General features: G+C 69.2%; 50 protein-coding genes (2 of these 50 cut by a window edge). 24 read left to right on the forward strand and 26 right to left on the reverse strand.

Annotated features, from left to right (window positions below):
* Window positions 1-271: the beginning of a flavin monoamine oxidase family protein gene (locus J5Y10_RS19490; RefSeq protein ID WP_245214880.1), read on the reverse strand. The gene continues 1247 nt to the left of window position 1, outside the view; only the first 271 of its 1518 coding nucleotides appear in the window; its start codon is at window positions 269-271; its stop codon lies off the left edge, out of view.
* A 907-nt stretch (window positions 272-1178) separates the two neighbouring features.
* Here J5Y10_RS19490 and bla point away from each other — a divergent pair.
* The 3 genes from bla to J5Y10_RS19505 all read left to right on the forward strand — a co-directional run bounded on the left by bla (window position 1179) and on the right by J5Y10_RS19505 (window position 3015).
* The gene (gene bla / locus J5Y10_RS19495; RefSeq protein ID WP_209375773.1) at window positions 1179-2078 is read left to right on the forward strand and encodes a class A beta-lactamase; all 900 of its coding nucleotides are present in this window, start codon (window positions 1179-1181) and stop codon (window positions 2076-2078) included.
* Between the two features lie 444 nt (window positions 2079-2522).
* Complete coding sequence (locus tag J5Y10_RS19500) at window positions 2523-2786, forward strand: hypothetical protein (protein WP_209375774.1); 264 nt, start codon at window positions 2523-2525, stop codon at window positions 2784-2786.
* Between the two features lie 37 nt (window positions 2787-2823).
* Window positions 2824-3015: a hypothetical protein gene (locus J5Y10_RS19505; protein WP_209375775.1), complete on the forward strand. Its 192-nt coding sequence runs from the start codon at window positions 2824-2826 to the stop codon at window positions 3013-3015.
* 44 nt (window positions 3016-3059) lie between these two features.
* On the opposite strand, the gene J5Y10_RS19510 is transcribed toward J5Y10_RS19505, so the two are convergent.
* Both J5Y10_RS19510 and J5Y10_RS19515 read right to left on the reverse strand, forming a co-directional pair.
* Window positions 3060-3341 (reverse strand): DUF6894 family protein, encoded by a 282-nt coding sequence (locus J5Y10_RS19510; RefSeq protein ID WP_209375776.1) that lies wholly within the window; start codon window positions 3339-3341, stop codon window positions 3060-3062.
* 284 nt (window positions 3342-3625) lie between these two features.
* Entirely contained in the window at window positions 3626-3895 is a 270-nt protein-coding gene (locus J5Y10_RS19515) for an IclR family transcriptional regulator domain-containing protein (protein ID WP_209375777.1), read from the reverse strand.
* A gap of 350 nt (window positions 3896-4245) precedes the next feature.
* Here J5Y10_RS19515 and J5Y10_RS19520 point away from each other — a divergent pair, with 350 nt between their 5' ends.
* The 3 genes from J5Y10_RS19520 (at window position 4246) to J5Y10_RS19530 (ending at window position 7981) form a co-directional block, all read left to right on the forward strand.
* Entirely contained in the window at window positions 4246-5292 is a 1047-nt protein-coding gene (locus J5Y10_RS19520; RefSeq protein WP_209375778.1) for an Ldh family oxidoreductase, read from the forward strand.
* A 119-nt stretch (window positions 5293-5411) separates the two neighbouring features.
* The gene (locus tag J5Y10_RS19525) at window positions 5412-6368 is read left to right on the forward strand and encodes a Bug family tripartite tricarboxylate transporter substrate binding protein (RefSeq protein ID WP_209375779.1); all 957 of its coding nucleotides are present in this window, start codon (window positions 5412-5414) and stop codon (window positions 6366-6368) included.
* 752 nt (window positions 6369-7120) lie between these two features.
* Window positions 7121-7981, forward strand: coding sequence for an SDR family oxidoreductase (locus J5Y10_RS19530; protein ID WP_209375780.1), 861 nt, complete (start codon window positions 7121-7123; stop codon window positions 7979-7981).
* Window positions 7982-8681: 700 nt separating this feature from the next.
* Here J5Y10_RS19530 and J5Y10_RS19535 read toward each other — a convergent pair.
* The 4 genes from J5Y10_RS19535 to J5Y10_RS19550 are packed head-to-tail and all read right to left on the reverse strand — an operon-like array spanning window position 8682 to window position 13648.
* Window positions 8682-9323, reverse strand: coding sequence for a hypothetical protein (locus J5Y10_RS19535; protein ID WP_209375781.1), 642 nt, complete (start codon window positions 9321-9323; stop codon window positions 8682-8684).
* Window positions 9320-10882 (reverse strand): GH3 family acyl-acid amido synthetase, encoded by a 1563-nt coding sequence (locus J5Y10_RS19540; protein WP_209375782.1) that lies wholly within the window; start codon window positions 10880-10882, stop codon window positions 9320-9322. The genes J5Y10_RS19535 and J5Y10_RS19540 overlap by 4 nt, the downstream gene beginning before the upstream one ends.
* Window positions 10879-13095, reverse strand: coding sequence for a penicillin acylase family protein (locus J5Y10_RS19545; RefSeq protein WP_209375783.1), 2217 nt, complete (start codon window positions 13093-13095; stop codon window positions 10879-10881). The genes J5Y10_RS19540 and J5Y10_RS19545 overlap by 4 nt, the downstream gene beginning before the upstream one ends.
* Window positions 13096-13114: 19 nt before the next feature.
* Window positions 13115-13648, reverse strand: a complete 534-nt coding sequence (locus J5Y10_RS19550) for an alpha/beta hydrolase (protein ID WP_209375784.1) — start codon at window positions 13646-13648, stop codon at window positions 13115-13117.
* Between the two features lie 2099 nt (window positions 13649-15747).
* Here J5Y10_RS19550 and J5Y10_RS19555 point away from each other — a divergent pair.
* From J5Y10_RS19555 to J5Y10_RS19565, 3 genes are all read left to right on the forward strand, one after another.
* The gene (locus tag J5Y10_RS19555; protein WP_209375785.1) at window positions 15748-16656 is read left to right on the forward strand and encodes an alpha/beta fold hydrolase; all 909 of its coding nucleotides are present in this window, start codon (window positions 15748-15750) and stop codon (window positions 16654-16656) included.
* A 250-nt stretch (window positions 16657-16906) separates the two neighbouring features.
* Entirely contained in the window at window positions 16907-18478 is a 1572-nt protein-coding gene (locus J5Y10_RS19560) for a GMC family oxidoreductase (RefSeq protein ID WP_209375786.1), read from the forward strand.
* Window positions 18479-18896: 418 nt separating this feature from the next.
* A complete protein-coding gene (locus J5Y10_RS19565; protein WP_209375787.1) occupies window positions 18897-19850 on the forward strand; it encodes a Bug family tripartite tricarboxylate transporter substrate binding protein in 954 nt (317 codons plus the stop codon).
* A gap of 1 nt (window position 19851) precedes the next feature.
* On the opposite strand, the gene J5Y10_RS19570 is transcribed toward J5Y10_RS19565, so the two are convergent.
* Both J5Y10_RS19570 and J5Y10_RS19575 read right to left on the reverse strand, forming a co-directional pair.
* Complete coding sequence (locus J5Y10_RS19570) at window positions 19852-20727, reverse strand: aspartate/glutamate racemase family protein (protein WP_209375788.1); 876 nt, start codon at window positions 20725-20727, stop codon at window positions 19852-19854.
* A 66-nt stretch (window positions 20728-20793) separates the two neighbouring features.
* Complete coding sequence (locus J5Y10_RS19575) at window positions 20794-21777, reverse strand: dihydrodipicolinate synthase family protein (protein WP_209375789.1); 984 nt, start codon at window positions 21775-21777, stop codon at window positions 20794-20796.
* Window positions 21778-21854: 77 nt separating this feature from the next.
* Between J5Y10_RS19575 and J5Y10_RS19580 the strand changes: the two genes are divergently transcribed.
* Window positions 21855-22871: a ketopantoate reductase family protein gene (locus tag J5Y10_RS19580; RefSeq protein WP_209375790.1), complete on the forward strand. Its 1017-nt coding sequence runs from the start codon at window positions 21855-21857 to the stop codon at window positions 22869-22871.
* A 22-nt stretch (window positions 22872-22893) separates the two neighbouring features.
* Here the strand turns inward: J5Y10_RS19580 and J5Y10_RS19585 are convergent, their stop codons facing one another.
* From J5Y10_RS19585 to J5Y10_RS19615, 7 genes are all read right to left on the reverse strand, one after another.
* On the reverse strand, window positions 22894-23727 hold the full coding sequence (locus tag J5Y10_RS19585; protein ID WP_209375791.1) for an alpha/beta fold hydrolase: 834 nt from the start codon (window positions 23725-23727) through the stop codon (window positions 22894-22896).
* Entirely contained in the window at window positions 23724-24554 is an 831-nt protein-coding gene (locus J5Y10_RS19590) for an alpha/beta fold hydrolase (RefSeq protein WP_209375792.1), read from the reverse strand. The genes J5Y10_RS19585 and J5Y10_RS19590 overlap by 4 nt, the downstream gene beginning before the upstream one ends.
* A 20-nt stretch (window positions 24555-24574) precedes the next feature.
* Window positions 24575-25564 (reverse strand): tripartite tricarboxylate transporter substrate-binding protein, encoded by a 990-nt coding sequence (locus tag J5Y10_RS19595; protein ID WP_209375793.1) that lies wholly within the window; start codon window positions 25562-25564, stop codon window positions 24575-24577.
* Window positions 25565-25659: 95 nt separating this feature from the next.
* Window positions 25660-26457, reverse strand: coding sequence for an SDR family NAD(P)-dependent oxidoreductase (locus J5Y10_RS19600; protein ID WP_209375794.1), 798 nt, complete (start codon window positions 26455-26457; stop codon window positions 25660-25662).
* 4 nt (window positions 26458-26461) lie between these two features.
* Window positions 26462-27421, reverse strand: a complete 960-nt coding sequence (locus tag J5Y10_RS19605) for a Bug family tripartite tricarboxylate transporter substrate binding protein (RefSeq protein ID WP_209375795.1) — start codon at window positions 27419-27421, stop codon at window positions 26462-26464.
* 83 nt (window positions 27422-27504) lie between these two features.
* On the reverse strand, window positions 27505-28338 hold the full coding sequence (locus tag J5Y10_RS19610) for a polysaccharide deacetylase family protein (RefSeq protein ID WP_209375796.1): 834 nt from the start codon (window positions 28336-28338) through the stop codon (window positions 27505-27507).
* 2 nt (window positions 28339-28340) lie between these two features.
* A complete protein-coding gene (locus tag J5Y10_RS19615) occupies window positions 28341-28916 on the reverse strand; it encodes a carboxymuconolactone decarboxylase family protein (RefSeq protein WP_209375797.1) in 576 nt (191 codons plus the stop codon).
* Between the two features lie 46 nt (window positions 28917-28962).
* Between J5Y10_RS19615 and J5Y10_RS19620 the strand changes: the two genes are divergently transcribed.
* The 6 genes from J5Y10_RS19620 (at window position 28963) to J5Y10_RS19645 (ending at window position 35386) form a co-directional block, all read left to right on the forward strand.
* Entirely contained in the window at window positions 28963-29667 is a 705-nt protein-coding gene (locus tag J5Y10_RS19620) for a GntR family transcriptional regulator (RefSeq protein ID WP_209375798.1), read from the forward strand.
* 2 nt (window positions 29668-29669) lie between these two features.
* Window positions 29670-30887, forward strand: coding sequence for an MFS transporter (locus J5Y10_RS19625; protein ID WP_209375799.1), 1218 nt, complete (start codon window positions 29670-29672; stop codon window positions 30885-30887).
* Complete coding sequence (locus J5Y10_RS19630; protein ID WP_209375800.1) at window positions 30887-31735, forward strand: aspartate/glutamate racemase family protein; 849 nt, start codon at window positions 30887-30889, stop codon at window positions 31733-31735. Before J5Y10_RS19625 ends, J5Y10_RS19630 begins: the two co-directional genes overlap by 1 nt.
* Window positions 31736-31767: 32 nt before the next feature.
* A complete protein-coding gene (locus J5Y10_RS19635; protein WP_209375801.1) occupies window positions 31768-33351 on the forward strand; it encodes an ABC transporter substrate-binding protein in 1584 nt (527 codons plus the stop codon).
* A gap of 20 nt (window positions 33352-33371) precedes the next feature.
* Entirely contained in the window at window positions 33372-34403 is a 1032-nt protein-coding gene (locus J5Y10_RS19640) for an isopenicillin N synthase family dioxygenase (protein ID WP_209375802.1), read from the forward strand.
* Between the two features lie 101 nt (window positions 34404-34504).
* Window positions 34505-35386 (forward strand): alpha/beta fold hydrolase, encoded by an 882-nt coding sequence (locus tag J5Y10_RS19645; protein WP_209375803.1) that lies wholly within the window; start codon window positions 34505-34507, stop codon window positions 35384-35386.
* A 7-nt stretch (window positions 35387-35393) separates the two neighbouring features.
* Here the strand turns inward: J5Y10_RS19645 and J5Y10_RS19650 are convergent, their stop codons facing one another.
* The gene (locus J5Y10_RS19650; protein ID WP_209375804.1) at window positions 35394-36134 is read right to left on the reverse strand and encodes an aspartate/glutamate racemase family protein; all 741 of its coding nucleotides are present in this window, start codon (window positions 36132-36134) and stop codon (window positions 35394-35396) included.
* Between the two features lie 619 nt (window positions 36135-36753).
* On the opposite strand from J5Y10_RS19650, the gene J5Y10_RS19655 reads away from it, so the two are divergent.
* Complete coding sequence (locus tag J5Y10_RS19655) at window positions 36754-40449, forward strand: PAS domain S-box protein (protein WP_209375805.1); 3696 nt, start codon at window positions 36754-36756, stop codon at window positions 40447-40449.
* 203 nt (window positions 40450-40652) lie between these two features.
* On the opposite strand, the gene J5Y10_RS19660 is transcribed toward J5Y10_RS19655, so the two are convergent.
* The 8 genes from J5Y10_RS19660 to J5Y10_RS19695 form a co-directional block, all read right to left on the reverse strand.
* A complete protein-coding gene (locus J5Y10_RS19660) occupies window positions 40653-41675 on the reverse strand; it encodes a diguanylate cyclase domain-containing protein (RefSeq protein ID WP_280855572.1) in 1023 nt (340 codons plus the stop codon).
* Entirely contained in the window at window positions 41672-42700 is a 1029-nt protein-coding gene (locus tag J5Y10_RS19665) for a chemotaxis response regulator protein-glutamate methylesterase (RefSeq protein ID WP_209375806.1), read from the reverse strand. Before J5Y10_RS19665 ends, J5Y10_RS19660 begins: the two co-directional genes overlap by 4 nt.
* Before the next feature lie 37 nt (window positions 42701-42737).
* Window positions 42738-45110: a hybrid sensor histidine kinase/response regulator gene (locus tag J5Y10_RS19670; protein WP_209375807.1), complete on the reverse strand. Its 2373-nt coding sequence runs from the start codon at window positions 45108-45110 to the stop codon at window positions 42738-42740.
* Window positions 45107-45790: a chemotaxis protein CheW gene (locus tag J5Y10_RS19675; RefSeq protein WP_209375808.1), complete on the reverse strand. Its 684-nt coding sequence runs from the start codon at window positions 45788-45790 to the stop codon at window positions 45107-45109. The genes J5Y10_RS19670 and J5Y10_RS19675 overlap by 4 nt, the downstream gene beginning before the upstream one ends.
* On the reverse strand, window positions 45787-47037 hold the full coding sequence (locus J5Y10_RS19680; protein WP_209375809.1) for a CheR family methyltransferase: 1251 nt from the start codon (window positions 47035-47037) through the stop codon (window positions 45787-45789). Before J5Y10_RS19680 ends, J5Y10_RS19675 begins: the two co-directional genes overlap by 4 nt.
* Window positions 47037-47534, reverse strand: coding sequence for a chemotaxis protein CheW (locus J5Y10_RS19685; protein ID WP_209375810.1), 498 nt, complete (start codon window positions 47532-47534; stop codon window positions 47037-47039). Before J5Y10_RS19685 ends, J5Y10_RS19680 begins: the two co-directional genes overlap by 1 nt.
* Window positions 47527-49167, reverse strand: a complete 1641-nt coding sequence (locus tag J5Y10_RS19690) for a methyl-accepting chemotaxis protein (protein ID WP_209375811.1) — start codon at window positions 49165-49167, stop codon at window positions 47527-47529. The genes J5Y10_RS19685 and J5Y10_RS19690 overlap by 8 nt, the downstream gene beginning before the upstream one ends.
* A 289-nt stretch (window positions 49168-49456) precedes the next feature.
* The gene (locus J5Y10_RS19695; RefSeq protein ID WP_209375812.1) at window positions 49457-50056 is read right to left on the reverse strand and encodes a hypothetical protein; all 600 of its coding nucleotides are present in this window, start codon (window positions 50054-50056) and stop codon (window positions 49457-49459) included.
* 309 nt (window positions 50057-50365) lie between these two features.
* Here J5Y10_RS19695 and J5Y10_RS19700 point away from each other — a divergent pair, with 309 nt between their 5' ends.
* From J5Y10_RS19700 to J5Y10_RS19730, 7 genes are all read left to right on the forward strand, one after another.
* Window positions 50366-50791 (forward strand): PqqD family protein, encoded by a 426-nt coding sequence (locus J5Y10_RS19700; protein WP_209375813.1) that lies wholly within the window; start codon window positions 50366-50368, stop codon window positions 50789-50791.
* A complete protein-coding gene (locus tag J5Y10_RS19705) occupies window positions 50752-51807 on the forward strand; it encodes a phosphoenolpyruvate carboxykinase (ATP) (protein WP_209375814.1) in 1056 nt (351 codons plus the stop codon). Before J5Y10_RS19700 ends, J5Y10_RS19705 begins: the two co-directional genes overlap by 40 nt.
* Window positions 51804-52496: a glycosyltransferase family 2 protein gene (locus tag J5Y10_RS19710; protein WP_209375815.1), complete on the forward strand. Its 693-nt coding sequence runs from the start codon at window positions 51804-51806 to the stop codon at window positions 52494-52496. Before J5Y10_RS19705 ends, J5Y10_RS19710 begins: the two co-directional genes overlap by 4 nt.
* Before the next feature lie 8 nt (window positions 52497-52504).
* Entirely contained in the window at window positions 52505-53203 is a 699-nt protein-coding gene (locus J5Y10_RS19715) for a glycosyltransferase family 2 protein (RefSeq protein WP_209375816.1), read from the forward strand.
* 17 nt (window positions 53204-53220) lie between these two features.
* Window positions 53221-55182, forward strand: coding sequence for a nucleotidyltransferase family protein (locus J5Y10_RS19720; RefSeq protein ID WP_209375817.1), 1962 nt, complete (start codon window positions 53221-53223; stop codon window positions 55180-55182).
* A gap of 114 nt (window positions 55183-55296) precedes the next feature.
* Window positions 55297-55635, forward strand: coding sequence for a hypothetical protein (locus J5Y10_RS19725; protein ID WP_209375818.1), 339 nt, complete (start codon window positions 55297-55299; stop codon window positions 55633-55635).
* Window positions 55632-55988, forward strand: a complete 357-nt coding sequence (locus J5Y10_RS19730; protein WP_209375819.1) for a hypothetical protein — start codon at window positions 55632-55634, stop codon at window positions 55986-55988. Before J5Y10_RS19725 ends, J5Y10_RS19730 begins: the two co-directional genes overlap by 4 nt.
* Window positions 55989-56113: 125 nt before the next feature.
* Here the strand turns inward: J5Y10_RS19730 and J5Y10_RS19735 are convergent, their stop codons facing one another.
* A protein-coding gene (locus tag J5Y10_RS19735; RefSeq protein WP_209375820.1) for an ABC transporter permease crosses the window boundary here: on the reverse strand, window positions 56114-56848 show its 3' portion. The gene runs 72 nt beyond the window's last position; the window shows 735 of its 807 coding nt (coding positions 73-807); its start codon lies beyond the right edge, outside the window; its stop codon occupies window positions 56114-56116.

Raw genomic sequence — 56848 nt, forward strand, 5'->3', positions numbered from 1 at the left:
CCTCGTCGAAGCGGATCTCCTGCGTCGCGCCGCCGAGTTCGGTGTAGCGGTCGCCGCCGCGAAGGGTCCAGGCGCGGCCGCCGGCCTTCTCCCGGTATTCCAGCACTTGGACGCGGTAACCGGCCTTGCGCAGCTCCATCGCGGCGACCATGCCCGCGACCCCGGCCCCGAGAATGAGGACGGATGCGCCCTTCGGATCGCCGTCGAGCCGGATGGGACCGGTGTAGGTGGAAGCGGCCGAGACACCGAGGGCGGTCATCGCCTGGTACATCGCGGCACCGCCTGCAGCGAGACCGATGCGTGTGAGGAGGTCTCGGCGGGTTGCAGCCGGGGGGGACGTGGAGTCCATGGATTATGTCCACTTCTTGGCGGTGGTCAGCCCGGATCTGGCATCCAAAATCCTGCCACCGCATTCGGTTCCGAACTGCTGCACGGACGAGCGAGAGTGTCAATCGCCGGGGGCAGCACGAACTCCTGCGACGGCTTGCCAAGTCATCGCGTTCACTGCGTTGCTGCGACGCAGCAGATGGTCGCGGGACCGACATGGCGTGCCTGCTGGCGATGCTGTCACCATTGGCCGGGATGGGTGCGATGGTCGAAGATGGGCTGGTTTGCCGCCGGGTGCGTCGGTGGGACCGGTCGCAGAACTGGCGAGAGTGCGACCGCCGGCTGGTCGCACGGCGCGATCTGACGGCGCGGACATGTTGCGTCTGATGCCGCTGAGCGGATGAGTTATCCCCGGCGTGATCTCCACCTGGGCGGAGATGCTGATTCGCTTCCGACTTGGCCTATCGGGATCGGTAGTGGAGATCCGGGCGGACCTGGCGAGTGCTGCCGAGCTTCGTCGATGAGCTCGCCGGGAGCGGGACCGGCGAACACCAACGCGGATGCTGGCGGTGGCGCGGGCGTTGGGCGGGTTGAGCCTGGCGGAAGCGGCGCGGCTGGTGGGGCTGACTTCCCACAAAAGCGCGTCCGGCCGATCCGGCGCGACGTCACATCGGCGGTGACCGAAGCTGCTCGCGGAATTTCCGAACATCGACCACCGAGCTTTCCCGCAAGCGGCTGACATCGCTTCCGGCGTTCACGAAGGAGTTCCAGGATCGCAGGAAAGGGATCATCGTTCGCGGGCCCGATATGTTGGAAGGATGGTCCCGGCGCGCTAAAGGGGACGGAGAACCATGGCCACGAGAAGACAGTTCAGTTTGGGGCTTGGCACGACGCTCGCGGCAGGGCCGATGGCCCGGTACGCGCGAGCGGCGGGCCTGAGGGCCGAGTCCGATCCTGACGCGCTGCGGCATCGGTTAGCCGGGATCGAAGCGCGCTGCGGCGGCCGTCTCGGCGTGGGGATCCTCGACACGGAGACAGGCGTTACGGTTGAGCACCGCGGGGATGAGCGCTTCCCGATGTGCAGCACCCACAAGGCGCTCAGCGCTGCCGCCATCCTGGCGAAGGTGGACAAGGGCGAGGAGCATCTGGACCGACGCATCCGCTTTCCAGCCAACGCGGTGCTCACCTACTCCCCGGCCACGAAGGCGCATGCGGGGGCAGAGGGCATGACGCTGGCCGAGATCTGCGCGGGCGCCGTCGCACTCAGCGACAACACGGCGGCTAACCTGATGCTTGAGGTCCTTGCGGGCCCTGCAGGCCTGACGGCCTGGCTTCGCTCGATTGGCGACGACGTCACCCGACTGGACCGCACCGAGCCAACCCTGAATGAGGCACTGCCCGGCGATCCCCGCGACACGACGAGCCCTCTCGCAATGGCGGCGACGCTGAACCGTCTCGTCTTGGGCGAGACTCTATCACCCGCTTCCCGAGCGCAGTTCACGGCATGGCTTGTCGCTGGTCAGACCGGCGGGGCACGCCTGCGTGCCGGGGTGCCGACGGGGTGGCAGGTCGGGCAGAAAACCGGCACGAACGATCATGGCACGGCGAACGATGTCGGTGTTCTCTGGCCGCCGGGTCGCAGGCCTATGGTCGTCACAGCCTTCATCACCGGCTCGACCGCGAGCTTAGACGCCCAGAACGCGGCTATTGCCGATGTCGCGCATTTGGCCGCCGAGCTTTCCCGAGCCTAGGCCCTGGGCCGAGATCAGCCGATCCCCTGGTTCGCCAGTTACGGCTGCGCTCGGCCTCCGCTTCTTCGAGAGTGCCCATTCGGCTCTCGGCCAAATGCTGGCAAACCGCCACCTTCACGCCAGCCGCCCCACCACCCGCACCGCAATCGCATGTATCGGCACAGCCCAACCGGCGAAGCCAGCGATGATGGCAGCTCGCTGGGTTGGCATGTCCACCCGCACTATCGTTAGCGCGCCGCCTGCAGCCAGCACGATGGAGAGCAGCCCAATGGCGGGCTCAGCAAAGGGTGAGCGTGCGGCAGCAAGGGGATGTGCTCTGACCTCGCCAGGAGCAGCCTCGCACATGGGTTATTCTCCTACTTGTAATGCGTCCCTGGAGGCTGCCGAATGCAGCAGTAACAAATGTTATATTATCCGACTGAACCACTCGGTTATTTATCCTGTATGATGAACCGCACGGTTTCCTCAAACGGCGTCGGTCAAGAGGTGCGGCGGTCTCGGATGTGGGGACTGGATACCCTGCTCGACGAACTGGTTACTCGGTTCAATGCGAAGGATCTGCCCAGATCTCTACTCTTCGAAGTCGGGCTGGTTCTGATCCAACAGCTCGCGCTACCGAACGAGGTCGCTGGCTGTCTGGCTAAGTGGCAGGAGCGCTGGACGGAGACCGTGCGCCTGGAAGCCTTGCCGATGCGGCGGCAGGCCTAAGCCGGCAGGGTACAACGGGTCAGGAGGGGTCCAGCAGATGGTGCCTGAGAACGCTCTTGGCGAGGCGGTTGCCGGCCGCGAGGGCTTCGGCCGGGAGCGGGCGTTGCAGGCCATGGATAGGCGACCGATGAGCGCCATACTTCGCCACATTACCGGCGCGTGGATGATACTAAGGACAATGCTGCCCAAGGGTTATGCCCAGATCAATCGTATTCTGGAGATGTCTTGATCCGGCTGACGGGGTGCGAAAAGCCGGGACAGGCAGGGGACGGATTATTCGCTTGCGGGCACGGCTCGGTTTCCGAGAGGCGGAACCGTATGGTCCAACCACCGGCCGACGAATGAAAGGCGGCATGTATAGATCAAGAGCCCGAGCTCATCCCTCACATCCACGACGAATTCACGCCGTGCGCCATCCGGAAACTTGCCTCTCGGCATATCGGCCAGCAGGACCTGGGAGGTCTGGCGCGCCGCGTCGCGATGCGGCAGCTCGAGCCCGACTTCGTCCCGGACATGCTCTATGCTGTTGAACTTGTCGAAGAAGTACCTGGCCATAATGGCTGTCCTTCTCGGATGAAGGGGCAGACTGGCACGGCATTGTTCGTTGACACCTTAACACAAAGCGGCTCGTGCCCTCCGAATGCTGCATTGCGAGGCGTAGGCCGGCTGCTTCAGGGTTTTGCCGGGTTTGAACCTTTGAACGCTGCATGCAGGAGCCTGCGGTTCCAGGTTCTCGTCCGACCAGCCGCGATCTTCCGTGGCGATGATCCGGACGGGAGCCGACCTGGCCGGAGTCCTGGACCGCTCGTCGTGATGCCAGACCGGGGCCAGGAAGTTCATCACGGATTGAGAAGGGCGGCACTTGCAGTCCAAGAACCCTGCGCTTCCATCGCCCCGAGAGCGAGTAGGCGAGTGAACTCCGGCAGCGGCCAGCCGGCGGCGGAGGCGGTCATCCGCACCGCCGCGATCGGTCGCCCCGCCACGTCCAGCACCGGTGCGGCGATGCCGACCTCGCCGGGCATGTGTTCCTCCGGCGTCAGCGCATAGCCCACCCGCCGCGCCTTCCGCACCCTCTCCATGACCGCGTCTACCCCGGTCAGTATCTGCACGGACCGCACCTCGCGCGTGGGTCACTCGGGATCACAACTACCTCCTCCTCCGGCAGAGCGGAACGGGCGGCGCGGCCGGTGGAGGTGCTGCGGGCCGGGACCCGCATCCCGATGATCCGTGGGGGAAGGTTCGGCGGCTGTGCAGCCGCAATGTTCAACGCCGACCAAGGACCGTTGCTGGCTGGTGAACCGCCCCTCGGGCCGGGCAATAGCAGACCATCAGGTGACTCCGATCGAGAACGGGGGCTATTGCCCTGGCGAAGGATCCCTCCTCTTCTTCCCGGGACAGGCCGACAGCCTGAGACAAGGCCGTGCGGCGAGGAAGCCCACCAAGCAGGACGGATACGCCCATGACCCCCATTCGCGACGAAGCGCTGCGCGACTTCGTGGCCGCTCTCTATGCCGCGGCCGGGCTGCCCGATGAGGACGCGGCCCTGGTGGCCGAGACGCTGGTGCGGGCGGATATGTGGGGGCATTCCTCCCACGGGGTGATGCGGGCCCCCTGGTACATCGCCCGGGTCCGGGCGGGCACAATGAAGCCCGTGACCGATCCGGCTGTGATCGTCGATGCGGGCGCCATCTCCGTCATCGACGGACGGGACGGCGTGGGGCAGGTGATCACCCGCCGCGCCATGCAGGACGCGATCGACCGGGCCAGGCGCCACGGCGTCGGCATCGTCTCCGTTCGGGATTCCAACCATCATGGCGCCTTGGGCTGGTTCACCCGGATGGCCGCGGCGCAGGGCTGCATCGGGGTGCTGACCACCAATGGCAGCCCTGCCATGGCGCCCTGGGGCGGGCGGAAGAAGCGGCTGGGGAACAATCCCTGGTCCATCGCGGCACCGGCCGGGCGGCACGCGCCGATGATGCTGGACATCGCCAATACGGTGGTGGCGCGGGGCAAGATCTTCCTCGCCCGCCAGAAGGGTATCCCCATCCCCGAGAGCTGGGCGATGGATGGCCAGGGGCGGCGCACCACCGATCCGATGGCGGCGCTGGGCGGAGTGATCCTGCCGATGGCCGAGCACAAGGGATATGCCATCACGGTGATGATGGACGTGCTGTCCGGCGTGCTCTCCGGCAGCGGCATCATGACGGAGGTGAACGGGCCGTACCAGGCGGAGAAGCGCAGCCGCTGCGGCCACATGGTGATGGCGCTGAACATCGAGGCCTTCGGCCCGGTGGACCGCTTCCAGGCGCGGATGGAGGAGATGATCGCGGGCATCAAGAGCACGCCGCTCGCCGAAGGGTTCGAGGAGGTGTTCTACCCCGGCGAGATCGAGGCCAGGAACGAGGAGCGGCATGAGAAGGACGGGCTGGTGCTGCCGGAGCAGACCCGGGCCGACCTGCTGCAGGTGGCGCAGGACTACGGGGTGACAGCGCCGCAGGGGTGGTGAGGCTGTTGTAACCCCGCCGGAACGGGAACAAGCAAGGGAGGACGCGTATGATCGAGACCGCAAGGGAAGCGGCGGCGACTGGAACAGCCGGGCGGGTGGGGCGGCGCACGACACTTGGCTTGCCACTGCTTCTGGCCGCGGCGGTGACACCCGGCGCAGCCCGGGCGCAGAGCAGCGCACGGCCCATCACGCTGATCGTCCCCTATGCCCCGGGCGGCGCCTCGGACCCCGTGGCGCGAGACTTCGCGACCTTGTTCGGGCAGGAGCTGGGCGGCCAGACCATCGTCATCGAGAATCGCGGCGGGGCGGCGGGACACGTTGGCGCCGTCGCGGCGGCCCAGGCGCGACCTGACGGTCAGACCCTGCTTTTCGCGGTCAATACCCAGCTTGTGGTGAACCCGCACCTCCAGCGGGGCGACCGGATCGACCTGGCGGCTGCACTGACCCCGATCGCCCAGCTCGCCACCTACCAGTACGTGATGGTGGTGCCGCCGGAATTGGGTGTGACCGATCTGGCCCAGTTCGTGGCGTTTGCAAAGTCCCGCCCACCGGGAAGCCTGACCTATGCGTCGAGCGGGATCGGCAGCAACAACCACCTCGCCGCCCTCCTCCTCTCGGAGGCGATCGGGGTCCGGATGGAGCACGCCCCGTATCGCGGCACCGGGCCAAGCCTGATGGACACGATGGCCGGGCGGGTGGAGTTGAATGCCAGTTCCGTCACGCCGGCTTTGCCGTTGATCCGGGAGGGTCGACTGCGGGCACTGGCCGTGACGGGCGCGAAGCGCCTCTCCCAGTTGCCGGACGTGCCAACCCTGCGCGAGGCTGGCTATCCCGGAATCACGATCGACGCCTGGAACGGTCTCTTCGCCCCGACCGGCACCCCGTCGGAGCTACTGGACCGCTACGAGGCGGCCGCCAAGCGCGCCATGCTCCAGCCGCGCTTCGTCGAGCGGATGCGGACGGAGGGCATGGAGGTGGTCGGTGAGACGCCGCGTGCCGCCTTCGCCGCCGAGATCCGGGAGGAGAGCGCCTTCTGGAAGCGCAAGGTGCAGGAGCTGAATATCACCCTAGATTAAGGCCGGGGGTTCGCACCCGTCCGGCATCGCCTCAGGACGATGATTGTTCTGCAGCCCATCGCCCCGCATGAGACCGCCGCCCGGCACTGGCACCTCGGCTCGCCGGGCGGGCTTGCACCCTGCGGCGGTCACCGCAACGCCGATCCCGATGAGTAGCAGAGCGAGGTCGGCCGCTTGGGTCCGAGCCGCCCCAAAAACCCGCGCCACGGTCGTATCGGCCCAGACCCTGGCGCCCCGCGCTGCCGGTTCGCATCTCTCCATCAGCGCCCGAGCCATCCCGCGTTGGTCGTGATGCCCCTCTTCCCGAGTGCGTCCATCTCCATGGCGAGCCGATGACGACGTACAAACCCAGCGCGGCCACGGCATAGACCCAGAGCGCCTCCGATCCCCAGCAACTAACTGCACTCCTGCGTCGAGGATGCGCCGGGCCGGAGAACGGGAATGCTGCCCGCTCGCGCAACTACCGGGCCGATGGGTATCGCCTGATAATTCGGTTCGCACCGAGCATGGGTAGGTTGTCCACGTCGCCTGAGGGTTGGGGTCAGCTCGAGCATGCCGGACGTTTCCGCCAACCATCGGCACGACCGATGGCATGGGCTTCGGACCCAGCGGGCGATCTGGCGCTCCGCCCTTCGTTCCAGCCGGGCTGGATCGGTCGGGGACCTCGGCGGTGCTCCTCGCCCGTGCCCTCCAGCAATTCCTTCAGCCACGCCCTGACAAGCCCGGCCGCTCAAGGCCAAGGAGCATCCATCATGTCCGATAGCCACCCGACCCCGCCCTTGCCCGAGCAGCAGCAGCCCATCCCCGGAACCACCGAGGCGATGAGCCCGCGCCCAGACCACGGCGAGAGCAGCTACCGTGGATCAGGCCGCCTCGCGGGCAAGGCGGCCCTGATAACCGGTGCGGACAGCGGGACTGGCCGTGCCGTCGCGATCGCCTTCGCGCGCGAGGGAGCAGATGTCCTGATCGCCTATCTGAACGAGGATGAGGACGCGCGGGAAACCGCCCGTTGGGTGGAGGAAGCCGGCCGCAAGGCGGTGCTGGTTCCCGGCGATATCTCCGAGCGCGCGCATTGCGAGGCGATCGTCGCGAAGGCGGTAGAGGCGTTCGGGCGCATCGACGTGCTGGTGAACAACGCCGCGCACCAGAGGACCTTCGAGTCCATCGAGGAGATCCCGGACGAGGAGTGGGACCTCACTTTCAAGACGAACATCTACGCGATGTTCCGCATCACCAAGGCCGCGGTGAAGCATATGAAGCCCGGCAGCTCCATCATCAACACCACCTCGATCAACGAGGACAAGCCCACGCCGCAGTTGCTGGCCTATGCGACCACCAAGGGCGCCATCGCCAACTTCACCGCCGGCCTGGCCCAGCTTCTCGCGGAAAAGGGCATCCGCGCCAACAGCGTCGCGCCGGGCCCAATCTGGACACCCCTGATCCCCTCCACCATGCCGGCGGAGAAGGTGAAGAGCTTTGGTCAGCAGACCCCGATGAAGCGCCCCGGCCAGCCCGCTGAACTCGCCCCCGTTTACGTGCTGCTGGCCTCGGACGAGGCAAGCTACGTCTCCGGTGCCATGATCCCCGTCACGGGTGGGCAGCCGGTTCTGTAGGCGCGCATCGGATCCTACCACGCGGGGATCGGGTGTCTTGAGGGAGGCTTCCTGGGCCCGGTCCGTGCTGCGGGGCAGTGCCGATGCTGGACCAGGAGCAGCAGGAAGGCGGGGTCAGCGCCGCATCGACACTGTGGCGCGGCCCAGCCACCTGAGGCGAAGAAAACGTGTGACCGAAGCCTGCATCGACCTGGCTGCCGCGACCAAGCCGGCCAGAGAGGTACGAGGGCCATGGCGGCGCGAGCCGGACCACTCGCCTGACCTATTTGACTTGCTGGACGCGTGCTGGATGCGAACACTCCATCGGCACCCTTTGTCGCGACGGAGAGACCGCTGCGGCCAGTTGAGGCTCCCGCGTATCCCAGGTCAATGACGTGGTCAGCTGGCCTGGCTAGCTGTTGCGTTTCCTTGAAACGAGGCCTGCCATGGATATGAAGAAAGAGGATCTGGTCCAGGTTACTCATATCGAGGTTCTGACCTGCTCGACCCGCGGCGAAGGCAATGTCGCGGAGTGCCGGACAACAGTGAACGTAGGGTATGAGACAGAGCGAGGCCCGGGCACTGTACGGCTCACGGACGAGCGGAGCCGGGCACTCGGAATCTTCGACGCCCAACGTCACCGCCGCTGGATCCCCACTCCCACTCCCTGATCGCCGCAGCCGCAGCCGCAGCAAGGGTCAAGAGCGGGTGATCGAGGGGGTCAGGTATCGCTGAACGAGGTCAGTTGAGCTACCCCGTGCGGCACCCAGGCGCCATCCTCTCTCGCGAAGAGCGTGCCCAGCACGGGCGTTGGCTTCGTGGCCACGGCCTGGACCACCCGCTCGATCAGAGCCTGCACCGAGAGGCAGCGGTCCGCCAGGTCGCCCAACTCATCGGGGCGGGACGGCACCTCGGCCCGGCTGAGGCCGATCCTGGATGGCTTCAGCTTCGTCACTATGAATACCGGCAGCCCGCTCCCATGCGCGCCGCACCAGCTCACCTCCCACGTGCCGTGCAGCAGGTTGTTGCGGGCCTGCTGCACGACCTCAAACTCGCTCGCGACCTGGTTCATGATGGAGAGGATGTCCGGCCCCATCGTGGCGGGGAATTCGTAATCCTCGTCCGTGACGATCTGCCCCACCACGGCCCGGAACACCTGGAAAAGGGGCGCGGCCGTCATGACGCTGCTGTGAAAGGCGATGTTGACGAGCTTCTCGTGGCGATGGCTCGCGGCGAGCATCCCGACCGTCGCCGTGCGTATGAGGTTGACCGTCTCCTCGAACACGGTGACGAAGCGGCCGAGCGCGGCATACTGCTCGGCCATCTCGGGGCTGCATGGCTGCTCGGTCGTGGCCTCGTTCATTCTTCCTCCTGTGACGCGGCGTGGCTACCGGGTGAAAACGGCATGCTGGAATGCTTCTGGTGCCAGACCAGCAGTTCCTCGAGCGGCCGGTCGTCCTGCACGATGCGCGGCACCTTGTTCTGTCCGCCAAGCTTGCCGCGCCGGCGCATCCAGGCCGCGAAGGCGCCCGGTGGAAGGAAGGTGATGCTCGGCGGCGCCAGGCGGCCATATTGCCTGTCATCGCCGAAATTCGCGTTGCTGTGCCGCAGCGCCGCATCGAGCGACGCGGCGAAGCGCGCCGCATCGGCAGGGCCGGCGGCTTCGGCTGCCAGCCAGTGCGCGGGCGCGCGACCCTCGCGCGGGAATAGCGGGCCAAACATGAATTCGCCGACTTCGATTCCCACCGCGGCGGCTGCGGCCAGCACGCCCTCCTCGATCTGCTCGCCCGTCAGATGCTCCCCGAAGGCGTTCAGGAAGTAGGAGGTACGGCCGGTGACCAGCAGCCTCGGCGGCGCGCGGTCCACCAGCCGCACCGTATCGCCCAGCACGTAGGACCAGAGCCCGGCATTGGTGGTGAGGATGAGGGCGTAGTCCTGCCCCGGCTCCGCATTGCCGATCCAGTGGCGGGTGGGGTTGGGGCTGTCGACCTCGCCGATAGGGACGAACTCGAAGAAGATGCCGTTGTCCAGGAGCATCCGCATTCCCTGGCCGGGCAGCCGGTCCGCGACGGCGACGAAGCCCTCGCTTGCCGGATAGACCTCGCGCAGTTCGGCACGGCTCCCGGCGAGCAGCCGCTCGAACCCCGGGCGGAAGGGGTCGAAGCGCACACCGCCATGGACGAGCATTCCGAGGTTCGGAAAAAGGTCCGCAAGCCGCCGCTCCCCGCCGCCAGCGCGCTCGAGCAGGCGCTCGAAAAGGACAAGGAGCCAGGTCGGCGTTCCCCCGATCACGCGCAGGTCCTCGCGCAGCGCCGCCTCGGCCAGGCGCTCCACCTTGCGGTCCCAGTCCGGGATCAGCGCGATCTCCGCGGGCGGGAAGAGGCGGGAACGCGCCCACCACGGCACCTCGCGCTGGGCGATGCCCGAGAGGTCGCCGGCCTCCACGCCGGGGGCCAGCCGCATCAGGTCCGTGCTCCCGCCCAGCATCAGGCTCTTGCCGCCGAAGACGCGGCTCTCCGGCCGGTTCTCAAGGTGGTGTGTCAGCAGGTCCAGCGTGGCGCGGCGGTTGGACCGCGCCATGGCCCGCGTGACCGGGATGTGCTTCGTCCGCGCCCCGCTCGTGCCGGAGCTGAGCGCGTAGTAGGGGATGGTGCCCGGCCAGATCCGGTTCCGCACCACGGGAAAGGCGGGCTCGATCCAGTCCCGCCAGAAATCATCGAAGCGCCGCAGCGGAACTGCGGCCTGGTAATCCCGCACGCTGTGGATGGAGCGGAAGCCGTGCGCGCGGCCGAATTCCGTGCCCGCCGCCCTCCGGAGAAGCCGCCCGAGCGTTCGCTCCTGGGCGCGGACGGGGTCCAGCCGCCGCAGCCGCTCCAGGCGCTGCGCGGCGTAGAGGCGCAGCAGGGGTGTGGCGTCGATCATCGCGGCCTCAGCGTCGTGCGGTGGCGGAAGACGCGCGCGGCCCCGGCCTCCGAGAGCGGCACCTCGACCCCCTCCCCCCGTTCCCACAGGGCGATCTGGTCCAGCGCGGTGTCGCTTCCCCACCAGCCATCCTGCCCGCCGAGCAGCGTCAGGCGATTGGCATCGGGATTAGCGAGGTCGAAGGCATAGCGCGCCATGGAGCCGTAGGCGGCCGCGTGCCGGCCCGTGACGGGCCCGTGCGCAGTCTTCATCACGCTGTCCGTCGTGCCGGCGGCGGGCAGGTCGGCCGCGCGGAACCGCCGCCCCAGCAGGGGCAGGGCGCCGAAGGGGTGCTGCAGCCGCAGCCGGTGCAGGGCGCCCCAGCGGCCATGGGCGCGGAACGGTCCGGCCGCGCGCCGCAGCGCCCGCTGAAGGGCCTGCGCGAAGGTCTCGGGTGGGCACGCCGCGAAGCTCTCCAGCAGCAGCGTCCGCCCGCTCCAGACCGCGCCATAGGCCGCGCGCCGTGCCGGCGAGTGCAGAAGCCGCACCAGCTGACCGATCACCAGCTCGAAGGCGAGCGCGCCCGCCGAGGCCGCGTCATAGGACCCGTCCCATCCGCGCATTGCCCCGAGGAGCGCCGCCTGCCGCGCCGGGCGCGGCGGCAGGGCCCCGATGCGCTCCAGCAGGAGGTCTCGCAGGGGGAGGGCACCGGTCACGAGCACGTCGGTCTGCAGCGCCACCGCGTCATCCAGTCCCAGGGCCGGGCGGCTCCGCAGCAGCCCGGCCAGCCGCTCGGCCCGGTCCGGCGGCGAGAAGAACAGGCCGATGGGGACCGGCGATGCGCGCGGCCGGTCGTTGGCGGAGACGACGAAGCCCCGGGCCGGATCCACCTCGCGCGGCAGTTCGTCCCCGCTCGCCAGCCCGTCCCAGGCCGAGAGCGCCGCGGGCGGCATGACGGGCTCGGCCAGCGCGTCCTGCGTCCGGCGGGGCAGGTGGGCCGCGGTGACCTTGGCGATCCGCCCCTCCCGCGAGGCCAGCAGGAAGTTCTGCCCGGGGATGGCCAGGCCCGCCGTCGCCTCCATCGCCTCGTCCAGGCTGCGCGCCGCGTTCAGGCGCAGAAGCGCCGTCATCTCGTCCGTTGCGTCATGGCCGACCCATCGGAAGGCGTGGGGTGGCCCTTCCATCGGCACCGCATCGCCCAGGACGGGGCCGTAGGGCGTTTCACGGAAGGTGAAGGTGACGGGCCTCGCCCCCCGCACGGCCACGGTCTCCCTGCGCGCGGAGGCAACCTCCAGCGCCCCTTCCGGCAGGGCGAAGATGTCGGTGCTCGCCGCGTGCAGGTTGGTTCCGCCCCGGGCCAGCGCCGGGGAGCGCCCGATGGCCGCCACCGGCAGCCCCGGCAGCATCAGCCCGCAGAAGTGGAGGCCCGGCGAGCGGCAGGCGACGGCGATCCAGACATTCGGCACGGTGATCGGCAGGTGCGGATCCCCCCCGAGCACCGGGGCACCGCTGCGCGATCGTGCCGGCCCCACGGCCCAGGCATTGCTGCCGGAGCGCGACATCGCAGCGAGTTGCGCCAGCGCGTCCTCCGGCTCCGCGGCCGAGGCGCCCGTGCCATGGCGCAGCAGTTCCTGCCAGCATCCCGCCCATTCCGGCCCGCGGCGCAGCCCGAGCATGCGGAACAGCAGCGGCCAGTTCACATCCGCCGAGAACAGGCGGCCCAGGCGCAGCACGTCGGCCACCGTCCAGGGCTCCGGCTCGATGGCCAGCACGCGGCATTCCAGTGGGGCGACGCGCGCACTGGCAGCGTAGTGGTTCACCCCCGCGACGAAGCCCTCGACCCAGTCGCGCGTGCCCGGCGGCAGCATCCGCTCGATCGCCGGCACGGCGCGCCCGATGTCGAGCCCGCGTACCGCGCGGTCCAGCACAATCCCCGCAGGCCCCACCATCTCCGCCGCCCGCCCCTGCGAGACGCGCCGGAGGATTTCCATCTGGGCGCGCCGGAGATGCGCGTGCACTACCCCTAGGCCGACCGCGAGGTCGCGGTCGCTCCGGGCCGCGACGAAGGGCAGCTGCCGGTCGCTCCAGCAGAGATCCACGGGCTGCCCCACGGGCGCAGCCTCCAGCGGAACCATCGCCAGCCGCTCGTGCAACTCTAGCGGCGGCGCCCTCCCCACCCGCAGCAGCGCTCCGGCCAGGATCAGTGCGGAGCGAAGGGCCGCGACGGAGATCATCGGCCCCTCGCTGCCGGACTCATGCCGCCCGCGGCTCTGCCAGCATTGCCACGGCCTCCTCCGCGATCCCCGCGGGCACGTAGTGGCCGCCGGGGAACTCGCGGTAGCGGACATCGTACCCCCCGCGCTGCAGCACGGGCACGAGGCGGCGGCTGCAGCGGTCGATGGGCAACACGTCGTCCGCCTCTCCGTGCGATATGAAGATCCGGGGCCGTCCCACCGGGTCGGGTGGCGCCGCGAAGCCGGGCGAGAAGGCAAGGGCATGGGTGAACAGATCGCCGTTCCCAAGCGCCAGCGACAGCGCGTAGGAGGCGCCGTCGGAGAAGCCGGCCAGGGCGATCCGGCGCGGGTCCACCCGGTGATGCCGGAAGACCCCCTCCAGCGCCGCGTCCAGGAAAGCGACGTCCACGCCGTAGCCCCCCATGATGACGTCCCAGGTCGGCCCGCGGCTCTCGGGCAGCAGCAGCAGCGCGCCCGGCGCGGTCGCCTCGATCAGCCCGAGGGTTCCAGCGGCATGACCCCCGGCACCGTGCAGCATGACGATCAGCGGCAAGGCGTCGCCGAGGCTCCGTCCGGCACCCGCAGCAGCCCGTCCCGCCCCATGGAGAGCTCGAGCGGCCGCAGCCCCGGTACAGGTGCGCGCGGCGCCGAACCGAGCTCCGGACGTGCCCGCAGCCGCCCCCGGGCCGCTCCGGCGCCCACTTCGCCCTTCATCTGCGTGCCTGACGGATCGGGCAAGGGAAAGGGGCGGGAGCGCGGCTCACGGCGTACCACCCGCGACGTCGTGGCTTCGAAGGCCGGCGCCAGGCATCGATAGGGCCGAAGAGGTCAGGCATCCGGCAGCCGGCTACCTCGCCGGGCGTCGCGCATTTCCGCGCCACGTCGTCGGGCACCTCAGCGGGCCGCGCAGCCGCTACGGCGGAAGCGCCACCGTGGGTGGATGCAAGTGCCGTCGCCCGGCCTGCACCGCTGGACCTACGGCGCACGATCACGACAGGGCGGCCCGGCACATCGGGCGCGATCTGCGGGGCGCCGCTTCCAGCCGCTGCTACTGCCCGAACCTCGCGTATCGCGGGATCCACCGCGCCCTGACGCTCCGATCGAACCTCCGACATAAGGCTTTTCAGCAAAGCAGCCCTTCCGCTGAGAGGTTGAGGGAGACGCTTCCGCTTCAGAGCAGGGTGGCGATCATCCCCGCGAGAAGCAGATGAGCCATGCCGGCCGGTGCTGCTTTAACCCAGGCAAACCAATCGTCGGCGCGCCCTTCATCTCCCCGTGAGATGCCCGACGACCAGCGGTCCAGCAGAAGAGGATGGCCGCGCAACCCCAAAGAGAACCCCGTTCCAGCCTCAATCCTCGTCAACACCGCGTGTCAAACCCGGGCGCCAGCCCCTGCGCATAGCATGCATCGGCGCGCATTCACCGGACGCGGCCTCTATCGGCAGGACGGGACGGTCAGAAGAAAGGACTCCGTCCACCTCAGGATCGAGCTGGCCGATTCCCGGCGGATCCGCCCAGGAGACAAGGACGAAGGATGAGTGATCCAGAACCCCGGGGTGCGCAGGCACAGGTCGCCAATGCGCGTCCGGCCGACGTCGGCAAGGGCGTGGCCAGGCTGAGCCGCAGGGTAATGCGGACGTTGTCGTTCCAGTTCTTCTGCACAGCTGTGCCTCGGCTCCAGCGTCACGCCAAGCGGCGCTAGCGGGCCAGACCGCATAGCCAGGTTTGCCTGACGGATCCGAAGCCGCCGCTCAGGAGGACGCGCACATGGCAGATGCTTTCCGTCACCACCAAAAACCATTCATGCGCGAATTGGCCGCCTCCCATACTCCCTGGAGAACCTTAGCCTTTGCAATTGCTACCCGCAGAAACGCTCGGTACCTCATCCCATCAAACATGGGGGAACCTCCCAATGTCAGCCGATCCGGATCGGTACGAGCGGGCTCTGGAGCGCGCCCGGGATCAGCAGCAGCGCATGGAGCGGTAGAAGGACTACATCAAGGCGCTTGAGACGACCGGGCAAGCTCACCTGCTGCCTGAGGCGTACCGGCTTCTTACGAACATGGCCCGCACCCACGGAACGCTCAGCGACGAGCTGCGCCGGGCCATGTACCAGCCGTGATCGGCCTGAAGGATTCGGTGCCCTGATTGCTATTCCCGCGCGCTTGAAAGCTACCGCGCGTCTTACCTGCAGATGAGTTTCCCGCAGAGCGAGGGTGACCTGCCCCCTTAGAAACGGGCAGCCGGTAATGTGAGATCGGCGGAACCTGGTCCCGCCCCCGTTCCTGGTCCGGGGTCAAGACCACTTTTCTGCCCGCGCAGCAAGCCTGGGCGGTCGGAAAACTGGGTTGCGGCCGGTGAGATGGACGCGGGCGAAACGGCGGACTGGTCGACTTAGACACAAACGATCTGCTCGAATTCTGTGCTGCGATGCCGTTCTAAAGCGGGACGTTCACCCACTCGGCACGACGTGGCGGGAGGAGCCACGCGCAAGAAGATCGAACACCCCCCTGCTGGCCATATGCCTGAGTTAGTTCGAGAGCGGATTGGCAGCGTTGTTGCGCCGCAGACCCGACCCGACTTACCGGATCGCCCCGGACGCCCTTATAGGCAATCGACCCGGAACTCACTCCGGGCTTCCGGAGAACCGCCATGCACAGCCTCGTCAATGCCGGAACTCTGACCGTTGCGTTCGAGGAGAGTGGCAACCCGGACGGATGGCCGGTGCTCCTGATGCACGGGTTCCCCTACGATGTCCGCGCGTACGATGCGGTGGTGCCCATCCTGGCCTCGGCGGGCGCACGGGTGATCGTGCCGTGGCTGCGCGGCTACGGGCCGACCCGCTTCCGCTCGGGGGAGACGCCGCGATCTGGGCAGCAAGCGGCCCTGGGGCGGGATCTCCTCGACCTGATGGACGCGCTCCGGATCCGCTCGGCCGTGCTGGCCGGGTATGACTGGGGCGGCCGCGCCGCTTGCATCGTCTCGGCACTGTGGCCGGACCGCGTCGATGCCCTTGTCTCGCAGAACAGCTACAACATCCAGGACATCGCACGATCAGGGCGACCTCAGGCGCCGGAAAACGAGCTACGCCTCTGGTACCAGTATTATTTCCACTCCGAGCGCGGCCGGCTGGGTCTGACCGAGAATCGGCGGGACCTCTGCCGCCTGCTGTGGCGCCTCTGGTCGCCGGAGTGGCGCTTCGACGACGCGACGTTCGAGCGGACGGCCGCGAGCTTCGATAACCCAGACTTCGTGGACGTGGTCATCCACTCCTACCGGCACCGGTTCGGGCTGGCAGACGGTGACTCGTCGCTGGAGCCGATCGAGCGACAGCTTGCCGCGCAGCCGCCGATCACCGTGCCGGCCATCACCCTCGACGGCAGCGCGGACGGTGTGCTGACCTTGGGCGGAACAGGGAAGCACGCGTCGTACTTCACCGGGCCGCATGAACATCGGATCGTGCGAGATGGTGGGCACAATCTTCCGCAGGAGAAGCCCGAGATCTTTGCATCCGCCATTCTGGATATCCGGGCCAGACATCGCACGGGGCGGGGCGCCTAGGGCCTGATCGGATTGCCCCCCGTTCCGGATGGGGCACGTCTCGCAGAACCTTCCGAAACCAGCTTCTGCTCCCGGGACCGCGACGGTAGCAGACTGATGACTGCCAGGGCTGCACGACCGCCGAAAGCCGTGGGCTGAAAACTGGCAGCTTACGAACGCTCGGTGAGCCATGGCGCAAGCTGCAAGGATATGCTGACGATCCTGGTCCTGCGACAGCCCTGTCCTTTACCGCTTGGAGAAATGCATCCCTATGTACGATGTCATCGTGGTCGGCGCCGGTTCAGCGGGAGCCGCGCTTGCCGCGCGCCTTTCGGAAGATCCCTGGCGCCGCGTCCTGCTGCTGGAGGCCGGCCGCGACTGGCGTTCGGCAGAGGCACCGGCCGCGCTGCGCAGCCCCAACATCGTGCCCTTCATGCACGATCCCCGGCATCAGGCGGACTGGCAGTGGCCCGGCCTGATGGCCCGCCGCACCCGCGCGCAGGCGCCGAAGTTCTACTGGCGCGGCAGGACGATGGGTGGGTCCTCCACCGTCAACGCCCAGATCGCGATCCGCGGGGTGCCCGCCGCCTTCGATGCCTGGGCCGAGGCGGGCTGCGAGGGATGGTCCGCCGCGGAGGTGATGCCGATCTTTGACCGGATTGAGGACGATGCGGATTTCGGTGTGTCGGGCCGGCGGCAGGGCGGCCCGCTGCCGGTCTGGCGCATGCCCGAGAGGGATTGGGGCGCGGTGGACCTTGCCCTGCGCGATGCTGCGCTATCCGATGGCTATCCCCTGAAGCCGGACCTGAACGCGCCGGAGGGCGAAGGAGTCTCCTGCAACCCGATCAACCTGCGCGGCGGCGTGCGGGTCACGACGAACGACGCCTATCTGGAGCCCGCGCGGGGCCGCCCGAACCTGGAGATAAGGGGCGAGGCCCTGGTGGACCGCGTGCTGTTCGAGGGCGCTGACGTCCGCGCCATCCGCGTCCGCTTCGGCGATGGCGCGTGGGAGGAGCTCGCCGCGCGGGAAGTGGTCCTCTCGGCCGGCGCGATCCACAGCCCCGGCCTGCTGATGCGTAGCGGCATCGGGCCGGCGGCGACGCTGCGCGGCCTCGGCATCCCGGTCCTGCATGATCAGCCCGCGGTGGGGCAGAACCTGATGGACCACCCCATCCTGCGCGCCAGCCTCGCCCTCAGGCCTGGCTTTCGCGCCGGGGATCCGGACGCCCGCCATACCAACCTTTGCGTCACCTACAGCAGCCGCCTCGGGGGTGGCGGCGAGCGGGACATGATCATGGTCGCGTACAACCACCGCGGCCTGGTCGAGGGCGGCGTGGCGCCGGCCGGCGGCATCGGCGTCGCGCTCTACGACGTCTTCTCCCGGGGCGAAGTGCGGGTGACCTCGGCGGAGCCGGACGCGCCACCGGTGGTTGAAGAGAACATGCTGGACCACCCGGCGGACCGGCTGCGGATGCGCGACGGCGTGCGGCGCCTGGCACGGCTCTGCGGGCTGGAGCCCGTGACCCGCATCGCGGACGCGATCACCTTCGGGGAAACCGGTTTGGCCATGGCTGAGGCGGCGGCGCTGCCCGACGCCGAGTTGGACGCCCTGATGCTCCAGGAAGCAGGAGACATTCAGCACGCGGCCGGCACCTGCCGCATGACCGTCCACGAGGACCGGCGGGGCGTGGTGGATCCGGACCTGGTCGTGCGCGGCGTTCGCGGGTTGAGGGTGGCGGACGCGTCCATCATGCCCACAGACTGCTGCGCCAATCTGCATTTCACCTGCGTCATGATCGGAGAGATGGCCGCACAGCGCATCCGGGCAGCGCAGGCCACCTGAAGCCGACGCATCGGCTGCAGACCTCGATGATGTGTGGCAAGGCGCAACGGCCCGCCTGGCGGTGAAGTGCGGGACCACGAGGGGTGTTCCCGAGACCATCAAGCGGCGGGCCACGATTCCATGGTCCGCTGCAGGTCTGGCGCAGGACCACGCCCATCCAGCACGGCCGCCACGATCCCTCGCGTCATCATCGGCTTCCTGGTTCGAGCCTAGCCAGTCGGGCTCCCGCCACCAACGCTTCGCCCTACTGCAGCAGAAGCCAGGCGCGACCATCTCGATGACAGCCAACCCGGCCGCGATGTCCATGCGCTTGACAAGTCATGAGCCCACGAGAACGATCTCGATCGGACAGAATGGCAGCGCATCGCACGCAAATCGACGTTGCGCGCCACATCACACCGACAGGAAAGCTCAGCAGATGATTGTGACGCGGCGCGGCGCCATGGGCGGACTGGTCGGCATGGGCCTTTCCACGCCAGCCCTCGCACAGGGCACCTATCCCTCCCGCACAATCCGCATCATCGTGCCCCGCGCGGCCGGCGGGGGGACCGACGTGCTCATCCGGCAGCTCGTCCCTGTTCTCAGCGCCCAACTGGGCCAGACTGTCGTGGTGGACAACCGTGCGGACATGACGACGGTCGTCGGGACGGAGATAGTGGCCCGCTCGGAGCCGGACGGCTACACGATCCTGGCTGCGGACAACACCTTCTACTTCAATCCCGCGATTCAGAAGCGGCTTCCCTACGACACGCTGAAGGACTTCGCGGGCGTCACCATGCTCGCGGATTCTCCCGTGGTGCTGATGGCAGGGCCGAAGGCCGCGACGAAGACGCTGCCCGATCTCATCGCCGCGGCCAAGCGCGATCCGGGCGGCGTGGCCTATGGCTCTGGCGGGGTGGGAGCGTCCACGCATTTCGCCGGCGTGCTGTTCTGCCTCAAGGCCGGGATCGAGATGACGCACGTTCCCTATCGCTCGACCGGTCCACTGATGTCGGGGCTGCTCGCGGGCGATATCGGCGTCATGTTCAACGGGCCGCGCGCGCTGCTGTCGAACGAGCAGCTGATCGGCCTGGCGACCACGGCCCGCGACCCGTCCCTGCCGAATGTGAAGACCTTCGGGGAACAGGGTGTCCCAGGGGTCGATGTGTCGAGCATCTGGGGCATCCACGTTCCGGCGGCGACGCCGATGCCCATCCGGCTCCGACTGAGAGACGCCTTCGCCGCGGCCCTGAACGACCCGTCCATAGGACCCGCGCTGCGGGACAGGGGTGTCTACCCCATCGGCGACACGCCGGAGGCCCACCAGGCCCGCACCGCGGAAATCGTGGAGCAGTGGGTCCAGATCTCCAGGACCATCGACCTGTCGAAATAGTCTAGAAGGTCTTGATGCGGCGCCAACGGCGCGGCAGCGGGGGCGGGAAGGCGATGCCGCTCGCCCCGACGCCAAGATTGACCATCAGCTTCGCCACCTCGATGGCGGCGCGGTAGCCCTCGAGAACAGGAATGTCCCAGCCCATCTCCTTCAGCCGCTTCTGCAGCGGGTCCTGCAGCCAGTAGCAGCCGGAACAGCCGAGGATGATGCTTTCGGCGCCGTCCTCCTCGATGCAGGCGATCGCCTCGCGCACGGCCTCCTCCAGCATCGCGGATGGCTTGCCACGGGCGAAGCCACGGCGCTCCTCGAGGGTGGAGCGTCCGTAGTCGAAGGGCTTGCGCGGCAGGGGATAGTCCACGACCCGGATCGAGGCGCAACGGTCGGCAAAACCGTAAAGGCGGATAAGATCCACCATCTTCACGCTCTGGCCCTCGGAGATGTCGAGGACGCTGAAGCGGGCGCCGAGCATGCAGGCGACATGCATCTGGGCGAAGGCATTGGCCGTCACCGCCACGCCATAGGGCTGGGCGATCTCGCGCGCTTCCCAGAAGCCCGGGTCCACCCCGCCGAGGAGGATGATAGCGTTGTAGCGCCCGCTCTCGCAGGCCTCCCGGACCACGGGAAGGCGGTTCGACCCGACGATGGCCAGTTCCTCGCGCGTCTCGGGATAGCCGTCGCCGTCGCCATGCGTGGCCATGGGGCCGGGATGGAAGTCCCAATCGACATCCTCGAGGAGAGGGGCGAGGTGCTGATAGTTCATCAGCATCGCCTCCTTCGGCGCCCGGTCGTTCATGCCGAAGCGCTCATGAACATGCTCGGGCAGCGTGAAGTGCCGAACCATCAGGAAGCGGAACTTCGAAGGGGCGGCGTCTGTCATCCGGGATCTCCGCTGGACGGCCGCTGGCGGCCGGGGGCGCTAGGCATCAGGGTTGGTTGGGTACCATCATGCCCCGCCTTCGGACAGGAGGCCGAGATCCCGCAAGATCTGCTCCGCCTCCTCGCGCTCGGACACGCTCGCCGGCGCGACGCCCGGCCGGGTGGAACCCGCCCGCATGCCGAGAAGGCCGGCAACGTGCTTGAAGAGACCGACATGGTGAAAGCCGCGGGCGAAGTAGCGGCTCTGCAGACGATCGGCGATCGCCATGATCGTCCGGGCCTCGGCCGCCGCCTCCGCCAGGTTCCCCGCCGCCATCGCCTCGATGAAGCGCCCGCAATGCGGGTGCGCCGGCGTTTGGCAGAGCACCGGGCGCGAGGAGCCGATGAGAAAGCGGGGCGCGCGCTTCGGAAAGGCAATCTGGCCGAAGAGATGGTACTCTTCCAGTGAGGTCGCGACGGGCAGTCGGTCCCCGACCCGTTCCAGCATGGCGGCGTATTGCGCAAGGTTCAGCGTCGTGTTCTGCACGGCGCAGACGGCGGGCAGCGGCAGGAGCGCTTCCACTTCCGGCGGCGTCAGATAGTAGCCGAGCTCCGGCAGGGTCGTGCTGTAGAGCACGAGCCCGATCCCGATCCGCCCGGCCACGTACTCGTAGAAGTGCCGGACACTCTCGGCGGATCTCGGCCCGTAGAAGGGCGGCCAGGCCATGGCCAGGTCAGCGCCGGCCGCGGCGGCGTGGCGCGCGAGATCGACAACCGTCTCGGCCGAGGGATCGGAGCACCCGACGACGACCGGCGCGCGGCCACCCACCTCATCCAGGACGACCTCGACGAGGTGCTTCCTCTCGACCCCGGTGAGTGTCCAGAACTCCTGATGGAGGGAGTTCACGGACAGGCCGCCCACGCCCGGCAGCGCCAGCGTGCGCCGCACGTTGTGGCGGAGCCCTTCCTCATCGACCGCCCCGTCCTCACGGAACGGCGTATAGAGGACGGTGAAATAGCCGCACAGCGTGTCCCGCACCCAGTCGCGCGCGTCGCCGGCCGCGTACCTCACGCAACATCCCCCGTCTTGCCCAAGCAGCGGGCGTGGTAGGATCCCGCACCTCGATCCGGCACAGGGACATCGTCCGCATGAGCACTCCGCTCGCCGCCAGCAGGCCGCCCTTGCTCATCGTGGGGGCCGGGGCGGTCGGCGCCTACATGGCCGGGCACCTCGCCGCGGCCGGAGAGCCGGTCGTTGTCCTTGAACCCTGGGAGCCGAACCGGGACGCCATTCGGGCCCAGGACCTTCGGATCGACGAGCCGTCCGGGCGGCTGGAGGTGCGACTGAACCTTATCGACACCGTGGAGGAGATCGCGTCCGTCGCGCCCGGGCTGGTTGTCCTCTGCACGAAGCTGGCCGATGCGCCCGCGATCGTCGAGCGGATCGAGACGGCCTATCGCGGGCCCTACCTCGTGACGCTCAATGCCCTGGCCGATCTGGACCTCGCGGAACAGCTGGGCGTCGACCGGGTTATGGGCTGCATCGTCACCGGCCTTTTCGCCAACCTCGTCGAGCCCGGCCTCGTGCGGCGGCACCGCCGACGTCTTGATGGCGGCGCGCCAACCTTCAGGCTGGGCGAAACGGGCGGCCCGGCGGGTCCGCGGCTTCGCGCGCTGGCCACGGTGCTCGGCCAGGTGGACAGGGCGGAGGTGGTGGACGACCTGCCCGCCGCGCGCTGGACCAAGATGGTCTTCAACTGCATGACCTCGCCCCTCTCCGCCCTGCACCGGCGGCCGATCCGCGACCTCTTCCTCGATCCCGATCTTCGGGCCGAGATGATGCGGGTCGGGCTGGAGGTGGCGGCAGCGGCGGGCGCGGCGGGGATGGGCTTGGACACCCTCTGCGGCGTCCCCGGGGCGACGTGGCTCGCCGCGGCGCGGCAGGAAGCGCGAGCCCTGGCGACCCTGGAGGCCGGGCTGGTCCGCTACGGCGCGGCGCTGGATCCCGGCGCCACCAGCGGCATGGCGCAGGACCTCGCGCGCGGGCGGCGCACGGAGGTCTTGCTCATCAATGGGGCCTTGGTGGAGAAGGCCGCGCGGCTCGGCCTTGCCGCCCCCGCCAACGCGGCCCTCGTCGCCGCGCTGGAGGCGGCCGTGCCGGCCTGATCCGCCGCCGCGGAATGCCCGCTCAGGCACCCTGGCGCCGCAGGAAGTCGAGGACGTCGCGCGCGCAACGCTCCGGCACCGCGTCGCCGAGGTTGTGCGGCATCCCCTCATAGGTCAGCAGCTCCGCCCGCGGGATCATGTCCCGCATGATCTCGTACTGGTTGTGCGATCCGATGGGCTCCTGGCCGGGCGCGACGATCAGTGTGGGACAGGCGATGCGCGGCAGGTCCTCCGTCCAGTCCCGGCTCGCCATATGGGTCACGAAGCGGCCGATCCAGCGCGGGTCGTTGCCCCCGGTCTGGCGGCAGAACCAGTCCACCAGCCCGGGATCGGTCCCCTCGGGGAAGCGGTCCGTCACCGTCGCGCGCACGAAGGCTTCCAGCCCCAACCGCGCGATTTCCGCCGGCCAGCCACCGGCCTTGCTGTTCCGCAGGCCGGGGGTGGAGGCGAAGAGCGACAGGGTGGCGATGCGCTGCGGATCCTCGATGGCCAGCCGCTGCCCGACATAGCCGCCGGCGGAGTTGCCGACGAGGTGGACTCGCGCCACGCCGATCGCGTCCAGCAGCTCCCGCACATCGTCGCAGAGGCGCTCGACGGTGATGGGGTGGGATTCGTCCGGCACCTCGGATGCACCGTGGCCGCGCAGATCCATGGAAATCACCGGGAACTCGCGGGCGAGGATCGGGATCCAGCCATACCAGCGCCGATAGGCGCCCATGGCCGGGTGCAGCAGCAGGATCGGCTCGCGGCGCGGGCGCCAGGGATCGGTGAAGTCGTCCACGCGCCAGGCGAGGCGGATGCCGTCGCTGGCCGCGTGAAAGGCCATGGTGGGATGGACCGGCGGCAGCTCGGTCATCGACGGTCAGCTCCCGGGTAGCCGAAGGTGTCGCGGTGGAAGGCCATGATGTCGGCCACGCAGCGGTCCGGCAGCATGTCCGCGATGTTGTGGGGCATGTGCTCGTAGGCGATCATCCGCACATTCGGAATGCGGTCCCGCATGGTGTCGTAGAGGGCGGCGGCGCCCACCGTCTCGGCGCCCGGCAGGATCACGAGGCTGGGGCAGCGGATGCGATGGAGCTGATCGCTCCAGTTCTGGGTCGCGGCGTAGCCGATGAAGCGGACGACGAAATCCCGGTCGTTCTGCTCCGTCTGGTCCAGGAACCACTCGACCATGCCGGGGCCCGTGCTGGCGAGGTCGAAGCGCATGTGGATGGTGTCGGCCAGGAAGTGGCGCAGTCCCTCCTTCTTGATCCGCGGCAGCCATTTCAGCGCCTCCGGGCTGAGGCCGGGGGTGGAGCCGACCACCGCCATGCTCAACACCTTCTCCGGCTCCCGCATCGCAAGGTTCTGGGCCACGTAGCCGCCGGCGGAATTGGCGGTGACATGGGCCTTCTCCATGCGGAGCAGCGCCATCAGCTCGACCACGTCATCCACCAGCCGGTCCATGGTCAGGGGCGCGGAAAGATCGGGCACGCTGGACCGGCCATGGCCGCGCAGGTCCATGCGGATCAGCCGGAAATGCCGCGCCAGGCCGGGCACCCAGGAGTAGAAGCGCTCCGAGTTGCCCATGGCGGAGTGCAGCAGGAACATGACCGGGGCTTCGCGCCAGGGATCGGTGAAATCGTCGATGTAGTAGGCGATGGTCTCGCCATCGCTCGCGGTGAAAGTGGCTGCCTCGGTCATGACTTACTCCAGGATTCTATTCAGTCCTGCACCGGAACTTTCGCGATGCGGACGATGTCGTCAAAGCGGCTGCGGTCGGCACGGATCAGGGCGCCGAACTCGGCCGGGCCCAGCTTGCCCGGCACCACGCCGAGCGTCGCGAAGCGCGCATTGAAGGCGGGCGCGTCGAGGATGGGGCGCATGGCCGTCGCCACCCTCTCCACGATCTCCGGGGCAAGCCCCGCAGGGCCGACGAGGCCCCACCAGGCGTCCATGTCGAAGCCGGGATAGCCGCACTCCGCCACGCTCGGCACTTCGGGCGTCAGCGCGAGGCGCTCGGCGCCGGAGACGGCGAAGGCGCGCAAGGTGCCGGCCTTGATGTGCGGATAGCTCGCCGCGACGGAGATGAAGGAGACCGGCACGCGGCCAGTGGTCAGGTCCGCCATCAGGTCGGCATCGCCCTTGTAGGGCACATGCTCCATCTCGATCCCCGCGACGGCCATAAAGAGGCTCATCGTCAGGTGCGGGCCGGCACCGACGCCGGAGGAGGCGTAGCTCAGCGCGCCCGGCCGTGCCTTGACGAGGGCCACCAGGTCGCGCAGGTCCTTCGCGGGCACGGAAGGGTGCACCGCGAGGTAGTAGGGGGAACGTGCGCCGAGCGCGATCGGCGCGAAGTCGCGCAGGGGATCGAAGCCCAGGTTGCGGCGGATGCTCGGCGCCAGCACCTGGGAGCTGGAGATCATGTAGAGCGTGTAGCCGTCCGGCGCGGCCCGCGCCGCGGCCTCCGCGGCGATGGAGCCGGCGGCGCCCGCCCGGTTCTCCACCACGAAGCCCTGCCCGAAGATGTCGGTGAGCGGGGCGGAGACGGCGCGGGCCACGAGATCGTTGGCGCCACCGGCCGGATAGCCGACGAGCACGCGGACGCTGCGATTGGGCCAGGCGGCGGGCTGCGCCAGCCCCGGCCGCGCGAGGAGAGCGCCGGTGGCCGCGAGCAGCGCGCGGCGGGAAACGGTATCCGTCGATAGGGGCATGGTGGCCTGTCTCCTGGGCGTTGTCGTGCGCTCGTCCCTGCGTGTTTTCTTGTCTCTGGCGTCATGTCCGGCGCCCGCCTCGTGGTGCCGGATGGTCAGTAGGAGGATCGCCCGCCATCGGCGGGGATGGTGGCGCCCGTGATCATCCGCGCGGCATCGGAGGCGAGAAAAACGGCCGTGGCGGCGATATGCTCGGGATCCCCGACCCAGAAGGGGTACTCGCGCAGGCGCGCCGCCGGGTTCTGCGGGTCGCGCCCCTCGTCGGCCGGATCCAGCGTACCCCAGTCGCGCAGGATGCGCGCAGTCTGCACGCGGCCGGAGGCGATGGCGTTCACCCGCACGCCCTGCTTGGCGTAGTGCCCGGCCAGGGCGCGCGTGAGGGAGAGGATGGCTCCCTTCGCCGCACCGTAGACATGGAAGGGGCTTGCCCCGCGCAGCGCGGCGCCGGAGGACATGTTGATCACCGCCCCGCCGCCCGCACGGATGATGGCGGGAATGGCGTGGCGGCAGCACAGGAAGGTTCCGCGCAGGTCGAGGTTGATGGTGCGGTCGAAGACCTCCAGCGGCACCTCCGTCACAGGCCCGTCCTCGGGGTCCGTGCCGCCGGCGGTGTTGTAGAGCACGTCCAGCCGCCCGAAGCGCGTGAGGGTGCCCGCCACGGCGGCCGCCACGCTCTCGTCCGAGGTGACGTCGGTCTCCAGAGCCAGCGCATCGCCCCCGGCTTGCCGCACGCTCGCCGCCGCCACCTCCGCGCTCTCCTTCAGGCGGTCCGCCACGGCCACGGCGGCACCGGCGGCCGCGAAGGCGCGGGCAGCCGCGCTGCCGATGCCGCCCCCGCCGCCGGAGATGAGGACGACCTTGCCCGAGAGATCGGAGAGATCGCGCGCGGCCATCGCCTCAGCCCGCCCGCGCGCCGGATTGCCGGACGATCGGGCCCCAGGTGTCCAGCTCGCGCCGGAAGCGGGCGGAGAACTCGGCAGGGGTGGTGCCGGCCAGAACGAAGCCGAGCTCGGCCGCCTTGGCCCGGATATCCGGCAGGGCGAGCACGGCCGCAATCTCCCGCGACAGCCGCTCGCCGATGGCGAGTGGCGTGGCGGCCGGAGCCCAGAGGCCCCAGATCGTCTCGGCGTTCATCTCGGGCAGCCCGGCCTCCGCGAAGGTCGGCACATCCGGCAGGGCGGGTGAGCGCTGGTTGCCCGTGATGGCGATGGCGCGAAGCTGCCCGCCCTCCACATACTGCCGGGTGGAGCTGATGCCCGCGAACATGATCTGGGTCTGCCCGCCCAGCACGGCGGTGACGCCCGGTGCCGTGCCAGCATAGGGCACGTGCACGATGTCCAGCTTGGCGACGGAGCGCAGCATTTCGCCCGCAAGATGGGTGGAGGCGCCGTTGCCGCCGGAGGCGAAGTTCACCGCGCCGGGATGGGCATGCGCGTAGTCCAGCACCTCCTTCACCGTCCTTGGCGGAAAGGAGGGATGCGCGACCAGGATCACCGGCGCGGTAGCCAGCAGCGAGACGGGCTGGAGGTCGCGCTCCGTGTCGAAGGGCAGACGGGCGTAGAGGAAAGGGTTCACCGCCACCGCGCTGTCGATCATCAGCAGCGTGTGCCCATCTGCCGGCGCCTGGGCGACGAGGTTGGTGCCGATGGTGCTGCCGCCACCCGGCCGGTTCTCGATCAGCACGGGCTGGCCCAGGCGCTCCTGCAGCCCCGGCTGCACCAGCCGCGTGATGATGTCCGTGCCCCCGCCCGGCGGTACGGGCACGATGATCCGGATGGGCTTGCTGGGATAGGCCTGTCCCCAGGCCGCGGCGGGCAAGGCGGCGAAGGGCGAGAGGAGGAGGTGGCGTCGGCGCATCGGGGGTCCTTCTCGGTCGAACACTGGGACGGTCCGCGCTTCCTCGGCACGGGGGCTCTTGCGGCCCCTCGCGCGGGCGGCCCTTAGGCGGCGGCGCGCGCCCGGAACTCCTGCTGGATCTCGTCCAGCGTCAGGAACTCGGCGCCCATCCCGCCCAGCGCGTCGATAAGCTTCTCCAGCATCAGCATCCGGTGGCCACGGCCGATGACGTAGGGATGAAAGGTGAAGACGAGCATTCCCCATTCCGTGGTGCGGCGCATGTACTCGAAATCCGCGATCCAGTTCTCCAGCACCGCGTTCGCGTTCGCCAGGCCGGGCATGAGGGTGGTGGGCAGGCGGAAGAACTCGAAATGCGGGTGGTCGTCCAGCGACCAGCTGATGGGGATCTCCACCAGATCCGTCGTCTCGCCGAAGACCAGCGGCGCATCGGCGGCCACCTTGTCCCCGCGCCGCGCGAAATAGGGCTCGCAGTCATGCCCCATCATGCTGCTGTCGTAGCGGCAGCCGTGCTGGATCGCGAGGTCGAGCGTGCGGTCGCTGATGTCCCAGGAGGGCGACCGGTAGCCGACCGGCCCCTTGCCGGTGAGGCGGCGGATGCTCTCCACCGCGCGCGCGAACTCCTCCGCCTCCCGGTCCGCCGGCAGGTCGGCCGGCGGCACGTGGCTCCAGCCGTGGTGGCCGATCTCATGCCCGCCGGCGATCACGCGCTCGCAGGCGGCCGGATAGGTCTCGATCACCACGCCCGGCACGTACCAGCTGGACCTGATGCCGCGGCTGGCCAGCAGGTCCAGGATGCGGCCGGCGCCGATCACGCCGAACTCCCCGCGCGAGATGGGGGTCGGCGTCAGCATCCCGCGCGAGGCGAAACCGGACCAGGTGTCGAAGTCGAAGGACAGGCACGCGATGTGGCGGGGCATGGTCAGCTCTCCTCCGGCAGGGCGCTCTGCTTGCGCTGCCATTCCAGCTCGATCGCGAGGATCTCCGGCGGCTCCAGCTCCACCCCGAGCGCGAGGATCGAGGTGCCGAGCGCGAGGTAATAGGCCGCGAGGAGGGTGATGTCGGTGACCTGGCGCGGGCTGAAATGCGCGCGCAGCGGGCCGGCGACATCGGGCCCCGTGCCCCGCCCCGCGAGGAAGGAGAGGACGTAGGCGCAGAGGGCACGGTCGGCCTCCGCCAGCGTCTCCGGCATCCGGCCATCCCGGATGTCGTCGATCTGCCCCTGCGTGATCCCGGCCTGCAGCCCGAGCGGCGCGTGATGGCCCCAGGCATAGGGAACGCCCCGCCCCACCAGCAGGATGACCAGCTCGCGCTGCACTTCCGTCAGCGCCGTGCCGTAGCGGGCGTAATGGCCAACGGTGGAGAAGACGCCGAGGCCCTCCGGCGCATGGGCGAAGGCCTTCATGGCGTTGGACACCCAGCCCCGGCTCGCCTTCACGCGGTCGAACATGGCGGAGAGGGCGGGATCAGCGGCCGGATCAGCGGGAAGAAGGAGCAAAAGAAGGGTTCCTGCAAAACAAAGAATCTAATATATTAGTTGGAGCATGACCCTGGATCATTCCGTTCGCAAGCCCCTTTCCGCGCGCAAGCCCTTGGCGGGCGCGGCCGCCATTCACTTCCCCAGCCGCCAGGACGTGATCGCCGCCGCCCTGCGGGAGCGCATCCTTCGCGGGGAGCTGGCGGGCGGCAGCCGGCTCGACATCGACGAGATCGCGGCCGCGCACGGCGTGAGCCGCACCCCCGTGCGAGACGCGTTGAAGCAGCTGGAGACCGAAGGGCTGGTGCAGGTCTTCCCCTATCGCGGGGTGGAGGTAACGACGCTCACCCAGGCGGACCTGGAGGAGCTCTTCAGCATTCGCGTGGCGCTGGAACAGCTCTGCATCGGTCGCGTGATAGAGCGCGTGACGCCGCAGCAGCTGGAGGGGATGCGGCGGACGCTGCGCCGGATGGACCGGCTGAAGAGGCGCGACGAGGGCTGGACCGACCTGAACACCGAGTTCCACAACGCCATCTACGACGCCGCGGGCTGGCCGCGTCTGGCCGATATGCTCCGCACCCAGCGCGTGAACATCGAGCGCTATGTCCGCGCCCGCGCCGGGGACCTCGGCACCGACCGCCAGCAGGCCCAGCACTGGACCCTGCTGGAGGCCATGGAGAAGGGCGATCGCCCCACCGCCCTCGCCACCATCCAGGCGCACTACATGGATACGGTGGCGACGATGAGCCTTCCCGCCGGCGGAGCCGGCTGAGCGTGCTGCCCTGGGTCGCCGCGCTGGGGTCGACGCTGCTGATGCAGTCCGTCGCCTCCTTCCTGACCCAGAGCGTGCCCGTCATCGCGCCCCTGGTCACCGCCCGGGCCGGTCTCCCGCCGGAGGCGGTGGGGAACCTCTCGGCCCTGGTGGCGGCAGGCACGGCGCTGTTCCTCCTCCTCGGCGGGCCGTTGCTGACGCGCCTGGGGCCGGTGCGCACGCTGCAATGGGGGGCGGCGGTCTCCGCCGCGGCCATGCTGCTGCTCGGCCTGGGCAGCACCCCGGCGCTGGTCGCGGCCTCCCTCCTGCTCGGCATCGGCTACGGTCCCTCCCCGCCCGCCGGCAGCCGCATCCTGGCGGCCACCGCGCCGCCGGAGCACCGCACCCTTATCTTCTCGGTCAAGCAGGCCGGCGCGCCGCTGGGCGGGGCCTTGGCGGGGCTGGTAACGGCCCCGGTGGCCCATGCCTTCGGCTGGATGGCGGGCATCCTCGTCACCGTCGCCGTCGCGCTCCTCGCCGCGCTGGTCATCCAGCCGCTCAAGGAATCGCTGGATGCGGAGCGGGACCCGCGCCAATCCATCAGCCTCGGCACCATCCTGCAGCGCCAGACCTGGGCGGCCCCCGTCGCCGCGCTGGGCTTGCACCCGTCGCTGCCGCCGCTCACCGCCCTCGCCATGTCCTTCGCCGCGGTGCAGGGCTGCCTCTTCACCTTCTCCGTCACCTGGCTGAACCTCTCGCACGGCCTCACCCTCGTGCAGGCCGGCACGGCCTTCGCGAGCATGCAGGCGGCCGGCGTCGTCGCGCGCATCCTGCTGGGCTGGCTGGCGGACCGCACGGGGCGGCCGGTCCGCAACCTGCTGGTCCAGGCCCTGGCCGCCGCCGTCGTGACACTGGGCTTCGCCTGGATGCCGGCGGACACCTCCCTTCTCGCCATCAACCTGCTGGCGGGCGCGGCGGGCTTCCTGGCGGCCAGCTGGAACGGCATCTACCTCTCCGAGGTCGCGCGCCTCGCTCCGCCAGCCCAGGTGGCCGCCGCCACGGCGGGGTCAACCCTCTTCACCTTCCTCGGCTACCTCTTCGCCCCGGCCGGCTTCACGTTGCTCGTCGCCCTCTCCGGCAACTGGGTGCTGCCGCTGACCCTGGTCGCGGCGCAGCTCGCCCTCGTCTCGCTCATCGTCTCCGTGCTGCTGCGCAGCCGCCCCGCTGGAAACCCCATCTGATGGCCACGCCCCGCCTGATGCTCATCAACGCCTTCAGCCTCGCGCCCGGTGCCTATGCGCTGCGCCCGCACAGCGGCACGCGCGAGGACCTGGTGATGGACTACGCCAACGTCGCCCCGCTGCTGGCGGGGGTGGAATGGGATGTCCATGCCGGCGCCCCCGCCACCCATGGCCAATGGCCGGTGGAGACGAAGGAGGAGTTCATGATGGTGGGCGTGAACCGCCTGCCCCTGGTGCGGGAGGCCTGCGAGAGCGGCCGCTTCGATGCGGTCGTGCTGCTCGGCGGCGGCGATCCCGGCTATCCGGAGGCGCGGGAAATCGGGCGCCGCTACGGCATCCCCGTGACGAGCTGCGCGCATGCCCAGATGCACATCGCCGTCACCCAGGGCCACCGCTTCAGCATCATCGACATCTCCGAGACACACAACGCGCAAATGGCGAACCTCGTCGTGGGATATCGCTTTACCGAGCACTGCGCCTCCATCCGCAACGTCAACTTCCCCCTGCCCCGCCCGGCGCACCAGGGGGAGCAGTCCATCGCGAGGGAGAAGGCTCTGGCGCTCTCGGGCCAGCCCTCGGCCATGCTGGAGGCTGCTGTTGCCGCGGCCGAGGCCGCCATCGAGGAAGATGGGGCGGAGAGCATCATCCTCGGCTGCTCGGCCAGCTACTGGATGCAGCCCTTCCTGCAGCAGCGCCTGAAGGAGATGGGCTGGAGCATTCCCGTGCTCGAGGGCTACCGTTCCGCAGTGGCGCTGGCGAAGCTCCTTGTCAGCCTCGGGCTGGATGCCAGCGGCATTGCCTTCCCTTCCGACCAGCCCCGGCGCTGGCGCGCACGGAAGCCGGTGTGACACGCCATGACGGGATGGGGGGAGGATCGGGCATGATCGGGCGGCGGACGATCCTCGCCGGCGCGGCCGCGGCGGCCGTTCCCTTGCGGGCAAGGGCCCAGCCCGCGCCGGCGCGCGTGCTGCGCTACGTGCCGCAGGCGGATCTCGGCAGCATCGACCCGATCTGGACCACCTCCGTCGTCACGCGGGACCACGGCTTCCTGATCTACGACACGCTGTTCGGCACGGACGCAAACTTCCAGCCCACGCCGCAGCTGGCCGAGGGCCACAGCCTCGAGCAGGACGGTCGCGTATGCACCGTCAGGCTTCGCACCGGCCTGAAGTTCCACGATGGGGAGGCGATCCGCGCGCGGGACGGCGTAGCCAGCCTGGAGCGCTGGATGGTGCGCGCCCCGCTGGGCCAGAAGCTGAAATCCGTGCTGGACGAGCTGAGCGCGCCGGACGACCTGACGATCCGCTTCCGGCTGAAGCGCCCCCTGCCCTATCTCGTCCCCATGCTCGGCCTTCCCGCGACGCCGGTGCCCTTCATCATGCCGGAACGGGTGGCGCGCACCGATCCCTTCCAGCAGATCACCGACACCACCGGCTCCGGCCCCTTCCGCTACCTGGCGCAGGAGCACATTCCCGGCAGCTTCTCCGCCTACGCGCCCTTTGCCGGCTACAGCCCGACGCCCGCGGGCGGCACGGGCCTGACTGCAGGGCCGAAGCTGACCCATTTCGACCGCATCGAGTGGCACACGCTGCCGGATGCCGCCACCGCCGCCGCGGCCTTGCAGCGGGGCGAGATGGACTGGTTCTGCCAGCCCCCGCCGGAGGTGCTGGAACTCCTGCGCCGCAGCCGCGGCATCAGCGTGGGGCCGCTCGACCTGCTGCCCTACACGCTGCTGCTGCGCTTCAACAGCCTGAACCCGCCTTTCGACAACGCGGCCATCCGACGCGCCCTCCTGCCCGCGATCGACCAGGCCGACTTCGTCGCGGCCTGCGTGGGCAACAACCCGGAGGCGGGAATCACCGGCACCGGCGTCTTTCCCGCCGGGTCCCCTTCGGCCAGCGATGCCGGGCTGGAGCCGTTGCGCGGCCCGCGCAGCATGGATCTCGCGAGGCAGCGGCTGAAGGAGGCGGGATATGATGGCGGGCTCGTCCGCGTGCTCGGCCCCACCGACATCCTGAACCCCTCCGCCCTGACGCAGGTCGGCATCGACCTGTTCCGCCGTCTCGGCATGAACCTCGACGTCCAGCTCACGGACTGGGCGAGCGTGGTGCAGCGCCGCCCGAACAAGGAGCCGGTCGAGCGCGGCGGCTGGTCCGCCAGCTTCTATTCCAATCCCGGCTTCGACCTGCTGAACCCCGCCACCAACGCCCTCCTGCGCGGCAACGGTGCTGGCGCCTGGTTCGGCTGGCCCACCATCCCCCGGCTGGAGGAGTTGCGGGAGAACTGGTTCGACACCGCCGATCCCGCCGCCCAGGCCGCCATCACGCGGGAGATGCAGGTGGTGGCGATGCGGGAACTGCCCTTCATCCCCTTAGGCGGCCTGCGCAACTTCACCGCCACGCGCGCAGATCTGCGCGACCGGGTGGTGGGGTCGCCGATCTTCTGGAATCTCAAGCGGGCCTGATGCCCGGGGAGCGAACGACCATGCACCTTTTCAAGCAGCAGGGCCTGTCGGGGGAGGAGCAGTCCCGCACGCCCATCCCGGTCATCGACCTCGGCCGCTATCTCGCCGGGGAGCCGGGTTCCAGGGAGGCCGCCGCGGCCGAGCTGCGCCGTGCCTCGGAGGAAGTGGGCTTCTTCTACATCAGCAATCACGGCGTGCCGGAGGAGCTGGTCGAGCGCGCCTTCCGCGCCTCCCAGGCCTTCCACGCCCTGCCGATGGAGGAGAAGCTCTCCATCAAGGTCAACGAGAACAACATCGGCTACCTGCCGATGGCGGGCTCGCTCGCCGCCTCCTCCACCGTGCACAAGAACACCAAGCCCAACCTGAACGAGAGCTTCTTCATCACCCACGACCGCCCGGCCGACCACCCGGACGTGATCGCGGGCAAGCCGCTGCGGAGCGCCAACCAGTGGCCGCCCTCCCCGCCCGCCACCATGCGGGAGGACATGGTGTCCTACTACCGCGCCGTGCACGGGCTCGCGGACCGGCTCGTTGCGCTCTTCGCAGCCTCGCTCGACCTGCCGCCGGATTGGTTCGACGCGTCCTTCGCGAACGAGTCCAACGCCACCATCCGCTTCATCCACTACCCGCCGCAGGACGTGATCGAGGAGAACCAGTTCGGCAGCGCACCGCACACGGACAACTCCTTCCTCACCATCCTCGCGCGGACGGAGGTGCCGGGCCTGGCCGTGCGGCTGACCAACGGCAAGTGGTTCATCCCGCCGCTGATCCCCGGCACCTTCCTCGTCAATCTCGGCAACATCCTGCGCCGCTGGTCCAACGACACCTACCTCTCCACCCCTCATGGGGTGGTGAACGACAGTGGGAAGGACCGCTACTCCATTGCCTTCTTCCACAACCCAAATCCGCAGGCCGTCATCACCCCCGTGCCGACCCGCGTGACGGCGGAGCAGCCGGTCCAGCACGAGCCCGCGCTCTACCTGGATCTCGCCCTCGCCTTCTACCGGGCGAACTACCTGCACCAGAAGCGCCCCGCCGAGGCCGGCGCCTGACCCAAGCCCCCGGGGCCTGATGGATCTGGAGCGCGCCGCCGGACACACTTGGAACAGCGGATCCACGCCAGACGGCGATCCGCTCCTGACGGAGAACGGGCATGCCCCACGCGACGACCGATGATGGCGTGACGCTTTACTGCGAGGAAACCGGCAGCGGCACGCCCGTGATCTTCGTGCACGAATTCGCCGGCGATATGCGGAGTTGGGAGCCGCAGCTGCGCCATTTCGGCCAGCGCTACCGCGCCATCGCCTACAATGCCCGCGGCTACCCGCCCTCCGACGTGCCGGAGGACCCCTCCAGCTACTCCCAGGCGCGCGCCGCGGACGACATCCTCGCCGTGCTGGACCATCTGGGCGTGGAGAAGGCGCATGTGGTCGGCCTTTCCATGGGCGGCTTCGCAACGCTGCATTTCGGCTTCCGCCACCCCTCCCGTGCCTTCTCCCTTACCGTCGCGGGCTGCGGCTACGGGGCGGAGCTGGCTCAGCAGGACCGCTTCCGGGCTGAGGCGGCGGCCAGCGCGGCAGTGCTGAAGGAGGAGGGGATGGCACGCTTCGCCGGCCGCTACGCCTATGGCCCCACCCGCGTGCAGTTCGAGAACAAGGATCCGCGCGGCTTCGCGGAGTTCGCGCAGGGGCTGGCGGAGCATTCCGCCCTCGGCTCCGCCAACACGCAGATCGGCGTGCAGGGAGGACGACCGTCCCTCTATACGTTGGTGGACGAGATGAGGGCGCTGACCGTCCCTACCCTCGTGCTCACCGGGGACGAGGACTGGCCGTGCCTGCAGCCCGGCCTGCTGATGAAGCAGAGCATCCCGTCCGCCGCGCTGGCGGTGATGCCGAACTGCGGCCACACCATCAACCTGGAAGACCCGGACGAGTTCAACCGCCTCGTCACCGCCTTCATCGTGCAGGTGGATTGCGGGCGCTGGCCGATGCGCGACCCGCGCGCCCTCTCCGCCTCCATCACCGGGATGCGCTAGGGGCCGCCTATCCCTCCTCGAAGAGGCGCCGCAAGGCGGGGGAGAGCCCCGTCATCGGCTTGGGCGCGGGGCGCCGGAAGCTCCCCGCCGTGGCCTTGCGCGGCCCCAGTACCGCCAGGGTCTCAGCCTGCCGCACGGCGGCCGCGACACCGTCCAGCAGCGGCACGGGCACTTGGTCCGCCACCTGGGCCGCCAGGCCCGCCAGGGGCGCGCCGCCGAGGATGCAGACATCCGCCCCCGCCGCCACCGCGCGGCCGCAGAGCTCCACCAGCCGTGCGGCCTTCTCGTCCGCCACGTCGTCGATGCCGGAGAAAGGCTCGTCCAGGCAGAACACGCCCGCGCAGCGCCGTGCCAGGCCGTTGTACTCCACGCACTCCCAGTACCAGGGCTCCAGCGAGACCGAGAAGGTGACGATCGCGAAGCGGCGTCCCAGCATGCAGGCCGTGAGCATGGCCGCTTCCGCCATCCCGACCACGGGAACGCGCAGCAGTTCGCGCGCCGCCCCGAGGCCCGGGTCAGCGAAGGCGCCGATGATCACCGCATCCGCCCCGTTCGCGTGGTCAGCCAGAAGCTCCAGCACGGAGGCGGCCCCCAGGACCGCCTCCGCCCGCGTCGCGATGTATGGCGCGCCCGTCCGGGCCGTGACCGCGCGAATCTCCGTCGACGGCGCCGCGGCCGCACGCGCCACCCCAGCAATCCGGTCCGTCACGGAGGTGCTGGTGTTGGGATTGATCAGCAGCAGGTTCATCAGGCCCCCCCCCGGCGACAAGGCAGCATCGTTCAAATAGTCGTTTAGCGGAACCTGATGGCGATGCATCCGGCGGCAGGGACGAATGGATCCGACAGCGCGGTGAACAGTCCTGAAAGGAGGCGCAGCCGTGCGGAATGTCGGCCGCGGGCGTGGCAGGGCAGCGCTGGCAAGGCTGCAGGTAGCCCAGCACCAAGCGGCTCCTCCGCACCCGGCCAGGATTTCGCAGGCTCGGGCCAGGAGAGCCTCCCCGGGCGGCGATCGTCGCGGAGCACAGGATAGCGCGACCGGGGGCGAAGGCGCGCGGCCTGACGCTCCTCACCTCCGAGGTCCGCTGCAGCACGCCGGCCGCGCGCGTCGACGGCCGGCTATCGGGTGATGGGAAGCCCGGCCCCGCCACCAAGCGGCTCGCCCGCTCGGTAACGCCGCCATCCCGGCAGAACGGGTGGTCCACATGGTTCGGGAGCGTGATGAGGGCCGACAGAGACGTGCCGAAGGTCAGGTCCTCGGCGCGCCCAAGCGGCGTTTTTCAACTTGCGGTTGTGTCATCCATCCAGTTTACTTATGTCGTCTCCCCGGGCCTTGCAGGTGGACACCTCATGGCACGTCCAGGAACGACATGAGGCAACGACCGTTCATGGTGTCTTCTTCGGCGGGCAGCGCTGGCGCGTCGGATCGCGAATGCGAAACTACGGGAACCTGGCATTCAAACCCGGCTGAGACTTTCCACCTTCTCCTGAACGGTGTTCAGCATCCCATCCTGGTCAAGGATCGCGAGGGCCGTTGGCTCGCGGTCAACGACGCAGCATGCGCCCTGATGTGTATCGACCGTGAGGAAGCGCTGCTTCGCACGGACCATGATCTCCTTCCGAGGGAACAGGCGGACCGGAACAGGGCCACGGACGACGAGGTTTTCGGTACGGGTAACGAGCAAAAGACCACTGAGCAGGTTGCCCTCCCCGGCGGCAAGGTACACGTCGTAACCACCCTCAAGCGCCTGGTCACGCTGCCGGGTCCGAGTGGCGGGGAAAGCTTCCTGGTCGTGTCCTTCACCGACCTTACGCACGAGCAGCAGATTTCGGGAGCACTGCGCGAGAGCCAGGAGGATCAGCACTACGCCTACGCGCTCAGCCCGCAGATCCCCTGGACGGCTGACCCGGAGGGCAGGATCCTTGAGGCAGGCCCGCGCTGGTTCGAATTCACGGGGATGACGAGGGAGGAACTCAGGGAAGCCGGATGGCTTCCTGCCATACACCCCGATGAACGGGAATCCGCCGGGCAAAGCGTGGCCGCATCGCTCGCAACCGGCCAGCCACTCGATTTGGAATGTCGCTTCCGCCTGCGCGATGGAACCTATCGCTGGTTCCGCGCCCGTGCGGCTGCACGCCGTGACGAGCACGGCGCCGTGGCCCGCTGGTACGGAACAACCGAGGACATCCACGACCGCAAGCTGGCCGAGATCGCCCTGCGAGAGAGCGAGACGCGGTTTCGCAAGATGGCCGACGATGCGCCAGTCATCGTCTGGGTTGCCGACCCGGATGGCACGGCAACCTTTTTCAGCCAGCTCTGGACCGAGACGACCGGCCAAGCCGTGAGCGAGGCACTTGGCTCGGGCTGGATGGCAGCCGTTCACCCCGAAGATCACGCGAAGATCGAACAGGCCTTCGAGGTGGCCGCCGCCCGGTCGGCACCGTTCCGCGTCGAGTATCGGCTGCGTCGGTCCGGCGGAGACTGGGCCTGGGTCATCGACGCCGGCCAGCCGCGCTTCGGCCGGGATGGAAGCTTCCTCGGCTATGTCGGTTCAATCCTCGACATCACCGAACGAAGGGAAATGGAAGCAGCCCTTCGGGAGAGCGAGGAGCACTACCGCTACTCCGTGGAATTGAGTCCCCAGATCCCTTGGACCGCCACCCCTGAAGGCATGGTCGACGAGGTCGGGTTGCGCTGGCACGGCCAGATCGGGATGTCCAGGCAGGAGACCCTGGGCGCGGGATGGGCGCGCGCACTCCATCCGGACGATGCCGAACGGGCTCTGCAGGGCTGGGACCGCTCCTTGAGGAGCGGTGAGCCACTCGACCATGAATACCGCCTTCAGCTCTCCGATGGATCCTACCGATGGTTCCGGGCCCGCGCCGCCGCCCGGCGGGATGCCGGTGGCCGGATCGTGCGCTGGTATGGCACGCTCGAGAACATCCAGGATCGCAAGGCGGCCGAACAGGCCTTGCGCGAAAGCGAGGCCTTCGCGCGCACGATCCTTGAGAACAGCCCGGATTGCGTGCGAATCCTCGACATCGAGGGCCGGCTCCTCTTCATGAACGAGGCCGGACATCACTTGCTCGATCTCGACAGCACGGCCGATCTGGATACGAAGATCTGGGGCGAGATCATCCCGCCCGAATACAGGGAGATGATCGAGGGCGCCCTGGCTGCCGCCATGGCAGGGAAGACCAGCCGCTTCACGACGCATCGCTTCAAGAGGGACGGCTCGGTGCAGTGGCTCGACACGATCGTCGGCTACATCCCCGGCGCGGAGGACCGCCCGGCCCGCCTGCTGTCGATCTCGCGCGATGTCACCTCCGTCCGCCAGGCCCGTGAGGCGGCGGAGACGGCGCGGCGCGAGGCAGAGGCCGCGGCCGCCCGCCTGTCCGCCGTGCTGGAGAGCACGATGGACGGCGTCCTCATGCTCGATCACGACTGGCGCGTGACCTACGCCAGCCAGAACGCCAGGCGATTGCTGCAGGATCGGGGCTTCAGGACCGGGGCGAGCGTGTGGACGATGTTTCCGGACGAGATGGATGGTGTTTTCGCCGCGCATTATCGCAAGGTCATGACGGAGCAGGTTCCCGTCGCGTTCGAGGAGTATCTGGCCTCGGTTCATTGCTGGTTCGAGGTTCACGCCTACCCCGCCCCGGAAGGCATCTCGATCTTCTTCCGAGATGTGACCCAACGGCGCGAGGCGGAGCGGGAGCGGCTGGCCGCGCAGGAAAAAATCACCCATATGGCGCGGCATGACGCCCTGACCGGCCTGCCGAACCGGATCCTCTTCCGCGAGCGCCTGGGCCACATCCTCAAGGATCGTCGCCCTGGGATGAGGACCGCGGTGCTCTCGCTCGACCTCGATGGTTTCGGGGCGATCAACGACACCTTCGGGCATGCTGTGGGCGATACTCTCCTGGGGCACGTGGTCGAACGGATTCAATCTCACCTGCGAGGTTCCGATACGCTCGCGCGCTTCGGCGGCGACGAGTTCGCCATCGTGCAACCGTCGGTCCAGCAGCCGGAGGATGCGGCCAGGCTGGCCTGTCGCATCGTCGCGCTCCTGTCGAAGCCCTTCGAACTTCACGGCCAGCAGATCATCATCGGGACCAGCGTCGGCGTAGCCATCGCGCCGGAGGACGGGCGGACGGCGGACGATCTTCTGAAATCCGCCGGAGTGGCCCTCTTCGGCGCAAAGTCGGAAGGCCGGGGAACCCACGCCTTTTTCAGGCCCGGCATGCATGAGCGCCTTCGGACACGGCAGGCCATCAAGGCCGCCATGATTCACGCGCTGCCCCGGGGTGAGTTCGAGCTCCACTACCAGCCGCTGGTGCGGTTGAAGACCGGAGAGATCAGCTGCTTCGAGGCCCTGCTGCGCTGGCGCCACCCGGAGCGCGGCCTGATCTCCCCGGCGGACTTCATCCCCGTGGCGGAAGAGACCGGGCTGATCGTATCCATGGGGGAATGGGCCCTGCGGGAGGCCTGCTCGCGGGCGGCAGGCTGGCCGGCAGGGTGCGGAGTGGCGGTCAACCTCTCCCCGGCCCAGTTCAGATCCGCCGGGCTTGTCGATGCCGTGTCGCGGACCCTGTCCGACTCAGGCCTTCAGCCCGAACTGCTGCAGATCGAGATCACCGAGTCCCTGATGCTCCAGGACAGCACGGCCAATCTCGACGTCCTTCGGGGTCTTCGAAGCCTCGGCGTGCGCATCGCGATGGATGATTTCGGGACGGGCTATTCCTCCCTGAGTTATCTTCGCAGCTTTCCCTTCGACAAGATCAAGCTCGACCAGTCCTTCGTGCGGGAACTTCCTGATGGGCAGGAGGCCCGGGCGATCATCCGAGCGGTGGCAGGGCTGGGGGCCACGCTTGGGGTCACGACAACGGCCGAGGGGATCGAGACGCTGGACCAACTCCGCATCTTGCTATCGACCGGGTATGACGAGGGCCAGGGCTATCTCTTCAGCAAGCCCGTTGCGGATCCTGATGTCGCGCAGCTCACCGAGGCCATCCGGAAGACGATGAGCTCGCTCCTTCAGGAGACGACATTTCCTCCCCTTTGAAGAGGCTGCCGCGCGGCGCGATCGTGGTGCGGGAAGTAAGGTCGCCGGGCAGAACGGCCTGCTACGCAGCGGGATCAGGCCTCCGGCAAGGTGCCGGGCCCGGAGATGGCGCGGCAGATCCGAAGACGGGACAGAGGCAGCTTCTCCTGACCGGGCCAGGCTGAATACCGCAGGCGGCAGGAATCCTCCGCCTGCATCCTCATCTAGGACGCGAGCGTGAAGCGATTCCGCCCGGCCGCCTTGGACTGGTACAAGGCCCTGTCCGCCGCCTCGATCAAGGCCGCCGGGGAGTCCTTCTCGTCAGGAATCCAGAGCGCAGCGCCGACGCTGACGGTGACATGGCCACCGACGCGGGACGCGCGGTGCGGCAGGCCAAGTGCCTCGATGGCGCGACATAGCTGGGTGCCGAGCTCATCCACCTGATCCCGACTGACCTCCGGCACCACCACGGCGAATTCCTCACCACCGAACCGGGCAGCAAGGTCGTCAGACCGGCGGCAGTGGCTGCTGATGGCCGTGGCGACCGTCTTCAGCACGTCGTCGCCGGCGAGGTGCCCATAGGTATCGTTGTAGCGCTTGAACTCGTCCACATCAATCATCAGCAGGGCGAGCGGGAGGCGCAGCCGCGCGGTGCGGCTCCACTCCGCCGCCAGATACTCGTCGAGATAGCGACGGTTGCTCAGCCCTGTCAGGCCGTCGATCTTCGTGAGGCGCTGGAGTTCCAGGTTGGCCTTAATGAGGTTCTGCTGGCTTTCCCGCAGCGCCGAATAGGCTTCGTCCCGCTGCAGCTGGTTCAGGTAGGCCCGCGAGTGATAGCGGAGCCGGGCAATCAGCTCGAGACGATCGGGCAGCTTGACCAGGTAGTCGTTCGCGCCGGCGCTGAAAGCCTCGCTCTTGATGAGCGGCTCCTCCTTCGTCGAGAGAACGATGACCGGCACGTCCCGCGTCGCCGGATCCTCGCGGTAGCGGCGCACCAGATCCAGGCCGTTCACCCCGGGCATCACGAGATCCTGCAGGATGACTGTGGGCCCGACCTCCTTTGCGGTGGCGATCGCCTTGGTCGGGTCAGAGCAGTAGTGGAAGTCGATATCCCGATGGTCCGCCAGGATGCGCCGCAGCGCCTCCCCGATCATCAGCTGGTCGTCCACGAGCAGGACCATGACAGGATTTTGGTCGGGGGCCGAGGCGGCGTTCGGCCGCAAGGTCGACTTGTTGTCCATGATCATGGCACTGGTTCCCTGCTGATTGAGCGCGATACCATGCTGACCAGCCGCGCAGCGATGCCGGGGAGCGGCAGGATCTCGGAGGCGGCGCCAAGCTCGGCCGCGGCTTTGGGCATTCCGTAGACGGCGCTGGATGCACGGTCCTGCGCGATGGTCGGCCATCCCTTGTCGCGGACAGCCTTCAGGCCCAGCGCGCCGTCCCGGCCCATGCCGGTGAGCAGCACGCCGAACGCCTCCCCCTTCCAGAACTGAACGAGGCTGTGGAAGAACACGTCTATGGAGGGGCGGTAGGCATAGTCCCGCGGGTGCGGTGTATAGCCGAGCAGAGACGCCGATTTCAGCGCCAGATGCGCCTCCCGCGCCGCCAGCAGCACGGTCCCTGGCGCAGGGCTGTCATTCTCCCGCGCCAGGCGCACCGGCATGGCCGAGTGGCCGCCGAGCCATTCCGCCATCCCCGCCGTGAAGCGTTCATCCACGTGCTGCACCATCACCACCGCGGCCGGGAAGTTGGCGGGCAGGCCACTCAGGACCGTGGCCAGCGCCGCGGGGCCCCCTGCCGAAGCCCCGATCCCGATCAGGGGGTAGGATGGCACCGTCTCAATCGCCCGCGGCCGGACGGGCGCGCCGCCGCGCTCGCCGACCAGCCGGCCGATCGCCGTGATTTTCCGCAGCAGCGGCGCCGCGCCCTCGTTCGGGTTGCCAGTGCCGATGGCGGGCGTGTCCACCGCGTCCAGCGCGCCGTGGCCCATGGCCTCGAAGACGCGGGGGACATTGGCGTCCACGCTCGCGGTGACGAGGAGGATGGGGCACGGGGTTTCGGCCATGATGCGCCGAGTGGCCTCAACGCCATCGATGCCAGGCAGCATCAGGTCCATCAGAACAAGATCAGGGAGGTTCTGGCGGCAGAGCGCGACGGCATCCTCACCCGTGGCGGCGATCCAGGCCACCTGGTGTTCCGCGGTCGCGAGAAGGATACGTCGCAGCACCTCCGCCGCCATCGGCAGGTCGTTGACGATGCCTATGCGCATCGCGGCACCCCTCTGCAGCGGCCCTTCTCCTGCACGGTCATGGCGCCGCCTCCCCGATCAGGTCCACGACGGCACGGACCAGCGTTTCATCGTGGAAGCTTCCTTTCGTGAGATAATAGTCCGCCCCGGCCTCCAGGCCGCGCCGGCGGTCCTCCTCGCGATCCTTGTAGGAGACGATCATCACCGGCGTGGCGCGCAGCCCCGGATCGGTGCGGATCATGCGCACGAGCTCGATACCGTCCATGCGCGGCATGTCCACGTCGGAGACGATCAGGTCGAAATGGCCGGTGCGGGCGGCGTTCCACCCGTCCACGCCGTCCACGGCCACCTCCACCTGGTAGCCGCGCTGGCTCAGCAGCTTGCGCTCCAGTTCGCGGATGGTAAGGGAGTCGTCCACCACCAGCACGCGCCGGCGCTGCTCCTTCGCGCCGGGGCCGGCGGCGGACACCTTGCTCAGCCGGCCGGAGGCAGTGAGCTTTTCCACCGCGCGCAGGAGGTCCTCCACATCCAGGATCAGCACGGGCGACCCGTTGTCCATCAATGCGGCGGCGCTGATGCCGGCGATCTTGCCCAGCCGGGGGTCCAACGGCCGCACGACAAGCTCCTGCCGCGCGAGGAGCCGGTCCACCGCCAGCCCGTAATGGACCCGCCCGTCGCCGATGACGACGACCGACACCTCCTCGCCCGCCACACCCCCCTCGGCAGCGCCGAGCAATTGGCGCAGCGCCACCAGTCCCACATGCTCTCCCTCGAAAGGGAAATGCTGCTGGCCCTCCATCGTCTCAATCGCGTCCCGGGGCAGCTTCAGCGTGCGCTGCAGTGCAGCCAGGGGCAGCGCATAGGGCTCGCCTCCCACCTCCACCAACAGGGTGCGAATCACCGAGAGCGTCAGGGGCAGGTCAAACTGGAAGCAGGTGCCCTGGCCGGGCCGGGTGGAAATCCGCACCACGCCGCGCAGCTGCTTGGCCAAGTCCTGCACCGCGTCCAGCCCGACGCCGCGGCCCGAGATCTCGGTGACGGTGCCCTTCATCGAGAAGCCCGGCAGGAACAGGAAGTCCAGCAGCTCCGTCTCGCCGAGCTGCCGGACCGTCTCCGGCGCCGCAAGGCCGCGCGCGAGGATAGCGGCGCGCAGCCTGTCCAGGTCCACCCCGCGCCCATCATCGGCCAGGGTGATGCGCAGCAGCCCTGCGTGGTGGCGTGCCTCCAGCCGCACCACGCCCTCCTCCGGCTTGCCGGCGGCGCGCCGCTCCTCCGCATCCTCGATGCCGTGGTCCACGGCATTGCGGAGCAGGTGGCCGAGCGGCGCGTCCAGCCGTTCCAGGATGTCGCGGTCTACGGGGGTGCCGCCGCCCGCGATCTCCATCCGGACCCTCTTCCCGAGGTCCCGCCCGAGGTCGCGCACCGTGCGCGCGTGCCGCCGGACCCCGGCCTCGAAGGGCCGCATCCGGCTCTCCAGGGCTTCGTCGTAGAGCCTGTGGGCCAGTTGCATGGCGCGGCGGTCAAAGCCTTCCATCTCGGCCAGCCGCTCGTTCAGGTCATGGCGGCACTCGGCCAGGCGCTCCCTCGCCGCCGCCAGCGCGGGCTGCAGCTGCTCCGCCTCGGGAAGGAGCAGCAGGGCGTCGCGCAGCGCATCGAAGGCGCGGGCAGCATCGTCATGCCGCCGGCGCAGCCGCGTCAGCCGGTCCGTGAAGGGCCGGAGCCGTCGCGCGCCCATCAGAGATTCTCCGGCCAGCCCCAGCAGGCGGCTCAGGCTCTCGGCCTTGATGCGCACGGTTCGGTCGGCCTCGGCGCCCTCCGCCGCGGGAGGTGGTGGCGCGGTGGTCGGGGGTGGGCGTGCGGAAGCCGCGGGTTCCCGGGACGGCGGGAATACGGGCGCCTGCCTGTCGGGCAGCATGGGTGCGCGCTCATCCGGCGGAGCGGGTGAGGGCACGTCAAGCAGGGTAGGCGCAGGTGGGGCGTCCGCAACGGGGGACGGGTGCGGGGTGACGGGCGCGGCCGCCGCGCCGCGTCCGGCCACCGAGCGGTGGAGCGCTGCAAGAAGCCCGTCCACCTCGCCCTGCATCGCCGCGACCGCTGCAGCATCTGCTGCCTGCGCGATGGCCCCCAGCAGGTCCACGCCGCGCAGGAGCAGGTCGATCTGCTCCCGCCCCAGGGTCACCTGCCGCCGCTGGGCGGCGACGAAGAGGTCCTCCATCACGTGGGTCAGGTCCACGGCGGGGGTGAGATCGATGATGCGCGCGGCTCCTTTCAGGGAGTGCGCGGCCCGCATGCAGGCCTCCAGCTGCTCGGCGGAGGTGGGGTCGCGCTCCAGCACCAGAAGGCCGGCCGTCAGCGTCTGGCCATGCGTCTCCGCCTCCATGCGGAAGAGGTCCAGCAGGGAGAACTGGCTGTAATCCTCGCCGCCGCTCATGCGACGCTTCTGTTCAGGCTGTCGATCAGCAGGTCTCCGTCCAGGCAGCCGACGCTGCGCCCCTCCCAGGAGAGCACCTGCCGCGTGTAGCTGGACACGGCCCGGGACAGGGTGGCCGGCGCGGCTCGCAGGCTGCCGGCCGGGCGCCGCTCGATCCCGTGCACCTCGTCCGCTTGGAAGACGAAGCGGTCGGACTGCCGGCCGATCACCAGGAACCGGCTCCGCGCCGCCACCTGCCGTTCCCGTGCCGCCGTGCCGTCCGGGTCCAGCCTCAGCAGCTGCGCGAGGGAGACGCAGATCAGCAGCTCGCCATGGATGTTGGTGATGCCCAGCAGCACCTCGCTGCGTCGGTGCGGCAGGGAGTGGAAGGGCCGCGGCTCGGCCACCTCCGCAAGGAAGCGCGTCGGCAGGGCCAGCCAGTCGGCGCCGAGCCGGAAGACCATGAGGGAGAGGGGCGGAGCATCAGGGCCCGCAGCGCTGCGCATCGGGTCGAAGGACAGGGAGGAGAAGCCACTCCCCCGCGCCACATGCCCGGTCCATTCGTCGAGGTAGCCCTCGGGCGCCTCCCGGTCGAGCAGGGCGGAGACCGCTCCGGCCGGCGCGGCGCGGCCAGCGCCCTGCCGCTGCTCCTGCGGCACGGGAAGGGCCCCCTCCCCCGCCAGGTCACCTTCGGCGCTCACGCAGCACCTTGCCCGGCCGAGCGCCGCAGGCGGTCACGCAGCATGCGCGCCCCGTTCGCGTCACCCTCCTGCTCCAGCAGAAGGGCCAGATGCGCCAGCGCCTCCTGGTGACGCGGGTCGAGGTAGAGCGCCTTCCGGTACCCGGCGATTGCCTCCTGCCGGTTGCCCGCCGCATCGCGCAGCAGCCCCAGGAGGTGGAAGCCATCGGCCGAGGGGCCATCCTCCCGCAGCACCGCCTCGCACTGCTGCACCGCCTCGGCGAGGCGGCCGGCATCCGCCAGCCGCTGCGCCCGCTCCAGGCTGGCGCGCGGCGCTGGCGGGACCGCGGGCGGAGAAGGCGGGAAGCGCAGCGGGGGGCCGGGCGGCGGCATGGCCGGGAGGGGCGGCGCCGGAGCGGGCGCCGCCATGCGCGGGCGCCGCAGCGCCTGGGGCGGATCGGACGGCAGTCGCACGGCCGTCTCGGCCGGCCGCGCCTTGCGGAAGGCGAAGGCCATCGGCAGCTTCATCCAGACAAAGTCCCGCCGCGAGGGGAGACCCGTCTCGGAAGGACCGAGGAAGAGCAGGCCGCCCGGCGCCAGCAGCCCGTGCAGGATGCCCAGCGCGGCGTCCTGTGTCGGGCGGTCAAAGTAGATCAGCACGTTGCGGCAGAAGATGATGTCCTGGCTGCCAGCGGCGGGCAGGCTTGCCGCGTCGAGCAGGTTGCCCTGGGCGAAGTGCACGGGGCGGCGCACCGCCTCGGAGGGTCGGAAGCCGCCCGGCACGGGTTCGAAATGCCGGTCCCGGAAGCCCAGATCCGTGCCCCGGAAGGCGTTCCGCCCGTAGATGGCGCGCTGCGCGAGCGCCAGGGAGCGCACGCTGATGTCGATGCCCTCGATTCGCCAGCGCTCCGGCGGGATGCCGGCATCCAGCAGCGCCATGCTGATGGAATAGGGCTCCTCCCCCGTGGAGCAGGGCAGGCTGAGGAGCCGCAATGGCGGCCGGTCCGCCATGCCCTCGCGCACCAGGCGCACCATGGCATCCAGCGCGCCGCGGTCCCGGAAGAACCAGGTTTCCGGCACCACCACGGCGTCGATGAGCTCCTGTACCTCCGCCGGTGAGTCCAGCAGCCTGGCGTGATAGGCCTGGATATCCGGCAGGGCGCAGGCCGCCTGTCGGGAGCGCACGGCCCTGGCGATGGCGGCCGTGCCGATCGTGGCCGCGTCCAGGCCGATCCGCTGCTTCAGGAGGGCCTCGATCCCGGCGAGCATCACGTCAGCTCCGACGGTTGCCGGAGCAGGGCCTGCCGCACCTCCGCCGGCAGGATCCGGCGGAGGTCGATCCACTGGATCAGCCCGCGTTCGTCCGTCAGCACCGGGCCCAGGGAAGCGCTGACCCCTGCCGCAACGCCTGGGGACAGGAAGGCTTCGGGCTCGCGGCGCAGCGTCTCGGTCGCGTGCTCGAGGATCAGCCCGAGCCAGCGCGGCCGCTCCTCCGGCTCCGAGGCCCGCACCAGCACGATGCGCGTGCTCAGCTTTCGCGGCGCGGGCCGGCCGAGGGCGAGCAGGCCGAGATCCACCACCGGGACCGGCGTGCCGCGATGATTGATGAGACCCGCAACGCCCCTGGGCGCGCGCGCCAGCGGGGTGACCTGCACCATCGGCAGCACTTCGCCGACCTGGGCGGCCTCGATCGCGAAGATCTCCTCACCCAGGCGGCAGAGCAGGAACAGCAGCGGGCGTCCCCCCTCCGCACCGCGCTCAGGCATGGAGGCGAAAGCGCGAGATGCTGCCCCGCAGCCCGGCCGCAACCTGGTTCAGTTCGTCGATGGCCTGGCTCGACTGCTGCAGGGACTCCACGGTCTGCGTGACCGCCTCACCGAGCTGGGCGAGGGCGTCGCTGATCTGGCCGGCGCCCACGGCCTGGGCCTGCATGCCCTCGTTCACGCTCTCGAAGCGCGGGGCCAGCCCCTGCACCTGCTCGATGATCCCGGAGAGCTGGCCGCCGACCTGCTGGATCTCCCCCATCCCGCGGCGCACCTCCTCGGAGAACTTGTCCATGCTCATCACCCCCGCCGAGACGGCGGATTGGATGTCCTTGACCATCCCCTCGATGTCGTAGGTCGCGATCGCCGTCTGGTCCGCGAGCCGCCGGATCTCGGTGGCCACCACGCCGAAGCCGCGGCCGTATTCGCCGGCCTTCTCGGCCTCGATCGCGGCATTGAGCGACAGGAGGTTGGTCTGGTCCGCCACCTTGGTGATCGTCGTGACGACCTGGTTGATGTTGCCGGCCTTCTCGTTCAGCACGCCGAGCTTGGCGTTGATGGAGCCAGCGGCGGCGGCAACCTGCTGCATCATCTCCTCCATCCTGGCGAGGCCGGCCCTTCCCTGCCCCGCCATGCCTGCCGCCTGGTCAGCCACGGCCGAGACGTCCTCCATGGTGCGGACCAGTTCCCGGGAGGTGGCGGAGATCTCGCGAGAGGTGGCGCCGATCTCGCTCGTGGTCGCCGCGATCTCGTTGGCAGTGGCCTGCTGCTCCTTGGAGGTGGCGGCGGTTTCGGTGATGGAGGTGCTGACCTGGATGCTCGAGCGCTGCACCTGGGCGATCAGCGCCGTAAGGTCCTCGGCCATGCGATTGAAGGCGGCGGCGACGACGGCGAACTCGTCCTGCCGCCTCGGATCCAGGCGCTGGCTGAAATTCCCTTCCCGCATCCGGTCCGCCGCGGCGACGAGGTCGCCCAGGGGCCGCGTCACCGCCCGGAACAGGACCCAGCCCAGGCCGGCGGCCAGGACCGCGGCCACGGCGATGCTGATCGCCATGCTGATCTGCGCCGCGTTGCTGGACGTGACGATCTGTCGGGTTGAGACGTCGGCACCGCGCTTGTTGGCCTCGATCAGGTTCTGGAGACCGGCTTGCAGGCGGGCGTTCACGGGCATCAGCCTGGCCTGCATCGCGGCCCGCGCATCCTCGTCGCGCTCATCCCGGCTCAGCCGCAGCACCTCCGTCTCGGCGGCAGTGAAGGGGCCCTCCAGGTCGTTCAGCGCGGCAAAGCGTTCCCTGTCCGCTTCCTCGTAGATGGAGTCCTCGTAGAGGCGCCTGAACCGCTGGATCGCGGCCTGATTGGCCTGCAGCCTCTCCTCGGTCTCCCGGCGGGCGTCCCCGGGATCCTGGAGAATATGCCCTTCGATCAGGGCGAGGCGCTGCGCCCAGGCAACATTCAGCTGGCCACTGGCATAGAGCCCAGGGGTCGTGTCCCGCGCCACGGCGATGGCCTCGCGCTCGATTTCGGCGAGCTTCGCGTATGCCAGTCCGCCCATGACGAGCATGGCCAGAAGCACCACGGCGAAGCTGCCCACGAGCAGCCCGCGGATCGAGAGCCTGTTGAGAACGCCATCCCGCATAGACCGCCCACCCCCGGGCCTATCAACCCGCCCCGCCTGAACTATTAGGGTGTATCGTGGTTGAAAACACAACCCTAGGTAGGGAAACCCGGCACAAAGGGCTTAGGTCGATAAGTTTAAGTAAAATTTCTTGCAATGGGCGAGATCCACGCGGCCAGGTCACCGCTGGTGATCAGGCCCGGGTCGTATTCACGTCAGTTCCCCGTCCAACCAGGCGTCCTGGGCCGCTCACCCCGTATCGATGCCTTGTCCATCCGGGGTTGGCAGCATGTCTTGTGCGACAACGCCATCAGGGGGCAGTGGAGGATGTTGGTTCCCCTCGGGCCATCGACGCTTCGCCCTGCCCGTGAAGGAAGCCAGGCGTGACATCCTGAACCGCGGCATCGGCTGCTCGGTTGCCCTGACCAGGGCCCGTCGCCTGCCCGACGAGCCTGGATATCTCGAGGAGCGCCTCACGGGGCAGCAGATTTGCCGAACGAGCGGCACGCTTGAGGCGCTGCGTGATCAGGCGCATCAGGCGCAGGTCGTCGTCGCGGGCGTCAAGGACGGCTCGGTCCTCCGGTGTCGCGACGCGGATGAACCAGCGTGGCCTAAGCTTCCTGACGGGTTGGCGACCTGTCGGCAGATCCAGCAGGTCACCGAGGATACGTCCGTGAAGCGAGATGACTTCGCAGCTGTGCTGGCGCACGGCGGTGGCCTTCCTGACAGGCTGCCGGACCTCAAGGCCGTCCGGAGAAAAGAAACCCTTCCAGCCTGTGACCACGATGTTGCCCTGTGGCGACACGGCACTGACCGGCAGGACATCTTCGAGGACGCCGGTCCTGATAGAGACGATGGCCACCTCCTGACCGATGAGGAATGAGCCATTGGGAACCGCTGCGGGAACCATGAGCAGGCATCTCCGGACCGCCCGCGGCGGAGCAAGGCGGTGTACGGCGCAGTCTGGGATTGCCGTACCGAACGAGGATGTGACCTATGTCACGGAGCAGCCCTCGGCACCTCGCCGAGCCATCTCGGCAATCGCGGGCAAACGCCGCCGTTCCGATCGGCCAAATGCGCCAGCAGTCAAAGGGCATCGGGCCGAGCGCATGTCGCCGTCAGTCGCTCCGTCCCGGTGACGCCTCCTCCAGAGGACGCTTGCCTCGGATCGAGGAGAATTCTAGCCTTCGTTTCGCAATCACATCCTCAAGGAGGCAATGTGGGCGGCGATCTCGATATGCTCTTCGGTCCAGCAGGGCCTGGCATCATCTCCCGGGATTTCGGGGATGAGATGGTCGTGGCGAACCTGGATACCGGGATCTTCTATAGCCTTGGCGGCTCGGCTTCCAGGATCTGGTCTGGACTGAACAGCGGTTACACCGGCCGACAGATCGCCGCTTCCTTTCCGCAGGACGCCGCCGCCTCGGTCAGCGAATTCCTGGCACAGCTCCTTGCGGAAGGACTGCTGGTTCCCGCCGAAGCCCCGGTGCTGAATCCTCGCGGACTTCCCGGCACTCCCACTTTCGACGCACCGACGCTCGAACGGTTCGACGATCTGCAAGGGCTGCTTCTGATCGACCCGATCCACGACGTTGGTGAGGCCGGATGGCCCTTGCTGCCGCAGACCGCGATAGCCGCCGAATAGCCTCCGAAGAGGACGGGTCGCTGGTTGCCGCCACCATCGCGGCAGCTGCCGAACAGCCGGCGGTCCAAGCCCGGCAGGTTGCGATCGGCAGCCTGAAGCTACGGCTTCATTTCCTGACACACGCCCTGGCCGCGATGTTCGCCGGCGCCTTCGCGGCGGCGCCGGAGGATGGCGCCGGCGGGGAAAGCTGGGAACTGACAGTCGCCGATGGGTCCTGCGGCATGCCGCCTCCGGCCCTGGTTCCGCCCGACCGTGACGGCGACATGCTCCTGCATGCCGATGCTGAATCCTACATCCTCTGGATGGGGCGCCACGCGCAGGCGCTGTACGCCGTGGACCGGCGGAGACGGCGTGCGCTCTACTGGGTCGAGGACGCGGCGCGCGTGCCGGCCTGGGAACGATCCCGTCCCTTCCTGCCCATCCTCCAGGCCATGCTCGACGGCACGCCCTGGATCGCGGTGCACGGTGCGGCCATCGCCTGGCAGGGGCGAGCGGTGCTGCTCGCCGGGCCAGGGCGGGCAGGCAAGACAAGCCTCGCGCTGGCCGGACTTGCCGCCGGGTGGCGCTTCGCGGGCGACGACTTCGTGCTGGTCCGCACCGATGCCTCACCGGAGGTGGCGGCGCTCTACGCGACGGCCCGACTGCGCGACGACATGCTCGGGCGTTTCGGTGCGCTGGAACCCGCGCGGCGCGAGATCTCTTTCGACGACGGCGAGCGACGGCATGAACTGGCGTTCAACACGCTGCCCGGACCGCTCGCGATCGGCGGCGCACCGCTCGCCGCCGTGCTGCTGCTCGACCGTCGCGGCGCAGCGAAACCGGTTTTTGCCCCGGTAACCCGCACCGCCCTGCTGAACGCGCTCGCGGCCACCACGGCCGTTGCCACGCCCGGCCATGAGCCCGCGCGGATGGGCAAGCTGCTCAACCTGCTCGCTGCGCCGCTTGTGCCGCGCCGCTTCGATCCCGGACGGGATTTCGCCGCGGCCCTCGCCGCCCTCGCCGAGGCCGTGGCGTGATCGGAGATCACGGCGGTCTGACGATCAGCGCGATCATCCCCGTGCACAATGGCGCTGCCCTGGTCGGCGAGGCGATCCGCAGCGTTCGCGCGCAACGGCCGCCGGTGCACGAGCTGATCGTTGTGGATGATGGGTCGGAGGACGGGACCGCCGCCGCGGTCCGGCAGACCGATCCGGAAGTGCGGCTGCTTCGGCAGGCCCGGCGCGGCCCGGCCGGCGCCCGCAACCATGGGGCCGCCGTGGCGAACGGAGACCTGCTCGCCTTCCTGGACCATGACGACCTCTGGCCGCCTGGGCGCAACGCGGCGCTGCTTGCCGGGCTCGCGGCCGATCCCTCGGCCGGCATGGTCTGCGGACGCCTCCGGATCGAGGAGATGCCCGGCGCCGTGCCCGACCCACGCCTTCGCATGGCCGACGGGGCACAAGTTCCGTTCCTCCTGGGAAGTGCGCTGATCCGCCTTCCAACCTGGCACGCCCTCGGCGGCCTCAGGGCGGTCCATGACCGGGCCGAGGACCTGGACTTCTATCTTCGCCTGCGCGAGGCGGAGGTGCCGGTCGCCATGGTGGATGCGCCGGCGCTGACCTATCGCATGCATGGCGGCAACCGCTCCCGCGCGGCGCTGGGCCCGGCGGCCATGCTGGCCGCCATGCGCGCGGCGGTGCTGCGGCGCCAGGGGGCGCCGACTTGACTCGGGGGATGCGGATCTCGGTCCTGCTCCCCTGCTGGAACGCCGCCGCCTATGTCGGGGAGGCCCTGCGCTCCGTGCTGGAGCAGAACCCGGCCCCGGCGGATGTGATCGCGGTGGATGACGGCTCGACCGATGCGACGGCTGCGGTGCTGGAGAGCTTCGGGTCGCGCGTGACCGTTCTCCGCCAGCCGAACCGCGGCGTCGCGGCGGCCTTGAACGCGGCGGCCGCCAGGGCCACCGGCGAGGCGCTGGCCTTCCTTGATGCCGACGATCTCTGGTTGCCCGGGAAGCTCGCCCTGCAGGGCGCGGCGCTGGCCGGGGATGCGACACTGGATGGGGCCTTCGGCCATATCCGCAATTTCGTCAGCCCCGAACTTTCTGACGCGGAGAGCCGCGCCCTCAGCGCCGTCACGGCGCTGGATCCACAGCCGGGCCTCGCCAAAGGCACCCTGCTGCTGCGCCGGACCGCCTTCGACCGGATCGGCAACTTCGAGGAGGAGCGACGTGGTGCCGATTTCATCGCCTGGTACGCGCGCGCGATGACGCTTGGCTTCTGCTGGACGATGCTGCCGGACCTCGTCTGCGCGCGGCGCCTGCACCGCGGCAACATGGGCCGGTACGATCGGGCCCGCCAGCACGGCGACTACCTGCTGGTCATGAAGGCTTACCTCGATGCACGGCGCTCCCGCCGCGAGTCCGGCGCCTGAGTGCCGTGCGGATGGGGTTGCCCCTGATCCCGGACCGCGACCGCTGGCTTCTGGAAGCCTGCCTGCGACCGCCATCCGAAGCACGGGCCGCCTTCGCGGCGTGGCGGGACTTCGCCGATCCGGCGGAGATGGAAGGGCGTGACCTGCGCCTTATGCCGCTCCTCCACGCCAATCTCCGCCGGGCCGGAGTGAAGGATCCAAAGCTGGCCTGGCTCGGGGGCCAGGCCAAGCACATCTGGCTGACGGGGGCCTTGCGGCTTCGCAGCCTGCAGCAGGGCCTGTGCACGCTGGAGGCAGCGGGGATCCCGGTGGTGCTCATGAAGGGGGCGGCGCTGCTGGCCCGGTGGCGTGCGGAAGCCGAGCTGCGCCCGATGGGCGACTTCGATCTCCTACTGCCGCGCGAACGGCTGCGCGACGCCCTGGGCGCGCTGCAGGCCGACGGCTGGGGTGGCCCGGCGCCCGCGACGGTGACCGAGACCGACCTGCGCCGCTTCCATGCTCTGGGCGTGCCGGGCCCGTCCACGAGCCTTCTCGACCTCCACTGGCGCCCGGCCGCGGCCATCGGTGACCCGGCCCATGCGGAGGGCGTCATGTCGCGAGCCGTCGGCGGCACTCTCAACGGAATGCCGCTGCGCATCGCCGGATTGACGGACCACCTGTTCGTGCTCCTCGCGCATGCCTTCCACGACACCGTGATCGGCCGGCATGACTGGGTGGCGGAGGCGGCGCTGCTGTTGCGGCATGGCGGGGAAGGGACCTGGGACTGGCCTCTGCTTCGCGGCCTGTCCCGACGGTACCGGTTGGAAGCCTGGACCTCGGAGGCGCTGGCCCTGGTCGCCGACATCGCGCTCCTGCCGCTGCCGCGCGGTGTGTCCTCGCTGCCCCGCTGGCGCCTGCCTTTCCAGAACTGGGAGCTGACGAGGCGCGGGCGGGAGACGGAGAGCCCGCTGGCCGCCTTGGCCCGCCGACATGGCGGGGCAGCCCGGGGCCTGATCTCGGCCGGCCCTTCGCAGCCGCCACGCGAAAGGCCAGCCTCGGCATTGCGGCGGGTCCTCCGTCAGGCAGGACCGCTAGCGGATTTCGCGGAACTGCGCTCAGAAGGGTTTAACGCCGGGCAGGATCATGGCGGCGGCTCCTTCGTCCAGGGCTGGTCGGTGCCGGAACCCATGGGGCGCTGGACGGACGGGGACACGGCCCTCCTGGTGCTGCGATGCCTTGGCCGGCCCGGCGAACGGCTTCCGCTGCGGATGACCCTGGTTCCCCATGTCCCGGAGGGAGCGCCTGGCCTGGCCGTTTCCATCTGGGCGGGCGGAGAGGTCGTCTCCCGGCGCGGCACCGAGCTGCTTCCCGCCCCGTTCGCGTTCCACCTGGAAGGCGCGCTGCACGCGTGGAGGGGGGAAGCCATACTGCCGGTGTGGTTCCGCTTCGAGGGACTCCCCTCGATCAGGAACCGGGTGCGGCACGACTGGGATCGGGCGCTCGGCGTCTTCCTGCAACGGATCGATGCGGCAATGCCGGAAGCCTTCCCGGTGCTCGACGGGGTAGTGGCCGTGGCCAGCCCGCGGGCAGCCGTGGCGGCCTGGTCCGGGTGGGGCGATCCGGAACCCTACGGCCGCTGGACGATCGGCAACGAGGCGCAGTTCCACCTCCGTCTGCCGGATGCAGGGGTCCTGCCGGGGCGGCTACGGCTGGAATTCGTATGCGCCTTCGCGCCCGACGCTTCCGGACAGGCCGTGGGCGTGCTGCTGGATGGCGCGCCCATGACCCGTTTCGTGCTGTCGGGCGCTGGCGCGACCGCCGCGCCCGGGCCGGTGCCGGGCGGCAGGTTGGATATTCCCCTGCCACCCGGGCTGCGACACGGTGTGCCGTTGATCGTTCGGCTGCGGCCCGAGCGGCCCACTTCGCCCTTGTCCGTCGGCTTCTCGAATGACCCGCGGCCGCTCGGGGTCATGCTGGGACGGATCGTTCCGCTGCCATGAAGCAGGCGCATTCAACTTGAAATGAAGACCTTCCCGCGGGCTGCCCGCCCGTCACCAATTTACCTTGGAGCATGAGGCGCCCTGAAGTCCGGGATATGGGAGCCTAGGTTACCGATGGCCTTCCCTTCCCATTCCATGGCCCTGGAATATGCTCCTCGTGGGTTGATCGGCGTACTGACGCCGCAGGCGAACACGACGGTGGAGCCGGAGCTTGCCGCGCTTCTGCCACCCGGCGTCGCGATGGTCGACGCGCGCCTCACCGGCCCCAGGCCGGGCATGGTGGAACGGCTGCTGGATTATCTTCGCGATCTCGAGGAAGCAGCGGCGCGATCCGCCAACGCCCCTGTGAGCGCCATAGCCTTCGCCTGTACCGGCTCATCCTACTACGCCGGCCCGCTGGAAGAGACCGCCATCGTCGCCCGCATGGTGGCGGCGCCCGGGTGCCGGTGGTGACAGCTGGGCAGGCCGTCCGGGACGCACTCCGGGCCCTGTCGGCGCGGCGCATCGGGCTGGTCTCGCCCTATCCGGATGTGCTGGCGCGCGCGGCCATCGGCTCCTGGGAGGCGCAGGGCTTCGGAGACGCGCGCGTCTCCGACTCCACCCTACGGCGCGGCGCATCCCACCCGATCTACGCGATGGACAGCACCGGCGCGCAGGCGGTGCTGGAAGCATTGGATCCCGTGGGCCTGGACGCGATCGTCATGCTGGGAAGGGGGATGCCGACCTTGCGGCCCATCCTCGCCCATAGGATGCGAGACGCGTGCCCGTGCTGTCCTGCATGTTGTGCCTGGCTTGGCGCAGCGTAGAGGCCGCGACGGGAGGAAGGGCTGACGCGGCCAGCCTGGAGGGCTGGCTCAGTGGAGAGACCTGGCGCCGGTGGTGACAGCTTCGGTACGAAATCGAGTAGGCCGGTGCCGGGCCTGACAGAACACTAGCGCGCGGGAATTCCCCCAGCCCCGCCGCGGAGGCGCCGAAGCAGCGCGTCGATGCCGAGGGCGAGAGCCGTGACGGCGATCAGCAGGCTCGACACCGCCGCAATGGTCGGCTCCACCTCCAACAGCAGGCTGTTCCAGATCCGGACCGGCAGGGTTTCCGAACGGAAGCCAGCCAGGAAGATCGAGATCACCAGTTCGTCGAAGGACGTCAGGAAGGCGAAGAGGGCGGCGGAGACCACGCCCGGCAGGGCGATGGGCAGCACGACACGGCGGAAAACGCCCCAGCGCGTGCAGCCGAACACCATCGCCGCCCGCTCCAGCACGGGATCCACGGTCCGAAGCGCGGATTGAAGGATCACGAGAACGACGGGCAGCGCGACGATTGAATGGGCAACGGCGATCCACGGCCGGACGCCGACGAGGCCGAGGCGCGAGGACAGGAAATAGATCGCCACGGCCGTGATCACGTGCGGCACGATCACGGGCGTGAGCAGCAGCGCGGCGATGACGCGCTTGAGCGGGAACTCCGCCCGCACCATCGCATAGGCCGCCAGGAAGCCGAGCGAGGTCGAGATAAGGGAAGCCATGACGGCGATCATCACGGAGTTGGCGATCGCCTGCCGCCAGCGTGGATCGCCCAGAAAACGCTCGTACCACTGGGTGGAGAAGCTCTCCGGCGGGAACTTCAGGTAGCCGTCGCCGGAGAAGGAGGCGATGGCAACGATGACGAT

Origin of the sequence: Roseomonas indoligenes (assembly GCF_017813365.1) — a bacterium.
GTDB lineage: Bacteria > Pseudomonadota > Alphaproteobacteria > Acetobacterales > Acetobacteraceae > Roseomonas > Roseomonas indoligenes.

Coding starts and splice junctions, on each gene's coding strand:
- J5Y10_RS19590 (WP_209375792.1), bottom strand. CDS start 24,554: ATGACCGAGGCAGCCACTTTCACCGCGAGCGATGGCGAGACCATCGCC.
- J5Y10_RS19545 (WP_209375783.1), bottom strand. CDS start 13,095: ATGATCTCCGTCGCGGCCCTTCGCTCCGCACTGATCCTGGCCGGAGCG.
- J5Y10_RS19600 (WP_209375794.1), bottom strand. CDS start 26,457: ATGGCCGCGCGCGATCTCTCCGATCTCTCGGGCAAGGTCGTCCTCATC.
- J5Y10_RS19695 (WP_209375812.1), bottom strand. CDS start 50,056: ATGGTTCCCGCAGCGGTTCCCAATGGCTCATTCCTCATCGGTCAGGAG.
- J5Y10_RS19725 (WP_209375818.1), top strand. CDS start 55,297: ATGGCCTTCCCTTCCCATTCCATGGCCCTGGAATATGCTCCTCGTGGG.
- J5Y10_RS19565 (WP_209375787.1), top strand. CDS start 18,897: ATGATTGTGACGCGGCGCGGCGCCATGGGCGGACTGGTCGGCATGGGC.
- J5Y10_RS19630 (WP_209375800.1), top strand. CDS start 30,887: ATGGCCACGCCCCGCCTGATGCTCATCAACGCCTTCAGCCTCGCGCCC.
- J5Y10_RS19570 (WP_209375788.1), bottom strand. CDS start 20,727: ATGACAGACGCCGCCCCTTCGAAGTTCCGCTTCCTGATGGTTCGGCAC.
- J5Y10_RS19500 (WP_209375774.1), top strand. CDS start 2,523: ATGATGAACCGCACGGTTTCCTCAAACGGCGTCGGTCAAGAGGTGCGG.
- J5Y10_RS19670 (WP_209375807.1), bottom strand. CDS start 45,110: ATGAGCGGCGGCGAGGATTACAGCCAGTTCTCCCTGCTGGACCTCTTC.
- J5Y10_RS19505 (WP_209375775.1), top strand. CDS start 2,824: ATGGTGCCTGAGAACGCTCTTGGCGAGGCGGTTGCCGGCCGCGAGGGC.
- J5Y10_RS19530 (WP_209375780.1), top strand. CDS start 7,121: ATGTCCGATAGCCACCCGACCCCGCCCTTGCCCGAGCAGCAGCAGCCC.
- J5Y10_RS19555 (WP_209375785.1), top strand. CDS start 15,748: ATGCACAGCCTCGTCAATGCCGGAACTCTGACCGTTGCGTTCGAGGAG.
- J5Y10_RS19715 (WP_209375816.1), top strand. CDS start 52,505: ATGCGGATCTCGGTCCTGCTCCCCTGCTGGAACGCCGCCGCCTATGTC.
- J5Y10_RS19660 (WP_280855572.1), bottom strand. CDS start 41,675: ATGATCATGGACAACAAGTCGACCTTGCGGCCGAACGCCGCCTCGGCC.
- J5Y10_RS19610 (WP_209375796.1), bottom strand. CDS start 28,338: ATGCCCCGCCACATCGCGTGCCTGTCCTTCGACTTCGACACCTGGTCC.
- J5Y10_RS19540 (WP_209375782.1), bottom strand. CDS start 10,882: ATGATCGACGCCACACCCCTGCTGCGCCTCTACGCCGCGCAGCGCCTG.
- J5Y10_RS19635 (WP_209375801.1), top strand. CDS start 31,768: ATGATCGGGCGGCGGACGATCCTCGCCGGCGCGGCCGCGGCGGCCGTT.
- J5Y10_RS19595 (WP_209375793.1), bottom strand. CDS start 25,564: ATGCCCCTATCGACGGATACCGTTTCCCGCCGCGCGCTGCTCGCGGCC.
- J5Y10_RS19650 (WP_209375804.1), bottom strand. CDS start 36,134: ATGAACCTGCTGCTGATCAATCCCAACACCAGCACCTCCGTGACGGAC.
- J5Y10_RS19520 (WP_209375778.1), top strand. CDS start 4,246: ATGACCCCCATTCGCGACGAAGCGCTGCGCGACTTCGTGGCCGCTCTC.
- J5Y10_RS19580 (WP_209375790.1), top strand. CDS start 21,855: ATGAGCACTCCGCTCGCCGCCAGCAGGCCGCCCTTGCTCATCGTGGGG.
- J5Y10_RS19655 (WP_209375805.1), top strand. CDS start 36,754: ATGAGGCAACGACCGTTCATGGTGTCTTCTTCGGCGGGCAGCGCTGGC.
- J5Y10_RS19705 (WP_209375814.1), top strand. CDS start 50,752: ATGGCCCTTGCTGCCGCAGACCGCGATAGCCGCCGAATAGCCTCCGAA.
- J5Y10_RS19605 (WP_209375795.1), bottom strand. CDS start 27,421: ATGCGCCGACGCCACCTCCTCCTCTCGCCCTTCGCCGCCTTGCCCGCC.
- J5Y10_RS19585 (WP_209375791.1), bottom strand. CDS start 23,727: ATGACCGAGCTGCCGCCGGTCCATCCCACCATGGCCTTTCACGCGGCC.
- J5Y10_RS19560 (WP_209375786.1), top strand. CDS start 16,907: ATGTACGATGTCATCGTGGTCGGCGCCGGTTCAGCGGGAGCCGCGCTT.
- J5Y10_RS19640 (WP_209375802.1), top strand. CDS start 33,372: ATGCACCTTTTCAAGCAGCAGGGCCTGTCGGGGGAGGAGCAGTCCCGC.
- J5Y10_RS19685 (WP_209375810.1), bottom strand. CDS start 47,534: ATGCCTGAGCGCGGTGCGGAGGGGGGACGCCCGCTGCTGTTCCTGCTC.
- J5Y10_RS19680 (WP_209375809.1), bottom strand. CDS start 47,037: ATGCTCGCCGGGATCGAGGCCCTCCTGAAGCAGCGGATCGGCCTGGAC.
- bla (WP_209375773.1), top strand. CDS start 1,179: ATGGCCACGAGAAGACAGTTCAGTTTGGGGCTTGGCACGACGCTCGCG.
- J5Y10_RS19510 (WP_209375776.1), bottom strand. CDS start 3,341: ATGGCCAGGTACTTCTTCGACAAGTTCAACAGCATAGAGCATGTCCGG.
- J5Y10_RS19665 (WP_209375806.1), bottom strand. CDS start 42,700: ATGCGCATAGGCATCGTCAACGACCTGCCGATGGCGGCGGAGGTGCTG.
- J5Y10_RS19620 (WP_209375798.1), top strand. CDS start 28,963: ATGACCCTGGATCATTCCGTTCGCAAGCCCCTTTCCGCGCGCAAGCCC.
- J5Y10_RS19690 (WP_209375811.1), bottom strand. CDS start 49,167: ATGCGGGATGGCGTTCTCAACAGGCTCTCGATCCGCGGGCTGCTCGTG.
- J5Y10_RS19535 (WP_209375781.1), bottom strand. CDS start 9,323: ATGAACGAGGCCACGACCGAGCAGCCATGCAGCCCCGAGATGGCCGAG.
- J5Y10_RS19645 (WP_209375803.1), top strand. CDS start 34,505: ATGCCCCACGCGACGACCGATGATGGCGTGACGCTTTACTGCGAGGAA.